Source organism: Paenibacillus sp. 276b, assembly GCF_900107875.1.
GTDB classification, from domain to species: Bacteria; Bacillota; Bacilli; order Paenibacillales; family Paenibacillaceae; genus Paenibacillus; species Paenibacillus marchantiae.
On the sequence record NZ_FNRR01000002.1, the window covers coordinates 346028 to 403698 of the forward strand.

Consider the following 57671-nt stretch of genomic DNA (forward strand, 5'->3'; position numbering starts at 1 on the left):
CTTGCGCGTTCCCTTGAGATGGATCGTTTTATTGAGACGGTAAAAGCGACCTGTGATTATATCAAAGCGAAGAAGCGCAGTAAGAAGACGATGTTCCTGTCCTTTGATGAATGGAATGTCTGGTACCACTCCAATGAAAGTGACAAGAAGCTGGACCCGTGGCAGATTGCTCCGCCACAGTTGGAGGACGTATACAACCATGAAGATGCACTGCTTGTGGGATGTATGCTGATCAGCATGCTGAAACATGCGGACCGAGTTAAAATGGCATGTCTGGCGCAGCTCGTCAACGTTATCGCTCCAATCATGACGGATAATGGTGGTGCTGCATGGAGACAGACGATCTTCTATCCGTTCATGCATGCTTCCGTGTTTGGACGTGGAACTGCACTTGTACCGTTGATCCAGTCTCCGAAGTATGACACCAAACAAATTACGGATGTTCCTTATCTGGAGGGCATTGCGGTGCATAACGAAGAGCAGGGTGAAGTGACTGTGTTCGCCGTGAACCGTCATCTGGAAGAATCACTGCCGCTTGAAGTGGATCTGCGCAGCTTTGGGAAGTGCCGCTTGATTGAGCATATTGTGCTGGAAAGTGATGATCTAAAAGCAGCCAATACCGCAGCACAGCCGAATCGCGTTGCTCCGCATAATCGTGGTGATGCAGAAGTGTCAGATACACTGATCACGGCAAGCCTGGCCAAAGCATCGTGGAATGTAATCCGATTGAAAGTTCAATAATAGGTGAAATGAGACGAGGGAATCATTCTGGCTTTCACAGAGATACAGAGCACTCCGATGGCACAACTATCTTCGGATCGCTGTTTTCCTCAACTATAAACGCAAATAAAAGCTGGATGCGAACGAATCGCATCCAGCTTTTTTCGTGTTCCATGGAGAGAATTACTAGAGTATACTCCGTTTGTTAAAAGTCACTCACCGTATCAATGAACTTTATTTCAACTCAGTATCCGGTCCGAATACAAAGCTCTCGCCGTCGCGTGGAATGAGCACCTGTCCATCCAATTGTTCGGATGCCAGATAACTTGCGAGGTCCACGCGGGACATCATGCAATGGTTAATGGCATCCATATGCACAGCGATGACATGAGCATCCGGCGCATGGTGTTTCACGGCAGCTACGTCAGGCCCGTCCATCGTTATCGGATCTCCTTGCAGGAAGCGGGCACCGCCAGCATTCACAACAATTACCTCAGGTCGATATTGACGAATGGCTTCGGCGGGTTCTTCACACCAGATGGTATCCCCGGCGATATAGGAGACAGGTTCTTCGTCAGCTTCCAATACAAAACCAGACACTTTGCCCATACGTTCGCCGATTTCTCCAGTTCCGTGTTGTCCTGAGGTGCGGACAAAACGTACAGAATGATACTCATGTTTCTCATCCACGGCGGTAACGTTGGTAAATCCGGCTCCAGTGAACACGGCCTCATCTCCTGGTTGGCATAGCAGAGGTACATCCTTGCGTAGCTGCTTCGCTGCTGCTTCATCCCAGTGATCGGGGTGGGTATGCGTAACGATCACCAGATCGGGATTCACATAATCCGTTTCCGTCTCGGGTAAAGAGACTCTAGGATTGCGTAATTCATTGGGCGTGTTCGGGAAGGCAGGCATCACTTCTTTATCCATCAACATGGGATCAACCAGTATATTCAGACCCCCATATTCCAACCATAATGTAGCATTACGAATCAATTGAATTTTCATTGAACCTGCACTCCTTCGGGAATTAATGTTATTATCCTATATGTTATACAACCCGTTTATGGGCGTAAATAACACACTGAAAGAAAACAGGCCACTTTAATTTCAAGTTGAAAGGATTGCAAAATAGATGAATGAGACGATTGATGATACAGATATACGCATACTGAAAAGCCTGATCCGGGACTCCAAACGCTCTCACAAAGAGATCGGCGAAGAGGTGCATTTGACCGGACAGGCTGTAGGTGCGAGAGTACGCAAGCTGCATGATCTGGGTGTTATTGAAGGCTATACTGTAAAATGGAACCCGGAACGCCTCGGCTTGGGCCTGCAGGCATTTGTAACGATTTTTCTGAATTCCGGCGACCGACATGCCGCCTTCCGTGAATTTATGGCTGCACGTGAAGACATCGTGGAGGTTCACCGTGTCAGCGGAGAGGGCTGCTATCTGATGATCGTACGCACAGGAACAATGGAGCAGCTTGGCAGTTTGCTGGAAGCCATTTTGCCGTATGGAAATTATAGAATGAACCTGTCTGTTGGTATCGAAAAGTCGGAATGATGTGAGCTGAATTCAGATGTCCTGTTGCTGTTTCTCACGCAGCGTCTCCTGCAGAAGACCAACTGCTCGACTGAGCTCTTTTTTGGTTAGCAAATGATCGGTCTGGATATGACGCCGGGTGCCGTCTTTCAAATACAGGGCAATCATGGGGGAAGCAGACAATATCCATTTGCTGAAGGCGGGAGAGCCAATCTCAATTTTACGAATCTCATTCCAGGGAATGGTCCGTTTAAGGATACGAAGCCCTTCATCATTCCAGGATAATAACACAGGGGGACTTGCGATTGCCCGGGACAGAAACATAAAAAATACGGGCCCGATAAACCACATGCCAAGAATGGCTGCGATGGAATAATATAATGTCTCCAGTTGTTCAGCGTGATCTTCATAGATGATCCATAACAGGGTGACACATAATATCAAGAACAGAAGACATATTGCTCCTTTCCATACAGCCGTGAAACGGCGATAGCCAATCTGTCGATGCTCCAGCTTCGACTCTGATAGTTTATATAATTCAGGTTTCATAAATACGCCTCCTTAACATCATTTCCCAGAAAATATATCAAACATGCCGCCTGCATCGCAGAGCGGCACGTTCAACGTTTATTTAACCCCATTTGGTTCGATGAGCTATCCAGAAATAGCTGAATCATTACCGGCTTCACGAGCATGGGTGTAAAGATCAGCATATACCCCTTCAGCATCAATCAACTTCTGATGTGAGCCTTCTTCGACAATTTCACCATTCTCCATAACGAGAATCCGATCTGCATGCATGACCGTAGAGAGACGATGCGCAATAACAATTGTTGTTCTTCCCTGAGAGACGGATTCCAGCGCCTGTTGCACCAATTGTTCGGTATGCGAATCCAGATTCGCGGTTGCTTCATCCAGGATAAGCACACGGGGCTGAAAGACCACGATTCGGGCAAACGATATCAGTTGACGTTCTCCGGCGGACAGACCGCTTCCGCGTTCGGAAAGACGTGTATCATACCCTTGTGGCAAACGTGAAATCATGGCATGTGCTCCGACGAATCGGCAGGCCTGAATAGCCTGCTCTCTAGTAATATCCTCGCGGAACATTCGTACATTGTCAATGATGGAGCCCGAGAAAAGGAATGGTTCCTGCTGGATCAGACCAACGATCCGATGAAGATTGGCCTGCGGGAAATGGCGAATGTCTATGCCATCAATTTCAATGCTGCCCTGATTCACATCGTAAAAGCGATTGAGCAGGGAGATCAACGTACTTTTGCCAGCTCCTGTAGTGCCTACAATGCCCACCATTTCACCTGGATAGAGATGCAGATTCATATGCTGAATCAGGGGGCGATCTGCCCGATAACCGAACGATACATCATTAAAATCAATCTGTCCCATCACACTCCGTGGTTCAAGTGTGGAGGCAGTCCCGGGTTTGGGGTCAGCGACTTCCGGACGGGTACTCAGAATGTTCCAGATCCGATCCATGGATACGGTGGTTGATTGGAATGTGTTCCACTGCATGGTGATCTGGTTAATCGGCTGGAAGAACTGGCGGATGTAACTGATAAACGCATAGAGCACACCCACCTGCAATGATTCACCCAGCACGGCACGTCCTCCAAGCCAGACCATCATAACGAGCGCCGCATTGCCAAGGATATCAAACGTCCGGTTGAATATGACATTCGAACGGGCTTGTGTGATATTGGCCTTCAGGTGAAGTTGGTTCTGTTCCGTGAATCTTTTCTTCTGCTCTTCTTCCTGATGGAACGCCTGGATCAAAAACATGCCGGACAGGTTCTCTGCCGTGAATGCAATCAAACGGGAGAGACGAGTTCGGGCATTCTGATAAGCCCTGCGCAGTTGGCTCCGAAATAATACAGCAACGATGGCGATCACAGGCAGCACGATGAGAGAGTACCCTGCGAGTACCGGATCGAGCTGGAACATAAAGACGATAATCAGCACCAGCATCATGCCATCCCGGATGAGACTTAGCAGTACTTGAGTGAAGAAACTGCTGATCGTTTCCGTATCACTGGATACATTCGTCACCAGACTGCCGATATGGAAGCGATCGAAGAAAGACATCGACATTTTGGAGATATGCTTGAACAGGTCCTTACGAATGCGAGAGACGATGTTCTGACCGACATGTTGCAGCAGGTTGTTTTGTACATAGGTAAAAATAAAGCTGATTACAGCCAGCCCCAAAAAGATGGCTGCCAACTGGACAAGAAAGCCTACACTAGTCTGACCAATTGCCAGATGATCATCGATCGCGATCTTCACCAGATAAGGCTGAAGCAGATCGGCGGAAATACCCAGCAGCGAACAGAAAAAGATACCTGCAAAGGCCCATTTATGGGGGTGGGCGTAGGACATCATCGCTTTGAAGGAAGTCCGCTTATTCTGGTCTGCGCCTGCGTCGGAACCGGACCCATGGCCTGACGGTTGTGCTTGGGCTCCCGCATCTGAACGAACTTCAGCGTTACGGTCAGTCATGATGTAATCCCTCCTCCTGCAAACGATAGGTTGCAGCATATAACCCTTTTGCGGCCATCAGCCCTGCATGTGTTCCCTGTTCAGCGATTCGACCTTCATCCAGAACGATAATTTCGTCGGCATGACGGACTGCACTGATCCGGTGGGAGATAATCAGCGTTGTTTTTCCTTTACCAATCTCACGCAGGCTGCGTAGAATGCCACTTTCGGTGACGGCATCCACAGCACTCATACTGTCATCTAGAATGAGCACCTGCGCTTTTTTGATCAACCCCCTCGCCAGACTGGTACGCTGACGCTGACCGCCAGACAACGTGAGTCCACGTTCGCCCAGCAGGGTATCGAACCGATCGGGGAACCGGATAATGTTCTCGTATATCATCGCTTGTCGTGCACTGTGCTCTACGGTGTCCAGCGGAACCTCGCGGTCACTAAAAGCGATGTTGTCCCGAATGGTTGTACTGAACAGGAATCCATCCTGCGGTACGTAGGCAATACGGGATCGCAGACTTTCCAGCGACAGCTGCCGGATGTCGGTGCCGTTAATTCGGATTGTGCCTTCAGGCGGCTCATATGTACGCAGCAATAGCTTCACAAAGGTACTTTTACCAGAACCTGTTTTACCCACAATACCCACGGTTCGTCCTGCCTGGATATTCAGACTGATATTTTTGAGCGCAGCGGATGAACTGCCGGGATAAGAGAAAGACAGATTCTCAATCGTAATGTCGTTCACGGCTTGGAGACTTGTCGCATTGGGAAGCTCGCGCACGTCAGGCACTTCCGTCAACAGATCATTTACCCGCTCAAGTGATGCTCCAGAACGCTGCATAGTATTGATCACATTACCGATTTGTTGAAGCGGTCCCATGATGATCCGCAAATATAACGTCAATGCGACAAAACTTCCGAGTGTAATGGAATTCTGCATCGTCAAAATTCCGCCGACAAGCAGGGAGACAACCAATGAAATGGCACCCAGTAGCGGTAGCAAGGCCTGAAATAGAGAGGACAGACGAACAAGCCGCAGCTGTTTACTTTTGATTGCATCTACTGTGAACCCAAATCGTTCACGGGCGCTGTCTTCAATGGCAAATGTTTTGGTTACACGAATACCACCGAGCTGTTCCTCTGCGGATTCCGTCATCGTTGCAAGAGCATCCTGCACATCACGAGAGCGCTTGCGAATTCGCGGACCGAAAAAAACGACCAGAAAGGGAATGGCCAGCAAAGGCACAATACTGATCAGAATAAGTTTCATCGGGATTCCACTGAGCAGCATCATCACGATGCAAGATAATAATAGAAATGTTGCATTGGTCATCATGGTGACGCCGTTGGAGATGGCTTCACGTACAGAGGTAACATCATTCATGACGTAACTGAGCAGTTTCCCATTTCCTTGTTTGGAAAAATAGTACTCGCTAAGTTCGGAAAACTTGCCGAAAATGCGCTCGCGTGTCATGAATTCGAAGCGGCGTCCGAGCTTCATGATCATGAATTGTCCGGTACCGAATAACAGATTATAAGCGATGGCTATAGCCAAAAGCGAAAGACTGTACCGGATGACCGTATTCATCTGAAGTGTGTTCTGCATGAGTTGATCCGTGAAACTGCCCAGAATTCGGGGTAAGGACGCCTGACCCACATTGGAGGCAATAATCAGTAGTACAGCGAACAGATATACGGGCCAGTTGGCAATGACATAGCCTCGTAGTAATCCTTTCTTGGACATAAGATTTGTTCTCCTTTGTTCAGGGTGAAAGTCGGTTTGGAATCGGAGTCAAGAAAAGGGCCGACACCTGATAATAGCGCGTCGTGCCCTCTTACTTTATGCGATCCGGTTTGCAGTTTATCCGTTATTCGCTAGAATTCTCTATTCTTATTTTTGCGCTAAACGGTAAGGATGTCAACGAAGCAAGCAAGCATAATGGAAAGAAAGCAGATCGGCGCCCGTAGGGTAAGGGATATATGCAGTATTTCCATCATTTATTCACCAGATGTCGATTTTACTGAAACATTTCAGGGGGGGCTGCCGTCTGTAGGATTGAAGAGGTCAAAAATTGGGTTTACTAAATATGGAGGTGCCAAGAAATGAAACATAAAAAAGGATTGGCTGCAACGCTTGCGCTCTGCGTGTCTTTGACGGCAGGAGGTGCATCGGTACTTGCATTTTCGGATGTAAAAGATGAAGGACAAAAAACGATTGTGGACTCGTTACATTCCAAGGGTGTTGTTAATGGAGTAACGGCGGATCTATTTCGTCCGGATCTCGCATTGTCCGAGCCACAGGGTGTTCAACTGATTGTGAACGCTTTTGGTCTGAAAAATGAATACGCTGCCGCTTCGGCACAAAATAAAATTAGTCCAACGACTTGGTACGCCGATGCGGTTCAGGCTGCAACACAGAATGGTTTGTCCATTCCGGTGGAGTTGAATCCACAGGCCAAAATGACGCGTGAGCAGTTTGCCATTTTGCTCCTTGAAGGGATTAACACAACCGGAGAATATCCGGTGATCATGCTGTATAATGATATTAAGGACGAAAATAAAATCGGTAAGGACGCCAAATCTGCGGTCCAGAACCTGCTGAACATGGACATCATTGAACTGGATAAGGACGGAAACTTCCGGCCAGATCAGTCGCTTACCCGTATGGAGGCTGCAAGCATGATCTTCAATGCACTTGAATTTGTAGATAAGCACGGCAATGGCGGATCGACAGAACCGACTCCAACGAATCCAGGCGAAGGACAACAGGGGATTGTGCCTACCGTGACATCAACCAAAGTGGATGACAAGACGGTAAAAGTCAAACTGACCGCGCAAATGCCTCATCCTGGTTATGGGTTGAAGATTGAAGATGTGAAACTGGAGAAGGATGGACGTGCCATCGTGCTGTATACGATTATCCAACCTGACCCGGACATGATGTATCCAATGGTTATTACCGATGTAACCGCAGAGACAGACATTCCAACAGGATACACTGCAGAAGCACAGCCTTCTGGAAAATAATCAAGCCTTGCCAGCGTGCTTCGATCTCAGATCGGAGCGCGCTTTTTTTATTTTTTCTGAAACCGACGATCGATATGAAAAAGCTTGCGTAGGGAGAGCGGCTGTCTTTCAGTCCGAATCTTGATTAGTCCGACTGAAAAGTATTGATTCTATTTATATATGTTACATTTTGTAACTCGAAAGTAATTCAAAAAGTGGAATTAAGGTAATTAGTGTGATGTTAAATAACATTAAAATTGTCGTTTATAAGATGTAAATCAATATCTATTGAGGTGATAAAGCCGCTTCGTGTTAACGGAGCGGCTTTTTTTCTGACCTGATCCGGAAATTATCATTCATTCAAGATCTCCATGTCATGTGCAAATTCAACATATATGACTGGATATACCCAGTGTTTATCTACGTTTATGTACCTTGTAGCCAAGGGTGAAAACGACATATTTACGGAGACGGGAAGAAACTCATAGAATAAAGCCAAGCCATAAGGGAGCTTGATGCAGGTGGTAAATGTGTGATAGATAATATTACATTTATGTGGTTGAATTAAATCTATCCTTTACTTTTCCTAAGCATCAAGAGAGAAAAGGTGCGCCTCACCCATTACAAGAGCAGACCGAAAGACATTAGAAGGTCAAATGCATGAGGAGGAGGTCGAAACGCAGTAGCAATGAAGAGGAACTTCTATTACATTCAAGATGGTAATGCGCTATGCATGCTAAGACCTTGCGACCTGTATGACCGATGTGAATCCAGAATGCGACCTACACACATGGAATAGCTCTTTCCTAAACATATGTGGGTTTTGACTTTAAGGTCTGTTTCTCAACTTTCATTCAGATCGGACATCTCTCAAGTTCATGCGAAGCTACTCCAAACGACAACTTCAAGAGGGAAATGGGTCAAATTCCACATGTTTTATGTCTCCAAAATGACAATGACAAGCTGGAACCAAAAGCGTAAACCCCTGTTTTAACAGTACTTTCCGTGTTTTTAAGAGTGAAGATCGAAATAGCATATTTACGAATTCGGAAATGATCCATAAACTCAGTATGTAAGCGTTACCAATTTGCGGGGGAAACAAGGGCCTCGCATGATAGAAATGTGGTCCGGGACTCATTCCTTACATTTGAACAGGAGTGTTTCGCTCTTCTTACAAAACGGACGGATTTTCATTTAGAAAAGGAGGAAACAACTGATGCAGCCAGAAGGGAAGTCCGCCTTGTCGCAAAACCTATCGGTGTACACGATTCCGAACCGCAAGAAAAATAAATTATGGAGAAGGATGATTCGAAACTGGGAGTTGTATCTGTTTATCGCGCCAGCATTTCTATACTTTCTGATTTTTCATTACGGGCCGATGTACGGCATACAAATCGCATTCAAAAACTTTATCCCGACGCTTGGTGTTACGGGAAGCCCGTGGGTTGGTTTCGATCATTTTATCCGCTTCTTTAATTCGTATTATTTCTGGGATTTGTTATGGAATACCCTCAGTATCAGCTTGTATGAGCTTGCTATAGGTTTTCCGCTGCCGATCATTCTGGCGTTAGCCTTCAATGAAGTAAAGGACTCCTTCTTCAAACGTACCGTACAGACGGTCACGTATGCACCACATTTTATTTCGGTCGTAGTCATGTCGGGTATGATCATTACCTTCTTGTCACCTTCGTCAGGCATGATTGTCAATTTGGTGGAGGCTCTTGGATTTCAGGCCCCTCAATTTCTGACAGACCCTGCGTGGTTCAAGACGGTGTACGTACTCTCAGGTGTCTGGCAGAGTGCAGGCTGGGGTACCATTATATACCTCGCAGCTCTCTCGGGTGTGGACCCTCAACTGCATGAAGCTGCCGTGGTGGATGGTGCGAGTCGGTTCAAACGGATTCTGCATATTAACATTCCAGCGATCATCCCTACGATCACCATTTTGTTAATTCTGAATATGGGCAGTATTTTGGGCGTCGGATTCGAAAAAATCTTGCTGCTGCAAAATCCGTTGAACATGGGTTCGTCCGATGTCATCTCGACATTTGTCTATCGGTCCGGTCTGGTCGATGCACAGTACAGTTTCTCCACAGCTGTAGGATTGTTCAACTCGGTAGTTAATGCGATTCTGCTGATTACGGTGAACCAAATTGCACGTCGCACCAGTGAAAACAGTTTGTGGTAAAAGGAGGGGAAAACACATGTCAACCGCGGTTAAGGAAAGCAGAAGCGATAAAGTGTTCTTATGGTGCAACTACATCTATCTGACGATAGCGCTCGTCATTGTGCTTTACCCGCTGTTATACATCATTAGCGCCTCAATCAGCGATCCCAAATTTGTAAGCTCCGGTGAGATGTGGCTGCTACCCAAAGGAATTACGTTTGAAGGGTATGCTCGCGTATTTGAGAACACCAACATCTGGATTGGGTACAAAAATACGATCATCTATACCGTCGTAGGTACACTCGTCAACCTGATGGTCACTCTTCCGGCAGCCTACGCGCTCAGTCGCTCTGATTTTGTGGGACGTGGATTCTTCATGGCGATGTTTATGGTAACGATGTTTTTCAGTGGAGGGCTTGTCCCGAGCTACCTGCTGATTAAGGATCTTGGTATGGTGAACAGCATGTGGGCGCTTATTCTGCCAGGAGCTGCATCTATCTGGAATATTATCGTATGCCGTACGTTTTTCCAATCGACCATTCCCAAGGAGCTGCAGGAGGCGGCCCATATCGACGGGTGTACCAACACCCGGTTGTTCATCCGGATTGTGCTTCCGCTCTCCATGCCGATCATTGCCGTGATGGCGCTCTTCTACGGAGTCGGACACTGGAACAGCTATTTCAGTGCCATGATCTATTTAAATGATTCCTCGAAGTATCCGCTGCAGCTCTTTCTTCGCCAAATCCTGGTACTTCAGGAGATGGCAGCACAGGGCGGTGGAGCTATCGATACCTCTTCAGCAACGGCGATGAATTCCAAAGCGGAAATTGCTGCGTTGGTCAAATATGCCGTCATTATTGTTTCAACCTTACCTGTGATTGCGATTTATCCATTCCTTCAGCGTTACTTTGTACAGGGTGTTATGATCGGTTCCGTCAAGGGATGATCTTAAACCATAATCCACACTAAAAAAGGGGAGTTGTCGTCATGAAAAAGCTTCGCAAGGCTTCATCCATTGTACTCTGCCTTACCCTATCCGCAGCATTGCTTGCAGCTTGTGGTTCCAATGAAGATGGAGGTTCTGCGACTTCAAATGTCGAAGGGGTCAAAAAAGAAGGATTCCCGATTGTGGACAAACCACTTACGTTAAAGGTCATGTCCCAGGATGCGGGCGTTGCCGACTGGAACACGATGCCAGTCCTGCAAGAGATGGAGAAATTGTCAGGCATCAAGCTGGAGTACCAGCTTTCGCCGATCGACAGCTTTGAAACAAAGAAGAACCTGGTATTCGCAAGCGGCGATTTACCGGATATGTTCTATGCTGCGGATCTCAAGCCAGCTGAGCAGGTTACTTATGGAACTCAAGGCATTCTGATCCCACTGGAAAAATACATTGATGAGGGCTACGCCCCCAATATTAAGAAGATTCTCGACGAAAACCCGGATGTTCGCAAATCATTTACAACGCCTGACGGACATATGTATGCACTGCCATTTATTGATACGGCTGCCGTATGGTACAGAGGCCCGATGTGGTATAACGGGGAATTCCTAAAAGCACTTAATGTAGAGGAACCTAAGACTACGGAAGAATTATATACGTACCTGAAGCGTGTTAAGGAAGAAGACCCTAACGGCAACGGACAACAAGATGAAATTCCGCTTACTTCTGTAAAACTGGATGATCTCCGTATGTACTTCTTCGGATTCTGGGGAATGTACAACGAAGGAATCTATGCGGATAAGGACGGAAAAGTTCACTATCCTTACCAAGAAGAAGGCTACAAAGGTTATCTGACGTTCATGAACCGCTTGTGGAAAGAAGATTTGCTGGATCATGAGACCTTCTCCCAAACCGGCGATCAGAAAAAAGCAAAAGGCGAAAGCAACAAGCTTGCATTGTTCAATGACTACCATCCTTACTTCACACTCGGCGGCGAGCCTAGCACAAAACATCCGCTGATGACACCCGTGAAGAGTGAGATCGCAGACTCACCTGTATACGGTAAACACCCAGGCATATCGGCACGTGGTACCTTTGCTATTACTAGCAGCAACCCGTCCCCTGAGGCAACTATGCGTTGGATCGATTATATGTACAGTTATGATGGGGCGACCCTGTTCAATCAAGGTCCTGAAGGTCTGCTGTGGAAATTCAAAGACAAGGAAAATCTCGTAAAAGAGTGGCTGCCTGTTCCTGGCGGCGGTGATCGTGAGGAATATCGCGGTAAAATCACGCCGAACTATGGCATTTTGACACCGGGTATTAATGATCCGGATATAGCGAAAGGTCTTCGCACCGAATTTGATGAATGGCTTGACCAGCAGAATCAAGAGAAGTTGGTGCCTATCGGAAAATCACCATTCCCTAACGTTTATTTAACAAATGAAGAGCAAAGCGAAGCGACCGCTTTATTATCTGATCTAGATACGTACGTCAAGCAGATGGAAGCGAAGTTCGTAACAGGCCAAGAGCCGCTTGAGAACTGGGATAAGTATATTGCGCAGATCAAAAAAATGGGCAGCGACCGTATCGTTGAACTGTATCAAGGGGCCTACGATCGCTGGAACACAGGCCAATAAGAACAAGGACTCCAGAAAGAGGTGTGAACAAGGATGCAGAAATGGTTTGAAGAGGCCAAGCTGGGAATATTCATCCACTATGGCATCTATGCTGTGGACGGGGTTTCGGAATCGTGGTCCTTCTATAATGGAAGGATCTCTTACGAAGAGTACATGAAGCAGCTGGACGGCTTTACGGCATCGAAGTTTAATGCGGAGAAGTGGGCGGACTTGATTGAGAAATCCGGAGCCCGATACGCCGTGCTGACAACGAAGCATCATGATGGTGTTGCTCTGTGGGATACGCAGTATAGTGACCTCAATGTCGTTAAGCAGACACCAGCGAATCGGGATCTCGTGAGGGAATATGCGGAAGCAATTCGGGAGAAGGGCATACATCTAGGGATGTACTTTTCGCTGATTGATTGGTCGCACCCGGATTATCCTAGCGTGTTTGAAGGTGGAAAGGTACCAGAGGATCTCAGCAATGTCAATCGGCATTCAAGTCCTGTAGATGGTGTTCAGGATCAGGAGAAATGGGAGAAATTCCTTGAGTTTAATAACCAACAGCTGCAAGAGATCATGACGAATTACGGAAAGGTGGATCTGCTGTGGTTCGATGGGGACTGGGAACGAAGCGCCGAGCAGTGGAATCTGCCGGAGTTCAAGCATTACCTGCAATCTTTTAACCCGGATGTCATCATCAACTCCCGCCTTCAAGGTTATGGGGATTATAAGACGCCAGAGCAAGGCATTCCGATTACAAGACCAGAGGGACCGTGGGAGTTCTGCACCACCATCAACACATCATGGGGCTATGTGCCAACAGACCATAAATACAAATCGTTAAATCAGATCATTCGGATGTTCTGTGATTGTATTTCAATGGGGGGCAATATGCTGCTGGATATCGGTCCGCGCGAGGATGGCACCATTGATAAGAGGCAGGAGGATATTCTGCTTGGGCTGGGAGAATGGATCCGAACCCATGAAGAGGCCGTCTTTGGAACGGGTGAAGGTATTATGCCTCGCTATTATCTGGGGGGAAGCACCGTATCCGAGGATAGAAAGGCATTGTATCTGTTTGTTTATGACGATCCAAAAGAGAATGTATGCATCAAGGGACTATGCAATAAGATCAAGAAGATTACTGTGCTGCATTCGGGCAAAGAACTTAACCATGAGATTCATGGGGGCGTGCCTTGGTTCAATATCCCGGGCACAACGTGGATCAAAATGACCCCGGAGGACACACATGAGCAGGTGACGGTTCTTAAGCTCGAATTCGACGAGGAACTGGAAATGTACGGCGGTTCAGGAGCCGTTGTTACTCATAACTAACATTACGGGAGGGCATGCACCTATAGATGCATGCCCTCCCTCATGAAGCGGAGAGAGAGCGATATGAACCAAAGTGGAGTACCTGAGCCGAAGATTGAGTATGCTCCCAAACATTATATATGCAAGCGTGCGCAGGAACCGCTGATACTGGACGGACGCGTAGATAAGGCATTCTGGGGTGCGGCCGATTGGACGGAGGATTTCGTTGATATCGAAGGGGATCTTCGTCCGAAACCCGGAAAACAGACTCGGGTAAAAATGCTGTGGGATGACGACTATTTCTACTTTGCTGCCGAACTTATTGAAGATCAGATATGGGCTACGTTGACCGAGCGGGATTCTGTTATTTTCTATGACAATGATTTTGAGATTTTTATCGATCCCGACGGGGATACCCATCAATATTATGAGTTCGAGATCAATGCGCTGAATACAGTATGGGACCTGTTATTGGTGAAGCCATATCGGGATGGTGGACCTCCGGTCAACGGTTGGGATATCAGCGGTCTTAAGACAGCCGTACATATCGATGGGGAGCTGAACACACCTGGCGCCGCTAACCGAAAATGGAGCGTCGAGGTCGCAATTCCCTGGACCAGCCTAAAGGAATGTGCCGAAGGTAACCGTCCGCCAGCACCGGGTGAGTTCTGGCGTGTCAACTTCTCACGGGTGGAATGGCAGACTGAGGTGCAGGATGGTGAGTACCGCAAGGTGCTGAATCCGGATACAGGCAAACCTTATCCGGAGGACAACTGGGTCTGGTCGCCCATGGGTATTATCAACATGCATTATCCGGAGCTATGGGGATATGTCGTATTTTCGGATGACGGAACGGATCAGCCCTTTGAGCTGCCAGAAGATGAACGAATTAAATGGGAGCTTCGCAGACTCTATTACCGTGAACGCAATTATTTTGAAGCCCATGGTGAATTTACACAAGATGTGAAGTTACTTATGGGTGAGGAATCATTGATTTGCCAGCCTGTAATTGAAACGACCCGTAGCCTATTCCAGATTAGTACGCCTTCCTCGGATGGCACTACCTTAATCTGTATTCGGGAAGACGGAAAGCTGTGGAGGGAGTGAGCTAGCGATGACCAGCCAAACCTTGGTGTTCTCGATGGATGCACAGTCCTTGGAGCTGATCGAGCAGAAGTTCCAGGAGAAGTTAAACTTTGCGGATACCCGTAAAGATAAGCTGTTTCATGTGTTTCAGCAGCCATTAACTGAAGAAGAGGCATGGGCTTTGAAATATGTGTATGCCTACATGCCAGTGAACGACCTGGCTGATTATGATGGGGAACTGTTCCTCAGTCATGTGCGTCGGGCACTGGACATTCGCAAGCGTGTGCCTTGGGGGGAGCGCGTACCAGATCATCTGTTTCTGCATTTTGTGCTTCCCTATCGAATCAATACAGAGAATATTGAAGATTTCCGTGGCATTATCTTTGACGAGTTGGCCGACCGGACAGCGAAGTTATCCATGGCGGATGCCATTTTGGAGACCAATTACTGGTGTCATGAAAAAGCGACTTATATTGGCAGTGATCTGCGAACGATATCGCCACTGACGATGATTCGAAATGCCCGCGGCCGCTGTGGAGAAGAATCCACGCTGGCGGTAGCCGCTCTTCGTAGCATCGGCATACCTGCCCGTCAGGTCTACACACCACGCTGGGCTCACTGTGACAGCAATCATGCTTGGGTAGAAGCCTGGGCGGACGGCCAATGGTATTACATTGGGGCATGCGAACCGGAAGCCGGATTGAATCAAGGATGGTTCAGTCCACCAGCCCGCAGGGCCATGCTGATTAATACGAGAATATTTGCCGACTATCCGGGACCGGAGGATATAACACTCTCCGAGAAGGGATATACGGAGATCAATTTACTGGAGAACTATGCGCCAGCGCATACCATCTGCGTGAAGGTGATAAATGAGCAGGGTGCGCCCGTGTCTGAAGCGAGTGTCCGCTTTGAGGTATACAATAGTGCTGAATTTTATCCGATCGCCGAAATCAAGACGGACGCACAAGGAGAAGCTTCCTTTAAGACAGGTCATGGCGACCTAGTGATTCGTGCGGTTAGTGGTGGCAAGTGGGGTGAAATTCTATTCAAAGCTCAGGACAGCGCTCATGTTGAGCTCGTGTTGAATTCGTTAGAGCAGCCATCAGGGATCTTGGATTTTGATATGGTTCCTCCTCCGGAAGGGGAGGGAGAAGTAGTGGCTTCGTTACCAGAAGAGAAGATCCTGAATCACAACCGCCGCCTGGAAGAAGGTACGAAGATTCGGAGTGGATATGAGGATACATTCCTGAGTGAGGAAGATGCATTTGCATTGGCTCATACAACTGGACTGCCTCCGGAGCGCGTACGGGATATTCTACAGAAGGCACGGGGCAACAGCCGCGAAATCGCTGCTTTCCTAGAGGGGCGTTCCGGTGAATTTGGCGAGTGGCCACTACAGTTGCTGGAGTCGATGAACGAAAAAGATTTGATCGACACTTTTCGGCCGACACTGGACGATCATCTTATAGGTTCACTCTCGCAGCGTGGACAATGGGCAGAAGAGACGTTTGTGAAGTACATCCTGTGCCCAAGAGTCTCCTATGAAATGATGGTGCCTTATCGATCCGTATTCCAGAATGCTTATTCCGAGGAAGAAGCAGCGGCGTTCAGGGAAGATCCTTCGAAGCTTGTATGCAAGCTGGAACAGAGCTATTCGTATTATGAGGATCTCCCTAACCTGAAAGGCAAGGGAAACCCTGTAGGTACGTACAGCCTGATGAAGGGAGATCCACTGTCGCTCGATATACTATTTGTCGCTGTGTGCCGCAGTTTGGGCATTCCGGCCCGATTGCATCCGAGCGAGCAGAAACCGCAGTATCTTAGTGACAAAGGCTGGGAGGATGCGGTGTTAAGTCTAACTTCTTCTCGAAATCAGGAGAGCTCAAGCTGGGGAATGCTGCAACTTCTCAAGGATTCTGAGGCTCGGGAGGATGCGCCGTCAGCATCCTATGCGGAGAATTTCTCTTTGGCCCGTCTGGAGGATGGTGTGTACAAAACGCTGATTTATCCATATGGTCACACCGATGTTTATAGCGATCCATTTGAGGTTGAACCGGGAGCTTATCGCTTAACGACCGGTATCCGTCTGAAAGATGGAACGGTAAGAGTCCGCTTCATCTACTGCACCGTTCGCGCCGGAGACACCACAGAGGTAGCACTGACTTATCGCGAGACGGTGGTAGACATCCCTGTGCTGGGCAAACTGGCAACCGGCAATGAGCTGACTCGTCTGGATGGTTCAGAGGTGGTACTGAAGGATCTTATGGGAGCTGAGGGGGCCATTGCTGCTTGGATTGAACCAGAACGTGAACCGACCAAACATCTGATTCGTGAGCTGTGTGAGCTGGCTGAGCCGTTGGATAAGCTAGGCGTGCCAATCGTGCTGGTAATCGGAGATACAGAATGGAACGCCTCCTTTGACTCTGGGGCTTATCCGAAGCTGCCGATACGTACGATTTTTGTCCGGGATTCCAGCTATGCGTCCTTGTCTGGTTTCATCTCGAAACCAGCCGCTCACGAAGCGGGCTATCCGCATCTGTTCGTGCTGGATAATCAGGATCAAATCCGATACTCGGCCTCTGGGTACAAGATCGGTACAGGCAAGGAAGCTCTGCAGATTGCTGCTGCGATATTTCAATCATTGAATGGATCGGAGTGAAGAGGATGACGAAATATATTGCTGCTGGTTATGTCGTCGATTCTGTTCTTCCCGACATGACGGATGAGGATCTGTTGAAGTTGACCCATCTGAATGTAGCCTTTGGACATGTCAAGAATGATGAAATCACCACCGAGCATTTAAAAAACGGAGAGGTTATCCGTAATATTAAGCGGAAGCATCCGAATCTAACGGTGCTGCTGTCCGTTGGCGGATGGAGCGCTGGTGGTTTCTCTGAAGCCGCCTCAACCCAAGCGGGGAGGGACAGCATGGCCGCATCAGCGGTTAGGGTGCTGGAGGAGTACCCTTTTGACGGAATCGATTTGGACTGGGAGTATCCTTCTTACGGTGAAGCCGGTATCGCATCCAGTCGTGATGACAAAAGGAATTTCACCTTACTTCTCAAGACGATCCGGGAAACACTGGATGCCAAGGGCTCCGAGGATGGCCGTCATTATCTGCTCACCATTGCGGCAGGGGCTGATCAATACTACGTCGACGGTACAGAGATGGCTGAGGTGCAGCAGTACCTGGACTTTGTGCAGTTGATGACCTATGATATGCGCGGCGGTTTTCAGGTTCTGACCGGACATCATACGAATCTGTATACGCCAACCGGAGATCTGTTCCGAATTAGTACTGATGCTTCCGTGAACCTGTTCATCCGTGCCGGCGTTCCGAAGGAAAAGATAGTTATCGGCGCTGCGTTCTACTCACGGATCTGGACTGAGGTTCCTAACCGAAACCACGGTCTTCACCAAATGGCTGGTAGCACAGGCGGCTATGGTCCGGCATTTGCCGAACTGGAAGCGAAGTACATCAACAAGAATGGTTACGTCCGTTATTGGGATGAGGAAGCCTGTGCACCGTTTCTCTTTAATGGGTCGAGCCTAATATCTTATGATGATGAAGAATCGATTCAGTGCAAATGCGATTACGTGAAGGATCAGGGCCTGGCCGGCATTATGTTCTGGGAATACGGCTGTGATCCGACCCATCGTCTGCTGGGTGCAATACATCAAGGGCTTCAAGATGTTCCGGTAGGGAAATAGAAGAAGAGAGTTGGTTGCAAGGATCGGCTTGCCTATATGAGCCAAAAACATACAAAAACCTCCCCTAACCAAAAGGTTCTGGGAGGTTTCTATTTATTTTACGAATCCATCCATTATCCAAGACATTCTTCGTCGTCATCTTCCGGGGAATCGGAGGAGTCATTGGGACGGTGCATTTTGCGGTACTGCCCTGGGGTATAACCCGTCTCTTTCTTGAATTTACGGATGAAGTTCGGTGTGTCCAGATAACCGACGCGAGTGATAATATCTTTTAACGGGTCGGTCGTATGCAGCAGCAGTCGGATAACCTCATCCATCCGTTTCTGCCAGATATATTGGGTAAAGTTCATGCCGATCTTCTCTTTGAAGGAACGGCTGAAATACGATGAAGAGATCGTGAATTTCGATGAAATCGTACCCAGGCTGAGGTCATAATCGGAGTAATTGGCATCAATATAAGCAACGATTTCATCCATCAGGGAGCTTTCTTCCGTCTCGCTCTTCGCCTCGACATGAGCACAGATCTCGGCAGCAAGTCCTGTCAGTTTTTTCTCCAAATCCTCTAACGAGTCGTAGGAAGTGATCCTTGGAAGTTGATTAACCACGTGATGAATGCCAAGTTCCGAGGCCGTTTTGAGCATCGTATTCAGAATATCGAAGCAGATGCAGCGCAGCAATGGTACAGACGGCATTTCGGATTTCAGGGTATTCAACGCAGTTGATACCATCTGTACCGCCACATCGTAACTGCCCTGTTTCAAGCTCTGAACTAGTTTCAGCAGCACATCCTTAGGTACCCAGAAGGAAGAATCCTGTTCACTAGAGCCGGAAAGGGCGTTGAAGAAGGTACTGCTGCCCTGTCCGTGCAGCATGGATGCTTCCAGCGCAGTTGATGCCTCGATATAGGATTGGTTCAGCTGCAATGGAGAACTATAGCTGTTACCGATCCCGATCGCGGGAGCAACTCCGACGTGCTCTGCCACCATCGATTGTAGTGATTCAACAATAGACTCCATACGAGCATTCAAGCTGGATTCATGCCCGACTTCGGCATCAAATCCGACGATGAGGGCTACTTGGTCTGGCTGTGGAAGCTCCACGCCGTAAGCAAAAGCAGACAACTCCGGCAGTTCCATATCGTTGATCAGCTGCATAACAGTACGCTGTTCGGGATAATCTCCGCGGGGAAGATCGTGCATTTCCAATCCCAAGGTCATAACAAAATAATGGGATCGGTTAAAGCGTATGCCGAGATTATCCGTAAACTCAGAAGGGAGCTCTCCGGTATGACCATGCTTCAGTAGCATAAGCAGAATATGATTACGAGCGTAGGGCTCCTGAAGGTCCACACGCTGGCTGTAATCATGCAGCGTTTTCTTGATCCATTCCAACTCGTTGCTGGTTGTGGAAGGTTCAGGATTATTTTTTAAACGAATGAACTCCATCAAGTCTGATATCGGATGGTATTGTCTTCGGGCCAACAAAATGGCGAGGAAGGTGCCCATCACCACCATGAAGGAGAAAACAAGAACAACAAAGGTACGAATATGGACAATTCGGCTAAAAAATTGATTGCTTGGCATAGCGGTTACATAAGTCCAGCCCGCGTCTGATTTGACGGATACAACCGAATGCGGTTCTTGATTTAAGGAGAGGCTGTGTGTTCCCGGCTCAAGTTCAAACAGAGCTTTGACTTCCTGTTCGGTAATGGTCTCCCCCTTATAATTGGCGGCCAACACCTGCCCATAATTATCGAAAATATAAGTCATACCATGGTAGTCGCTGAGAATGGAATCAATCAATCCCGTCAGATTGGACTCGTGAATCAGGTACATGACAGTCCCGTGGGCGGGCGTATTGTTAGGTGCAATCGGTACAAGGTAGGCCAGCATGGAATTGGGTACTTTGGTTCCTTGAACGACTTGTTCGGCTGGTCGTATCGTGGGGAACTGAACGTTATTCAAATCCCGGATCATGTCCGTTTTGTTCCATGTATTAAATTTGTAGCGGCCCGTGAATACATCCAGGTTCTCAGAGCCCTGAGACGAGTAGATGCTATCATCTCCGCGGAAGAACAGGAATAGCTCATCGATAATGGAACTGGTGGCTTTGTATTTGACCAAGGCAGCAATTGATTCCCGGCTATAGTAGGGATGGTGAGTCCAATAACGGGTTAGCTGCTCATCATAGGCGATACGAAATGCGATGTCCTGTAATTCCTTCATGCGGTCATCAATGACCGTTTTTGCTTGGGTCAACTGATTGACATTGGTCTGTTCAATCTCTGAACGGAGCGTGTCCACAGCATTGTGATAAATAATAATAGTTAAAATAACAAGAGGTATAAGGAAAATGGAGATATAGGATAGTGTGTACTTAAGCAGAAGCTTGGACTTGAAGTGATTCCATTTCATATCTGCAACCTCCCGTTTTTCTTTAGAGCTGCAGCAATAGCGCTCTCATAAAGACAGTGAAGTATTACCATGATGCCGAGCCGCTGGGTGTTCCTACTAAAAATATTAGGAGAACTTCTCCAATAAATCAATGAATCTTTTCTAAGTTTCAGAGCAAACAGGAAGAAAGTCACATGAAAGAAGAGGAACTCGGTGAGAATAACAGGTGTAAAGCTATGGAAGGGCTTTTTTTATGAGAGGTTCATTTGCTTCTGTACATGAGGAATTATATCGATCCAAGGATCAGCAAACCTTGATTTTTCGGCCATGGAGTAGCATGATATAGACATTCATCCCAACATGAACTATGGAGGGCGAATTGTTGAGTAACGCCTATTTGAATTAGTTTAAAGCCAATTTTCTAATGAATGCGGGTTTAACGATAGCAATTATTTTACCCGGCAGTTCACAAAGGCGTATGGCATGTCTCCCAAAACGTACAGGCAATCTCTATAATAATCCGCAGTGGTGTGATGAACGAAAGAAGGAGGGGTGAGTATGAGAGAAACCTGTGTTCCAACTGGCGTGGCGCTAAAAGATACCGGCTTTGGATATACGCTGTCCCTGGTAAACGGTAAATATAAAATGGTTATTCTGTATTGGCTGTCTGAAAACAAGGTGATGCGACATAATGAATTGAAGCGAAGCATTGGTACCATTTCCCACAAAACATTGAGCGTCATGCTTAAGGAGCTGGAGGAACATGATCTGATTCTACGCAAAGAATATCCCCAAATTCCACCCAAAGTTGAATATTCATTGTCGGAACGAGGACAATCAATAATGCCACTGTTAGATATGATGTGTGATTGGGGAGAAGCCAATATGGTGTCTGCCCCGGGGTTAATGCAAGGCTAACGATCAGGTTGTGAGATTAAAAAATCAAAAAAAGCAGTATCTTCCTGAATCGGAGATACTGCTTTTTTGATCTGCTTGGAGTGAGTATTATAGGTTATCCATGAAACGTAAATAGTTTTGTGCGCTTTGTTCCAATTCATTTGCCGCAGGCTCGTGTTCTGCCCCGTAGAAGGCAAAAAATGATCGATAATCCGCATCGCAGTAAAGGAAGGTCGTCTCAAAAGGAGATAATAGTTGTCCAAGGGTATAACGATATTTGCCCTCTTCCGTGTAATCTGCCTCTTTGATTCCGGCAGATACGGCCAAGGCGACTTTGCGTTGCTGCAATTTGTCGCCCTTGGAGCCATAAGCCCAGCCATACGTAAAAACTTCATCCAGCCATTGTTTAAGGAGAGGTGGGCTGCTAAACCAATAAAACGGAAATTGCAGGACCAGATGGTCATGAGCTTCAATAAGCTGCTGTTCTTGCTGCACATCAATACGTCCATCAGGGTAAACTTTATATAGTTCATGTATCGTATATTTTTCCGGATATTGTTGGAGTTCTTCTATCCATCGTTTGTTAATGACCGACGTTTCCAGGTTGGGATGTGCTACGATGACAAGTGTTTTCAAAATGAATTCTTCCTCCCTAAGCTATAATGTTTCTTGAGTATAAAGGGAGTATTGCCGAGATGTAAGTACGCACTTTTAGTACATGTACTTACCTCAAGGTAAGCACCCTTCCTGAAGAACATCTTGGCGAGATTGGGTGAAAGAAATGAATATAGCCGTCAGTTTCTCAACTGACGGCTGTTTTAATGCTTTGTTTTATGATGACAATGTCTATTCGTTGATCTATTCCTCTTGCACATTATAGAGTACACGCGCAAGCAGGTTCTGGCCGTAATTGCCGAAATTTTTACCAAAGATCGTCAATCCCCGTTTGTTCACTGGTCCGTCCGTTACAGCGATTCGAAAGTGGATATCGCTTTTGTAATCCAGGCCAATCTGGTCCAGAGTAACATCGGAGATGCGGCATCCATCAATATAGCTGCCCTCTTGGGTGATGCGGATCAGCTTCAGCATCCCGTATTGATTCAGATGTGGTGGCCACCAGTCTGGATTGAACGTACCTCGGGTATTGCCAAAATCTCCTGGACTCGTCCAACAGCCAATCTCGATGCCGTTGACGTAGAAATAAATATCCGAAGGGTAGTTATCGCAAAAACCTGGTGCTTCTGAACCCAATTCCATGGACAACTGGATTTCGCTGAACGTCTGGTTAGGCTTAAGGTAGTTGGGAATGCGATATTCCAGATAACCTTCGGCCAGCCAAATCATCTCCGCATCAATACGGAGCGGATCAGCAAAGTAACGCGGATCATCGAACTCACCGACGATGCTGTCTCGGGTAGCGAGACCACATGTAGGAGCTGCCTGATAATCGCTATAATGACCTACCTGAATTTCAACCTCGTATCGGTTAAAAATCTCCTGTGAACGCAGGTCTACCATTAGTTTTTCCTCATTGAGATAACAAATCTTCTGAATTCCATGTTTGCCAACCGCAGTATTGATCTCAATCAGGCCGCTTTCTTCCAATTTCTTAATATGCATTGTAATGGCGCCATTGCTGAGCCCCAGTTTGGTTGCGAGATCATTGAGGTTAAGACTCTGGTTCTTGGCAAGCAACTCAATAATCTGGATTCGGATTTCCGAACTGAGTGCCTTGAAAATATTAACGCCAGACATCAGATCTTTAATATAAATCATAGGTGGTTTTCCTTTCCACGTTCTGAACAAAGCCCTTCTGATCCAGGCTTCTGCACATTTATATGGTTTGTTTTAGATAATTATAAATGATTACCGGATGGAAGGGAAGGGCGAGAAAAGAAAGCCGAATCCCTTGTATACATAGCATAAATGAGCGTATTATTCATAAAATTTTGAATATTTACTTTAAAAAACAACTTAAATCATTTCATATATATTTGAAATATACCATTGAAATGTAATGTAACCGCTTTTATAATCCTAGTATACCTAAATTGATTTAATACTTCATGAACCAAATTAACTATTTGATCAGGAGAGGTGGAATTCGGTTTGGAAAAGTTCAAAGGAATGACAGGATTCAGGAAGAAACGTTGGGCATTACCTGCACTGGTTGTACTTGTTTTGCTATTGGCGGGCCAGTCCAGGGCATTCGCGGCATTTTGGAATCTGACCGGCGATATTGCCGTCCACGATCCATCCATCATCAAAGAAGGCAGCTCATGGTATACCTTTTCAACCGGTGCTGGCATTCAGGTACTGAAATCGGATAACGGGTCCTCATGGTACCGCGTTCCGCAGATTTTTCTGAGCAAGCCATCCTGGTGGGCCTCTGCCGTTCCGGGACAGAGTGGTCTGGATGTATGGGCTCCTGACGTTGAGCAGTATAACGGAAAAGTGTGGCTTTATTACTCTATCTCTACCTTTGGCTCCAACAGATCGGCGATCGGGCTTGCGTCTGCAACCAGCATTGGAGCAGGCCAGTGGAAGGATGAGGGGTTAGTGCTTCAAACCACAACCGCCAACGATTATAACGCTATTGATCCGAATCTGGTCATCGATGCTTCAGGCAACCCGTGGCTCGCTTTCGGTTCTTTCTGGAGCGGTCTGAAGATTGTGAAGCTCGACAAAACCACGATGAAACCGACTGGAAGCATCTCCTCCATTGCGGCGCGTCCGAATAATGGCGGGGCCATCGAAGCACCAAGTATTGTATACCGTAATGGTTATTATTACTTGTTTGCCTCGATTGATTCCTGCTGCCAGGGCGTGAATAGCACGTACAAAATGGTCTATGGACGTTCAACGAGTATTACAGGTCCGTATGTGGACAAAAACGGTGTGAACATGTTGAATGGCGGCGGAACCATATTGGATTCGGGGAATGCCAAGTGGAAAGGACCGGGCGGTCAGGATGTGTATAACGGTAATGTGATTGCGCGCCACGCTTACGATGCTGACGATAACGGCAATCCGAAATTACTAATCAACGACTTGCTGTGGGATTCCAGCGGATGGCCAACGTACTGATTTGTTTTAAATAAATATAAAATGTTTTAATAAAGTATTGACTAAAGTGATCTGGATTTGATAAATTTAACAACAGAAATCTTATTTCACCTAATTGAATACGGTTACAAATCCAGATCAGGAGGGGTTCAGATGGTAAAGAAAAAGAGTTTAGTCACACTTATGCTTCTAATGCTGGTAAGTGCACTCGTGTTTGCGGGTTGCGGAGGAAGCAGCGGTTCAAGCGGGGACAAGGAATTGACATTTATGTTCCGGGGCGGCACGGATGAACAGAAGGCATATCAAGCCGTTGTTAAGAAATTCGAAGAAGAGCATCCAGGTGTCAAAGTTAAAATTATCGTTACAGCTGCGGATCAATACGCAACCAAATTGAGAGCTGCCATTACAGGCAACAGCTTGCCGGACGTGTTCTATTTTAACCCTGGCGATATTAAAGCCTATGTGAACAGCAATGTGTTGATGAATCTGACACCTTACGTTGAAAATAATGCGGATGTAGATCTGAATAACATCTGGAAATATGGTTTGGACTTGTATCGCTATGATGGCAAAATGGCAGGTCAGGGCGATATCTACGGAATGCCGAAAGATCTGGGTCCGTTTGCACTCGGTTATAACAAGACATTATTTGAAAAAGAGGGCATCCCATTCCCTGATAAGGACAAGCCTTACACATGGGAAGAATTCATCAAGGTCAACCAACAAGCGACCAAGGATACGAATGGAGACGGTAAACCGGACGTATTTGGTACAGGCTTCAACGTACAATGGGCGCTGCAGTCCTTCGTATGGAGCAATGGTGCAGACTGGTTGGATGATAGCAAAACAAAGGTAACCATTGATGATCCGAAATTCGCGGAAGCATTGCAGTTCTTTGCGGACATGCAAAATAAATACAAAATCACGCCTTCTATTGAGGAAGCGCAGACATTGGATACGTACCAACGCTGGATGAAAGGAGAAATGGCTTTCTTCCCAGTAGGTCCATGGGATATGAGTACATTCGAGAAACTGCCTTTCGAATATGATTTACTGCCTTTCCCTGCGGGCTCTACGGGTAAATCCGCAACGTGGATCGGTTCACTGGGTATCGGTGTATCGGCCAAAACGAAACATCCAGAAGAAGCCGCAGAGTTGGTGAATTACCTCACAGCTTCCAAAGAAGGCATGCAGCAGTTGGTTGATGCCAAAGTGCAAATTCCGAATCTTCTCGACATGGCTGACGAATGGGCCAAAGATACTTCAACGAAACCAGCCAATAAACAGGAATTCATTGATATCGTAGAAGATTATGGCCGTTCTCTTCCAGGGAACTACACGTACAATGCGGAATGGTATGACCTGTTCTTCACTGACATTCAGCCGGTATTGGATGGCAAAATTACAGCCGCAGACTATGTGAAACAGCAGCAGCCGAAAATGCAAAAGCTGTTAGACAAAGCAGTAGAACAAGAGAAGAAATCTCAGAAATAAGCATTTTATAAAATGCTGAAAAAATGTGGCTGGAAAGATTGAAACATAGGTTCTAGAGAGAATCAGCCTACGCCAAATGGATGAGTAGTAGATTCCGTTTTCAAAAAAAGCCGGTGCCAGCAGCCTGCTATTAACGCTGCTGGCATCATTTTTGGATTCCATACGGGCATGTTGCATGAATTGATCAAGCAGGCATCCATCGATTCATGCAACATGCTGATATTAGAAACAGGGGTGAGCGCAGTGATTACAAAATCTAGTTTGTATCGCAAAGAGAGGCTGTACGGATATTTGTTTATTTTGCCTCCGGTTCTTGGTTTGCTGATCTTTGTTCTGTTCCCTTTCCTTTATTCCTTGTACGGTTCGTTTACGGATTGGGATGGCTTGGGACAGATGAACTTTATTGGTTTAGCCAATTTTAAGGATTTGCTCACGGATGATTTGTTTTACAAAGCGATGTTCAACACCTTTTATTTGATGCTGGGTATCCCGATTGGTTTGTTGCTCGCATTGCTGCTGGCGATGGGTCTGAATCGTAAAATCCCCGGCACAACGACGTTCCGTGTAATCTATTATATTCCGGTCATTTCTTCCCTCGCAGCGGTGTCCATCATGTGGAACTGGGCGTACAACGGGGATTACGGATTAGTGAACCAATTCCTGGATCTATTCGGTATTGAAGGCCCTAACTGGCTCGCAAACAAAGACACAGTTAAACCGGCCCTGATTATTATGACGGTGTGGAAAGGTCTAGGTTATACGATGTTATTGTATCTGGCTGCACTGCAAAGTGTATCACGTACATATTACGAAGCGGCTGAGTTGGATGGAGCAAACGGGTTCCAGATCTTCCGCAACATCACCTGGCCCATGGTGAAGCCGGTTACCTTTTTCCTCGTTGTTACAAACATTATTGGTGGTTCCCAAATCTTCACCGAAATGAACATTATGACCCCGACGGGTGGTCCTGAATATTCATCCGCATCCATTGTCTTCTACATCTGGCAGAAAGCATTCAGCAACCTGCAAATGGGTTATGCCTCTGCGATGGCCATGATTCTTGGTATTTTCATTTTTGTCATTACCTTAGTGCAATTCAAAATGAACGAAAAATCAGCCTATGATGGGGATTAATGGTCTAGGAAAGGAGTGAACCGGAGATGTCTTACAGTCAAAAGAGGAAATTAACAAACTCTATCATTTTTATCGTTTTGGCGCTTGGTGCTATTGCGATGATTGCACCACTGATCTGGATGTTGTCCACTTCCGTGAAGGAGAAGCAGGATGTGTTCGCGCTTCCGCCCGTGTGGATACCTGAAGTGTTCCAATTCGGAAAGTATAAGGAAATTTGGGAAGCAGGTCCGTTACTCAGCGGGGTCAAAAACAGCTTGATCGTGGCGGTCAGTGTTACCGTTGTCGGGACCTTTACGTCAAGTATCGCTGCCTTTGCTTTTGCCAAATTGAGATTTCCGCATAAAAACAAACTGTTTCTAGCTTTGCTCGCATCGATGATGATTCCGTATCCGACAGTCATGATTCCGCAATTCATCATGTTCTCGAAGCTGGGCTGGGTGGACACACTGCTGCCGCTTATTGTTCCAGGATTATTTGGTAACGTCGTCATGATCTTCTTCCTTCGTCAATACCTGCTTAGTGTGCCTGATGCCATTATTGAAGCAGCGAAAATTGATGGCAGCTCCTATTTCCGACTGTACTCGAGCATTACGTTTCCGCTCATTAAACCGGCGATTGCAGCTCAGCTGATTCTCTGGTTCATGGGCATCTGGAACGATTATCTAGCACCAATTATTTATCTGAATTCACCTGAAAAACAGACCTTGCAGCTCGTTATAGCAAACTTCAATGCCACATATGCGATCCAGACGGATTACCCGCTAATTATGGCAGCGTCCATTGTTGCTCTGTTGCCGGTATTGATCATCTTCCTGATCTTCCAGAAACAGATTATTGAATCGGTAGCAATCTCTGGAGTGAAAGGATGAATCTGCGGAGAACATTCCGCGGGTGGACGAATTCAGGAAAAGGAGTTGTTGCTTCGATGTTGCTGCTGTTGTTGGTTGGGGCTACAGGCTGTTCTGGAGAAGGAGCAGGGGAAGCGGTGTCCCCGCCGGTCTTTCCTGAGGCTCCCCAAGATACCCAATTGTATGACACCTCCATTCTGGACGATGAATCCCGTTGGACGGTGAACAATGCGCATGATCCGGCCATTATCAAAACAGATCAGGGATATTACGTTTATTCGACCGATGTTCGTGTAGCAGGAGAAGCGAAACCCGGCGTCATGGTACGCAAATCGGATGATCTGATCAACTGGTCATGGGTAGGTCAGGCTTTGCCGGGTATTCCGAAGGAAGCCCTCGATTGGACTGGGGCAGTAAATTTGTGGGCACCGGATGTGATTCAGGTTGGTGACACCTACCGGATGTATTATTCGGCTTCGTCTTTTGGTAGTACGCGTTCGGCTATTGGTTTGCAGACATCCTCGTCCCCAGAGGGTCCTTGGACAGATGAAGGGTTGGTTGTTAAAACATCTGAGAACGAAAAGGATAAGTTAAATGCCATCGATGCCAATCCGGTATTGGATGCCGAAGGCAATTCGTGGATGGTCTACGGTTCCTTTTTTGACGGGATATATATTGCACCTCTCGATCCGGAAACCGGAAAGTTCAAGGAAGAGGGGTATGGTACACGCATTGCCGCCCGTGATCGTGCTACGGAAGAAGGTGCGGTGGAGGGGCCATATATTGTGTATAACCCGGAGTTCAAAAAGTATTATTTATTCGTCTCGTATGATTCTTTATTCGAAGATTATAACGTGCGTGTAGCCCGTGCTGATTCGATTACAGGCCCCTACACGGATGTAAATGGCATGAACATGCTGGATACAGAGCATCTGCCTCAATACGAAGTCGGAACCAAAATTCTGGGTGGCTATCGCTTCACCGAAGGTGAGGGCTGGGTTGCACCTGGACATAACTCCGTCCTTAAGGATGGAGGCGATTATTATATCGTGCATCATGCGAGAGGTGAGACCGATAAAAACTGGCCGTATCTGCATGTACGTAAAATGCTGTGGACCAAGGACGGCTGGCCTGTTGTGTCACCGGAACGTTATGCAGGTGAGTACGCACAGGACATTCCGAAGTCGATGATCGCCGGAGAGTGGGAAGGCCTAGCTGTTGACCCGTCGGTGGACGGACAGGTGCAGGCAGTGCCTTACACTTTGCAAGCCAATGGCAAAGTGAAAAGCGAAAACGGTTCAGGCAAATGGACGTTTGACGGCAAACAAACACTGACGTTGGAGTGGAAAGAAAGCCCGTGGGGCGGAGCTTCCACAGAGGAGCTGAAGCTGCTCCCATCCTGGGACTGGGAGCGAAGCCAGTCTGCGCTTGTAGTTACCGGCCTGAACGACCACGGCATTGCCGTCTGGGGTAAGCAGATTAGCGCAGCGGAGAAATAGAGAGCCGTAGATATGGCTCGAAGTTTGGAATTGGAGCTGGCCGAGAAAATACGGCCAGCCATGCATTTAGTGGGGAGAGTCGCCTGAGCGAAGCGGGCGACCCCATAGATACAGAGCCACACCGATGGCTCGGAGTTTGGATTTGATTCAGCGAGCGCGGTTAGAGCGAAGCTGTTGCTTTTAAGGTGCACAAGCAGCGTAGGGGGATGAAGGAGCCGAAGGAGCGACTTTGGCATCCGATTTCAACCGCCAAGAGCGGTGGGGAAAAAGAAATCGGAGGACAAGAGAGCGACAAGGCCCTGCCACCCCCGAAGCGTCCACGGTGCACCAAGAGCTGGCCCGAGAAAAAAGGCCAGCCATGCATTTAGTGGGGAGAGTCGCCCAAGCGAAGCGCGACCCCATAGATACAGAGCCACACCGATGGCTCGGAGTTGGATTTAGTTCAGCGAGCGCGGAAAGAGCGAAGCTGCTGCTTTTAAGGTGCACAAGCAGCGAAGGGGGAGGAATGAGCTGAAGGAGCGTCTTTGGCATCCGATTTCAACCGCCAAGAGCGGTGGGAAAAAGAAATCGGAGGACAAGAGAGCGACAAGGCCCTGCCACCCCCGGAGCGTCCGCGGTGCACCAGCAAAATAGTTTTTGCACTTTATCCATCAACTGTTTTCAAATCTTCACTCCGAGCCATACACACACATTTGAAAGGGGAGCATTCCCATGACTGATTCCATTACATTTACCAATCCCATCCTGGAGCAGCGAGCTGATCCGTGGGTGTACCGTCACACAGACGGGTACTATTATTTCTCAGCTTCGGTGCCAGCCTTTGACCGGATTGAGATTCGGCGTGCACAAACCCTGGAAGAGTTGAGAGATGCCGAGCCGGTAACGGCGTGGCACAAACATGATACAGGACCGATGAGTGCCAACATTTGGGCACCTGAAATTCATTTTATCGATGGAAAATGGTACATACATTACGCTGCAGCCCATACCAGCGAAACCAATGAGGGCCTTTTCGAACACCGCATGTATGTGCTGGAAAATGACTCGGCCAACCCGCTCGAAGGCGCGTGGGTAGAGAAGGGACAGATTCGGACGCGTTGGGAGACGTTTTCCTTGGATGCAACGACGTTTGAACACAAAGGTACCCGTTATTTGGTATGGGCGCAAAAGGCCCCGGACATTCCGGGTAACTCTAACCTGTACATTGCCGAAATGGAAAATCCGTGGACTCTCCGTGGTGAGCAGGTCATGATTTCTACACCGGAATATGATTGGGAGATCATCGGCTTCAAGGTAAACGAAGGGGCAGCAGTGTTGCATCGCAATGGGCGGATCTTCATTGGCTACTCAGCGAGTGCGACCGACTATAATTATTGTATGGGTTTGCTCACTGCGGATGAGGATGCCGACTTGCTTGATCCAGCGAGCTGGATGAAATCGCCTAAGCCGGTATTCCAAACGTGTGAAGCGAATGGTCAATATGGTCCGGGTCACAACAGCTTTACGGTATCACCGGACGGCAAAACAGATATTCTGATCTATCACGCACGAAACTACAAGGACATCGAGGGAGATCCTCTCTATGATCCAAACCGTCACGCCCGCGCGCAGGTTATTCGCTGGAACGAAGATGGCACACCTGACTTTGGAGTCCCTGTTCCAGATGGGAAGGCTGCGGCTGAAGCGAAATAATAATACTGCTAAAGTTTTAATATAGTAAGCCCTTAGTCAGCGAGCCATGCTGATTAGGGGCTTTTACTTATGTACACATTGAAAAGGGAGACTTGAAGACATAAAGACGGATACGAGGGTCTGCATATTAGCAACCATCCCGTGACCAATGCGTATGAGGAGTATACAATTCACTATACACATAATATTAGGAGGCTATATATGGATTCACGCGAGACATTGGACCGGGAGCTGGAACAGATTTTAAAATGGGAAAAAGGGCAGAAGGACTTGTTTATTTGGGACAAAATTGGACGTTTGCCATTTGCCATGCTGGATAAAGTTATGCCCAAAGCGCTGAAACAGACGATTGGAGACTCGCTGAACGAAGTTGGTCAGTATGTGCAGAATGGCGGGAAATTTCTCGTCCAGAAAAAGAAGGTAGCTGAGCTGCTCCGAGAGGAAGCGACCAAATCCGGTTATTCCATGAAGGCCGATACCTCTTACGATGAACAGGATGAAGAGGCAAGAGATACGACGAAAATCCACAGTGTGGAAGGTTTACCGCTTGAAGTATTGGATCGCACTGCTGATAACATTACGGACAGTCGAACGAGGTTTGCTGCTGCACAAGGGGCCGCAACAGGTATCGGCGGCATTGTAACGATTGCGGCGGATATTCCGATGGTGATGGGGCTTTCCCTGAAGGTGCTGCAGGAGATGGCGTTATGCTACGGATATGATCCTGACGAACCTCAAGAGCGCATATTTATCGTCAAATGTCTGCAATTCTCCTCTGCCGATATTGTGGGCAAAAAAGCAATAATGGATGAACTCGCCGATTACGATAATCCGGACAAGCAGGTTGAGGTTATCTCTCAAATGCAGGGCTGGCGGGAGGTTTTTAATTCCTACAGTGAATCGTTTGGTTGGAAAAAGCTGTTTCAGCTTATTCCGATTGCCGGCATGGTATTCGGTTCGGTAAGCAACAAAAATACAATTCGTGATGTTGCGGAAGCCGGAAAAATGCTGTACAAAAAACGGCTCATTCTTCAGCGTTTGAAATAATGTTACAGAAAACTTAACTGGAAGAGATGAATTTACATGTTAAACAAACAAGGTTTCTATGATCTTTTAAACCGCAACAACATAGTTTACGAGAGCTTTGAACATCCAGCAGTATACACTATGGAGGAAATATTCTCTCATAATGTTCCACATACAGAACATATCGTTAAAAATCTATTTCTACACAAAGCGGCGACCTCTCCCCGATGGAATTTCGGGAAAAGGTCGCCGCTTTTATCTTTTTTTATTGCTAACTTGAGGAGTTGTGACTAAACCAGATTGAGGCGAAAACCCCTTTTCAAGTGGCTGAATGTCTATATTCCTTATTCTTCGCTACCGTTCTCTTCCGCCCAGCGGTTCAGCAACTTATCCGATGGAAGCAGGAAGGTGAAGATACCGATCAGTGGCAGGAAGCTGCACATCTGCATAACTGGAGATACGCCGAACACGTCGATCCAGTTCCCCAGCACGAGTGCTCCCAGACCGCCCATACCAAATGCCAGACCAGTAATCAGGCCGGAGACGGTTCCGATTTTGCCTGGAATCAGCATTTGCGCATACACAACGGTCACCGAGAAACTGGACAACATGATGAACCCAATAATACTCAGCAACACGGCTGTCCAGAACAAATTGGCGTAAGGCAGCAGAAGCGCCAGTGGAGCGGCTCCGGCCATCGACAGGAAGATCATGTTACGTTTACCGAAGCGATCCGCCAGTGGACCACCAAAGAACGTACCAAGAGCCCCAGCCGCCAGGAACAGGAAGATATAGATCTGTGCGTCCTCTGTGGACAAGTTAAATGTATCCTTCAGGTTAAACGCATAGAAGCTGCCGATCGAAGCGACATACCACGAACGGACAAAGACAAGCAGAATCAAAATGGTTATGGCAGCAGCAATCTTTTTACGTAATGCTGGATTGGGTGCACGACGAGCTGCCGCCTGTCTGCGTAAATACCCTCCCGATTGCAGCATGCGTCCATACCAGCGAGCGATATAGATTTGGACCGCAATTCCCGCAGCTGCAATGCCCGTGAATCCGATGGCACCAAACAACCCAAACGGGATGAAAATCCATCTGGTGAGCAATGGGGCCAGAGACTGACCGGCATTACCACCCACCTGGAAGATCGACTGAGCCAGACCTCTACGAGGCCCTGAGGCCATATGGGATACCCGTGAACCCTCTGGATGGAACGCCGCCGAACCGAGACCAACAAAGATGACGGAGATCAGGACGGCCATATAACTGTCGGCGAAGGCAAGCAATAGCATACCGGTAAACGTAAAGCCCATGCCGATGGGCAGAATGGAGGGTGTCGGTTTTTTATCAGCAAAATAGCCTACAACAGGCTGCATGATGGACGCAGTAAAGTTAATAGCAAACGAAATCCATCCGATCTGTGTATACGTGAGATGCATGGAGTCTTTCAGAATTGGAAAAATAGCTGGAATGACAGATTGGATTGAATCGTTGAACAAATGGACCAGACTGATGGCAATTAAGATCCGGTAAACGGTACCTTGAGCATCCAATCCGGGTGGGGCTTTCGAACGCGCAGCGGCGTCTTTGGATAATGAATTTTGCATGGACATGAACAGTTCTCCTTTGGTCGCGGTCACGAGGGATCAGCGCCTGATGATGTGATGTGCCTAAGCATATTGTTACATAATAGGACAGATTTGAAAGGTCGACAAGGGGAACAGGTGAAATTAACGTTCTCTTTATAATGTAAACTATTGATAAAGGACTGATCCATATGAAATCGCTATCACCATATGTTCTTGCCAAACGTAATTTGGCGATGACCATTCTATTTATGGCAGTCATGACTTTTCTGGCTATCTATGTTGCATCGACGTCTCTGTACTTTGCTATCGGATTTTTTGTGGTTGTTCAGTCTATAGGTGTACTTATGCTGAGACATTACATCAAAAAAGTGAAAGAACTGAAGGAAGACAGTAACCCTTGAATGCTAGTCCAATCCATACGATTGGTTGCAAACGCTCACGTTCCATAGCATACAAAAAAACAAAAGCCGAACTTCTTCAGATCGAAGAGTTCGGCTTTTGTGTGTTCAATAATTTTATTTTGTACAAAGCATAATTGGTGTATCTACCAAATTAACGATTATCTATCGTCTCTGGATACATATCATGGTTCATCATGCGGTGCTCGGCCATTTGCTCATACTTCGTCCCCGGTTTACCGTAGTTGGTGTACGGATCGATGGAAATGCCGCCGCGCGGCGTGAATTTACCCCACACTTCAATGAAGCGTGGGTCCATCAGCTTAATCAGGTCGTTCATGATGATGTTCACACAATCCTCGTGGAAATCACCATGGTTGCGGAAGCTGAACAGGTACAGCTTAAGTGACTTGCTCTCCACCATTTTCACATCAGGGATGTAGCTGATATAGATCGTTGCAAAGTCCGGCTGACCCGTGATCGGGCACAGGCTGGTGAACTCCGGGCAGTTGAATTTGACAAAATAATCCCGGTACGGGTGTTTGTTATCGAAGTTTTCCAGAATACCTGGATCATATTCAAACGTATATTTTACGCCCTGGTTACCCAGCAACGTTAGATCTTGCATTTCATCAGGTTGTCTCATGGATTCGTAAACGCTCCTTATTTCCGGCGACGCACGAAGCTTACCGGTATATATGATAGGCCATCTTAGCCTCTGGTTGTTCCCAAAATTACATCATGCCGCCCATTATTCCATCCAAATAGCCCATCAGACGCCGCGTTTGTTGCCCCAAACAAGGGTATGCAGCTGTGGCAGCACACGAACGTCGTTCAGATCATCGGATGCACTGACTTGATCAATCAGCCACTCATAACGGGCAAGCAGCGAAGTCGCCAGATCTGGGGTATCAGCAGAAGTGACATCCGGGTTCCCGGTTTGCAAAAATAAATCTGTGCCCGGATACCGTGCATGCACACGGCGGGCATAGTCCAAGTCTGTCTCATCGAAAATTACGATCTTCAGACTGTGACTTCGTTCCACCGGGCGAGCAGCCAGGCGATGGATCAGATCATCCAGCACAGCCCAGTCGGTGTTCATGCCTGAGCTGGGAGGCTTGGGCGAGACGGTGACTTCGTCAATGTCCGCCAGCCAAGACTGCCAACGGGAGCCCTGCGTTTCTACCGCGGTGCGGATGCCGTTCTCCCGAAGCAGCTTAACCAATCCGCCCAGCGAAGCGAGCAGGGCAGGGTTGCCGCCTGAGATGGTCACATGAGAGAAGCGTGAGCCGCCAACACGACGCAATTCCTCCCACACATCCTCCGGAGTAATCATCCGAATCAGGTCCTTGCCACTGCCGTCCCAAGTAAAGGCCGAGTCACACCAGGAACAGCGATAATCGCAGCCCGCGGTGCGGACGAACATCGTTTTCTGCCCGATAACCATGCCTTCACCTTGAACCGTCGGGCCAAAGATCTCCATCACAGGAATACGAGCCTCTTTGCTACGTTCCACGCTACTCATCGATCATCCACTCCCGTCTGGCCTCAGCGTAACTGGTCGGTGTCTCATATAAGCGGACAAACTCTGTTCGACCACCCTCGGTCAGTGCTGCATACGGTTCGGTCTGCAAGGCGTGTTCCATCTGCTCGAACAACCAGACGACCATATTTTCAGCAGTTGTGTTCATGAGGGGAAGGGTTTCATTCAAATACTGATGATCCAGATACCCTTCAATTTGTGTTTTCCATATCTCCTTGATATGTCCAAAATCAACCGTCAACCCGGTCTCACCCGGATAACCGCTGATGCCAAAAACAACTTTATACGTATGCCCGTGCAAATTCTTGCACTTACCTTCATAACAATGCAGATGATGCGCAGCGTCAAACGTAAACTCCTTGCTGACAAGCACACGTTTGCGATGATAGCGAAGCTGGGCAGGAAGGATATCCTCCCCAATCCGCTGCAACCGCTCCACAATACGGAATGTTCCAGGCTCTCTCATCGAACATCCGCTCCCGCAGTTCCAACAGTAGCAGAATTCGTGCGTTGCTCCAGATAGCGATCCAGTCCGGCTTTGCGCAGTTTGCAGGCAGGACATTCTCCGCAGCCATCGCCGATAATTCCGTTATAACAGGTCAGTGTGCGCTCCCGCACATAATCGAAGGCACCGAGCTCATCCGCCATTTTCCACGTCTGGGCTTTGTCCAGCCACATCAGTGGGGTGTGAATGACAAATGGGTAGTCCATCGATAGATTCAGCGAAACATTCATCGACTTTACAAACGAATCCCGACAATCAGGGTATCCGCTGAAATCCGTTTCGCATACACCTGTGACGAGGTGACGAGCCCCTTTTTGCTTCGCCATAATGGCTGCAAAACTGAGGAACAGCAAATTCCGTCCATCGACAAACGTGCTCGGTAGTTCGCCTTCTTCATGCGTAATCTCCACATCCGTACGGGTGAGTGCATTGGGCGCGAGTTGGTTTAACAAACTCATGTCCAGTACCGTTTGCTGTACACCCAGATCGCGAGCGATCTCTGCGGCGCATTCAATCTCCAGCTTGTGACGCTGGCCGTAATCGAAGGTAACCACTTCAACCTCGGCAAATTGCTGTTTGGCCCAGAACAAACAAGTTGTACTGTCCTGACCGCCGCTAAATACAACGACTGCTTTTTCTTCGTTCAACATAAAAAAACCTCTCCATCTTCTTAAGATCAATCCATGCACATAGGCACAGAGTGTCGGAAGAACAGAGAAGTTCATGAACTGGCATCCATCAAAAAACACACCTTCTCGTAGGCTGCTTCAAAAAAGCAGGACGATCTAGTGTCCTTAGTTTTTTACGTACGTTGTTACCTAAAATGTACGCAAGACTTATTGACCTTAATGAAGGTCGAGTCTTATAGAGGGAGTTCGCGAACCTCTCCCATGCCATAGGCATGGATTTTCTTCTTCAATTGTCCGGTACAGTATATCACATTTCCAATACGGTGAGCATGCTTTCCATGAGAACCCATTTATAACCGAGCCTAACGTCATCTGGACTTATTTGATTAATACATTTCCAAAAGGAATGACTTCCTTCAGAATCCGCTTAAATAAGCCTTCATCGTTCATATCCTGTTCCAGTCTATGATTTTCACGACCGGCCTGAAAGAGTACAGAGCCATGTCCTGTCATCTTCCAATGATAGTTCATATGCTGGCTGGCAAGGTTGTTCCCGTATACGGTAAGTTCCAGCTGCGCGTTCTCAGGATAGGCGATAATACTGCCTGCATCCACGTATAGTGGTGCGGTAGGGTGCAGTTCCTGTTGGCAGACCTGACCTTGTGTCAGCAATCCAATCTTGCCTTTGCCCGAAAACTTCATTTTCACGGCATCCCGAGTGATGAGCATGTTTTTAATTTTCTGAATTTTGGTGTGCATCGTGACGCCGTCGGAGTAGAAGAAAAGGTGACGGAAGTCGTACAGCAGATCGCTGTTCTCACTCAGTTCAACTTCCTTCATGGTGAATCCGGGAGGCAGGGCGGCCACAAATTGACAAGGACCGGTAATTTCGGATTTGATGAGCTTTTTTTTGCGATAGATACCCGAAATATTCATGAATTTATCATTGCGACTGCTGCTTGGGCCGCGAAAAGCGACAATTTGCTGGGGGTGGAGAATATGCAGGCGGTCGTCCTGAATCAACGAGAACGTGACCACTTGTCCGGCTCCGCCAGCTTCGGCATTATTCAGGTGTATGTGCATGCGGTTGCTCCTGTTCTTTTATACTCTGCCAGAACGGCGACGCATCCCCCAGCGCATCACCCGAATCAGAATAAAGTATCCCAATATGAGTGAAACGGCTGTGATAATCATCGTTTGAATGCGTTTGGCAGTTGCCGTTTTGGCATCCTGATCATTTTGCAGCTTGCTCACCATGTCGGTCAGTTTTTCGTTTTGTGCCAGCAGCAACTCGTTCTGGGCCTTGAATGCTTCGACATTTGCCTGGGCTTGTCCCAATTGGGCAGAGGTCTGATTCAACTGCTCCAGCGTCTGTTTATAGCTTTCCTGCAAGGCGTTCACTTCTCCAGGAAGCTCGGAGACTCGTTCCCATCCACTATAGATATCGGAGAATATATTGGCATTTGCTGCACTGACTGTTGAAGTCAAAGAAACAGTAAACAATACACATGTGGTGAATAACACCCGAATGAAATAACCCTGAATGGGTTTTGGCATGAATGACACCTTCTTTCGGTTACATAATCGTTTGCCGATTTCGTCGTCATTTGTTGAAATACGGCTCTTACATTATACGTCAAAACCGGGACAATGGGTTCAAGATGATATAGTTTTAATTACCCTATATGAGAATAAATCAATACATGTGGACAAGTGTTTAATTTTAATAACGTCGGGGTAATAGAAGGACAGGGCAGCACTCCGGACGGCCTTGACATCATTCTTTTACTTCAGCTCTGGGTGCATGCTATTCATATTAACGAAATTTGTAATTTAATGAGTGAAAACAATATATCCGATTTTTATGAAGATCGTGAATACGAAGGGGTAGAAACGTATGTACACAACTAAACAAGCTGCAACAACCAAAACGATTATGATCACTGTAAATGGTGAGCCGATCGGGCGTGAATTGATTATCGACAGTATTACTTATGCTCCAATCACAGAACCTGATTCTGTACAAAGTTTACACAAAATGGGAATTAATCCATCTACGATTTAAGATAGGACTTGTCATATAAAAGTGGTCTAAAAGCTTGGCATACTGCCAAGCTTTTTCGTCGTTTATTGTCGTAATTACGCGGATTTAGGGATGAGAAACTAATATTATGGAAAAATTTCCTGCGAACATATGTTCCGTGACAATATAGTGTCCATTTACCCTGATAACTTAGAAGATAATACATATAAATCGGGGGAGAGACTACCAGTGAACTCAGTCTTTGAAGTATCTTATTCGTGGAATAGAGAGGCCATACCGACAGGGGGAGCCGACCCCGTATATATGATGGTGGAGTGGCGTAACGGAGCCCCTGCCAAAAGACTCAGGAAAATAGCACCCAAAATTGTGTCACGAGACTTGGAACTTTTGCTCAAACCGGAATTTGGAATTCAGCTCAAGGGCATCTACGGCTGTCGTTCCAAAGAAACGGATATCGGTTGGGTTTTAAGACTTGGTGATGTATACAAGGGAGAGAGTAAACAAATCTTACTCGAATTCGCCATGGGACCGCGTGTATCGGGGAAAAGTGCCGTATGTTCAGCTTATTGGAGTACGCGAAAGTTGAAACAAAGCCAGAGAGTGCTGCTGCGCAGAGAACAGTTGTATATTCAGTATACAAGTCATCTGGGCATGCTGCGTCAGCCGGAAGATCCCAAGGTAGAGAAGACAATCAAATTAAACGAAACAGTTCCTCTGATTAAACAAGCTTTGCGTGCTTATGAAAGAGGCCGTACACAAGAGGGCAGTGATATGCTGCGTCGTCATGCAGATGCTTTGTTAATTGAAGCGGCTCGCAAACAGGATCTAGATTATTTTGAGGAAGCCGAAATATTGGAGAAACTTCGGCACCATTACGGGATTACTTTTAATTCCATGGTTCATAATCGCGGAAAAACGATGTTAGGTGAATAGGGATAAAGAACTAGGGAAGATGGGGCGGAAAGGAATGTTTCTACATAATTTTTTGAAGGTGAAGTCAAGGAATAAGTCGAATGTACTAAACAACATAATAATAAAAAAATGGATGGAGTTGTATCGAATTTATTGAAACAACATCGTGGAGGGTCCGGCAAAATGACAGACCGACTGATCCGATTAATGCGCATTATAACTCTTGTGCAGGCCAAACCGGGTATTCTGGCCCGTGAGCTTGCCGAGCGGTGCGAAACAACGGAAAGGACGATATACCGCGACATGGAGGCCCTCAGTGCAATGCATATCCCCATCGCCAATATGGGACACGGGAGAGGATACATGTTTATCAGCCATTTTGCCATGTATCCGCTGAATTGGTCTGATGAAGAAGCTCAAGCCTTTATGCACCTGGCAGAAGTCATGGAGAATATTCGTCCGTTGCTGAAGCCTGCTTTTGAGAGCGCGTATGAGAAAGTGGTTGCTTCGAGTCAGAAAAACAAAACAGAGCGAGTGGAATGGTCTGAGCAAATTAGCGGGTTGTTCAAAGTGGGTACATCTGCTTGGCAAAATGAAAGTACCGAACTTCTGAATCATTCCCTGGTGACCTTGCTTCAGGCCGGAATTTCCCAGAACACTATTGAAGGAGAATATCTGTTTCAAGGTAAAAAGGGGATTGCGCGAATGGATCCCTACTGTCTTATTCCTCGTGAATACCGATTTGATCTGTTGGCATATTGTCACCTGTCAGAAAGACTGAGAATATTTCAAGTGAATCGTTTGCACAGGGTTCGGATTTTGCCACGCACGTTCCGCAAAGATGATTACCTTTTACAATCTCACTTCCGCACGCCACAGGAACTTAGCGGCAGTACGGAGTGGACTGCATTCAAGATCAGATTCTCGCCGCACGCCGTGGAGCGTGTCATGCAGGAGCAGTTTTTTGCACGCCCCATCTTGACGATCGAACCGGAGGGTACGCTGTTATTTGAGGCCATACTGAGTGATGAACAAGGGTTTCTAACCTGGTTGTCTCAATATGGACCCGATGCCGAAATTCTGGAGCCTCAGAGCTACCGTCTTTTGATGAAGGAACGTCTGGAACGTTGGAGAGAGATCTACAACTGAACGTCAGTGCAGATCATGGCTGGTCTGCCTTTGTTCAACATGCGTTGTATGCAATTACTCTTTGGTCTTGAACAGGTGTGCAAGGTTACCAAAAGGGGAATCTTTCTCGTCATCTTCTACACTGCTGGAATAGACCACTTTGGATGTGATGCCCTCATCATCTGCGGCGCAATTGGTTTCCAGTTTGAATTGATCAAATTGATGCATGAATACTTTGGCTGTATTAATCGCATCATCCAAAGCGCGGTGCTGAGTGCCATCGAATTCAATACCACACAGTTCCAGAGCCTGAGCGAGTCCAAGCTGACGGAATTTTCCTTCCTTACGCACAGTTCGCGACCATTGCTGCTGAAGATCATTGTGGTTGGTGATCCAGGCTACATCGAGCTGATGAGTGCGACAATGAGAGATCAGTTTGGTGCGGTCATCCGGTCCCCAGGAGCACATGTAATAGGATTCACTTCCCATCCAGGCAATAAATTGATTCAGTGCTTCCGGAAAAAGAGGGGCTGCGTCGATGTCTTTCTGCGTAATACCCGTAAACTGAATTGTATCGGCGGATAGCACCGATTTATTGGATGGACGAACATAAGTGTGGAACGTATCCGACACGAACAGGCCGTTCTCACCTTCCGTTACTTTGACGGCACCGATATCTATAATTTCAGAAGAGTAACGTGTATTGCGACTTACCGTGAATTCAAGATCGTAAATAATATATGGCATAGGACAAACTCCTTTATCAATTAATACATGGTTTCTATTTCTCTATATTACAGGGAACGCCCAGCCATGTCAGCCATCGCCCAGCAATTCATTTTAACGTAAAGCTGGCAACAGTGTGGTTGACAACTTCTTGTAAATACACTATGGTGATCAAAAATGATAACAGCGATTAACGAGGACACAATTACGTTAGCCAGCTTCTACAGAGAGGAAACCGCTTAGTGCAAGGTTTCTGTTGCTGTTTCGTTATTCCTACCTCGCGAGCTGCGGAGGAGAAGGCCCGAACGGCCTGTAACCTTCGCCGGATGGGCCCGTTATGCCCTGAAGGACTGCGCGTTCACGTTTTGCATCGGTTGCAAACGTAGAACCGGTTTATGGCAAATGACCTGATGATTTGAAGTCAGGTCAGCCGGCAAAGTGCAGTTAAATAAGGGTGGTACCACGACACATTCGTCCCTTGACGGATGTGTTTTTTTGCTGTTTATAACCAGATTTACAATATCGATTAGAAGAATAAGGGGTGTGACAAGATGCGTCAAAGTGAAATGCTTGTTCCAACATTACGTGAAGCACCAGCAGAGGCAGATGCAGCAGGGCATCGCTGGTTATTGCGCTCGGGTATGATTCGCCAACTCGCAGCAGGGATATACAGTTACCTGCCCTTGGGACGTCGTATCTTGCTGAATGTCGAGCGTATCGTTCGGGAAGAAATGGACCGTGCAGGATGTCAGGAAGTATTGCTGCCAATCATGCAGCCTGCTGAGTTATGGGAAGAATCCGGAAGATATACACAGTATGGCCCTGAGCTAATGCGTCTGAAGGACCGCCATGCACGAGAATTCGCCTTGGGTCCAACCCATGAAGAGGTTGTGACTGCACTGGCTCGTGACGAGGTTAATTCTTATCGGAAGCTGCCGTTTACACTTTATCAGATTGGAACCAAATTCAGAGATGAACGTCGTCCAAGATTTGGATTACTGCGGGGACGGGAGTTCATCATGAAGGATGCGTACTCTTTTGCTTCCGATTGGGAAGAGCTGGATCGCACCTATCAGTCTATGAATACGGCATATTCGCGCATTTTAGAGCGTTGTGGACTGGAATATATTAGAGTGGAAGCTGATGCGGGCACCATTGGTGGTCAGGGGGAGACCCACGAATTCATGGCACTTGCTGATGTGGGAGAAGATACGATCGTAACCTGCAAACATTGTGGATATGCCGCAAATCTGGAGAAGGCGGGATATCAGACTTCTAAATCTTCTGCTAAGAATCCAGAAAAAGCAGAAGCTTCTGCTGACCTGAAAACGGTTGAAAAAGCTGATGGGAATACCGAGGGTGACACGTTGGTTCGTATCCAAACGCCAGGTGTACGTACGATCAATGAGTTAAGCGTCTTTGTGGGCAAGGATGCCCAGCATATGATCAAAACATTGCTTTATCAGGCTGATGGTCAACTGGTCGCTGCGCTTGTTCGTGGGGATCATGAAGTGAATGATATCGTGCTGAAGCAGGTATTGGGTGCAGAAGAGCTAATTCTAGCTGATGAAACTGCCCTTGCAAGTCATCCGAATTTAACTGTAGGTTTCCTGGGTCCTATTGGACTGGATCTGCCGATTGTAGTAGATGCGGATGTAGCTGCAATGGAATATGCCATTACAGGAGCGAATGAAATTGATGTACACTATTCGAATGTAGTTCCGGGTAAAGATTTTGCTTTGGACAGAGTAGATCGAATCCGTTTCGCTGCTGAAGGTGACGGCTGCCCAACCTGTGGAGAATCGCTTGTATTCACAAAAGGAATAGAAGTCGGGCATATCTTCAAACTGGGAACCAAGTACAGCGACGCTATGGGAGCATCCTTCCTGGATCGTAATGGACGGCAGTGCGCACCTGTAATGGGTTGTTACGGTATCGGTGTGTCTCGTCTGATGGCAGCTATTGCTGAACAATATGCCGGAGAGGATGGCATCCGTTGGCCAGCAGCCATTGCGCCTTATCATGTACATCTGATCGCAATGAGCTGGAAAGATGAACAGCAACGCGAGCTCACGCTTGAACTGGAACAACAACTAGTAGATGCCGGATACAGTGTACTGATCGATGATCGGGATGAACGGCCAGGGGTGAAGTTCAAGGATTCGGAATTGATCGGATTGCCTGTCCAGATTGTTATTGGCCGAGGTGCGGCAGAGGGACAGGTAGAATTTGGATCGCATGTGCTTGCAGCACAAGGCGAATCCAAACGAATCAGTATGACGGCACAAGAGGCTGTAAGTCAGGTGAAGGAACAACTATAGTCCAGAATTAAAAAAAATCCTTATGAAAACCATGCTACGTGTCTCTATATAATAGAGCGATGTATAATAGGTCCAGATATTATGCGGTAAGAGATGTTTGTGGTTATGTAACGGATTAAAGCGTTAAAAAGAGGGCTATAGTCATATAAGGATGCAACACTATTTGCGTATTGTCATACCAAATTACTAGAATTTGAAAAATTGTATTCTGTATACAGTCGGTTTGTCCATAAGAGCTTCTGGCGAACCATGTCAGGAATATATGCAGGTGCAAATACGCAAATCATGGAACGAGAAATATATCGTTTGAATGTGAAATAACCGCATGAGAGTGGCAATTTTGGAGATATCTTCTATAGTCCATGGTAGAGGGCATGGGATGAAGTGATTTCTTAAAGTGGCTTTGGGGATTTATTTTTGCAGCAAAGCTATATTCATGTAAACATGGAGTGTGCAACTCGGTAGGTTAACTACTGAGTGATGTAATTTGTAAAATAAAAAAGGGTGTCCATCAGCCAGTTATGGCTTGAGGGACACCCTTTCTTTGAATTTTAATTGGTACAACTATCTGCTCTTCTCAGAACTTAAGAGGCTGCAGGCAGTTTCAATTGTTGGCCTGGATAAATCCAGTGTGGATTTTTGATCTTATTCAGCTTTTGCAGAGCTTGCCAAGTGGTACCGTATTGTTTGGAGATGGAATACAGGGAATCTCCGGATTTTACAACATGCACTTTGGCTGGAGCTGGTTTACTTGGCGTCGGTTTCGACGGTGTTTCTGGTTTTGGTGTAGTTGGAGCTGGTGTTTCCGTTACTGGAGCTTCCGGTTCAACCGCAGGAGCCTTTGCTTCCCTGATTCGACCGTCTGTTTTGATTTCTACAGCGCCCAGTTTTTGCATGTATTCGATCAACGCTTCATCCATAGCACCGTACATGCCGGACGTTGTATATTTTGCAAACATCGTGTACTCGTCACCACCAACAGCAGTGAAATCATTCGTAGCCATTGTGTACGTTGCTTTTGGATCAAGGGCTTTATCTCCGATCATGACGGAGTGTACACGGCTGCCTTTTGCAGCGGAAGAATCAATGCTGAATGTCATGCCGGATACTTGTGGGAATCCGCCACTTGGTTCTGGATAAGATCCTACACCGTTTTCAAGGGCTGCGAGTACATCGGAGCCTTTTACTTCAAGCGTTACAACCTGATTACCAAAAGGAAGGACAGTAATGATATCCCCTTTAGTTACGATACCTTTTTCAATGGAAGAACGAATACCGCCACCGTTTGTGAGTGCGATATCGGCTTTGCTGATGTCACGGATGGCATCTGCCAGCAGATCACCCAGGTTCGTTTCACCTGCGCGTACTTGTTCACGTTTGCCGTCCAGCAGAATCGCTGTATTGGCTACTTCTTCTTTCAAAATGGGTTCTTGTTCTTTCAGAATGGAGTTCACCAATGCGGCAACTTTCTCATTCGGTTTGATGTCTTTTGCTTCAGTTTCATCAATCAGTGTTGCTTGTTTTTTCGTTACTTTGCCGCCGTCAACCCACAGGTCGATCACGCCTACAAAGTTTGTATACTCTCCAGCGCTGGCGATCAGTGTTCCGTTATCCGATACAAGTCCATCTTGCAGAACCGTATGGCTATGACCGTCGATGAATACATCAATGCCAGGCACTTCTTTTACAACTTTGAAGCTAGTATCGGTGCTGGACGCGTCTTGTCCAAGGTGTCCCAATACAACAACAACATCTACTTTGCTGCGAATTTCGTTCACGAGAACTTTGGCTTCTGCAGTTGGGTCTGTAATATCAAGACCTTCCACATTTTTCGGATTCGTTTTATACATCGTTTCCGGTGGAGTCAGCGCAATGATACCGATCTTCACGCCGTCTACTTCTTTAATGAGGTAAGGATCGAAGAGACGAGTTCCGTCTTTCTTTTTCACATTGGCACTGAGCATGGGGAAGTTCATCATATCCGCAAGTTCGATGAGGCGCTCGGAACCGTAGTTGAATTCGTGGTTACCCGGTACAATCGCCTGATAACCAATTTCGTTCATTACTTTGACAATGCTCTCACCGTTAACGAGTGTAGCAAAGGTTGTACCATGCACTGCATCTCCGGCATCCAGCAGAAGGGTATTTGGGTTTTCGCTACGGTATTTGTCCGCAATTCCAGCAACTTTGGCGAAACCCATCGCAGGTGAGGACTCAACTGCGCGTGCGTGTGTGTCATTCGTATGTAGAATAGTAATGTGCTTACCTGTGCCCGGAGTGGTATCCGTTGCAGCAGCGGCAATGCCCACACTGCCAAACAGCAGACAGAGCGTTAGCACAAGTGAAACATAAGTCTTCCAGATTTTCATATGAATCAGTAACCTCCCCAAAATAATAATCTACCTGAGCGTTTGCACAACTCATGTTGTATTTTACCAGACTACTATTAGGAAATCTCGTGATTTGTGTAAAAATAGGTAACCTGAAAGTGACATCTGATTTTCATAGTGGAAGATTAAGAGAGAACTTCACTCGTGAGGAACGTATGTTCTTAAAAAGGCTAAAAAAAATGCTGCACTTCACGTGGCAGTCCAGTACGCAAACAAAATTTCTCCAGTGATTCATCCGGCTCTGGCATCACCCCTGAAGTTAGAAGCTGTATGGCAAAACGATTGGCCTGTCTTTCCAGCTTGCCTGGGGCAAAATAGGAGTGTTCCTCCAGAAAGAACCGGTTTATGCCTTTGTGCAATCGGTCATGTCCAAGTTCATGGGCACACACGAAGCGCTGCCATTCCGGCGGTAAGTCATTGTGAATGACGATAAATCTGCGACGGAGCTTTCGGAAATACAGTCCTTTGGTAGACTTGCCCAGATTGGTGAACCGGATCTGTATTCCAATGGCTCTGGCAATGCTGAATGGGCAGTTTGTCCGGTGTTTTCGAATCAGCTTTGTTACAATGTCATCCATATCATCTCACCTGCTGCTTTAGTTTGTTCAGCTTGAAATGCTTCATGGGCGCTCGTCCGGATCGTTCGTTTTTTTGCGTTTGTTCATCTGTTTGGCTTCCCAGAACAGACCTGTCAGGACATCCTTGATCCGTTTCTTATCCTCATCATCCAGCGGGATGCCGTCAAACATCAGATCATCCTCGTCTTCCAGCATCTTTTTGAAATCCCGACGGTCCTTGTACGTTGCCCATTCTGGAGCGTCATGGAGCTCACTTGCTGGTTTTCCGGTTTCCAGATACCCGGCCTGTTTCATCATATCCGCGTAGGGAACCGAGAGTGCGTCGGAGATTTTGCGGATGGTAGCAGGCTTGGGAACTCCGCGAACCCCATTCTCAATGCGTGAAATTTGCGAGTTGCTGATTCCTGCTGCTTCGGCGAGCTGATTGATGCTGTATCCTTGTTGCTCGCGTAGTTGTTTCAGATAAGGACCAAAAGCGTGCTCCACAATTCATTCCACTCCTTTGATTCGTACAAGTGCCTAAATTATATATTAAGAGAACTTGTCTCACACGAGTCACTCCGATGGCAGAACAACCTTTCGATCACTGTTATCCCCAGATTTCTTTGATTCCCTTCTCATAAGGGAAAAATCCGGTGATAAAGGTGAACGCTACGCTTCTCCAGGTTTTTTCTACCCTCTCCGTTAAACGTGCAAATCTGGCATTCAATCTTAAAATATAAAAAGTCGGACTTATACGAGGATCTTTAATTATCTGTACTATATCGTATATATACCATTAGGTAAAGGGATATGAAACAATTATGCCAAAAGGTAAAGGAAATGAGAGCGCGGGTTTTATTTTATAGTTAAAACGACCCAAAATGAAGGTTTACGCCGATCCCCAGAAAGTGGTATCCTCAAATAGAAATACGAACAAAATACGAACAAAATGTAAAGTTGAGACAAGTTGGATGATGAGGAAAATGAATTATTCCTGCTTCATACCTGACTTTAACTGATTCCAAAAGGCAACAGAAAAAACTTGAAGAATGCCGTTACTATTTGAGAGAACTGGATAACTCTAATAAAAGGAGTATTTTGTATTAATCCCAAGAGCGATTCAAATCAGCAATAGGTAGATCGAAAAGCATCTATTCGTCTATCTATTGTACCCGTAAGCGACTGGAACCGAATAATACAAAATACCAAAGATGAGATGAATGCGAGTTTAACTTTTATAGAATGAACTTTAAGTTACGCATACGAAGAGGACAGAAAAAAGCTGGAGAAGCGTAGCGTTCGCATTTATCACTAGATTTTTACATTAGAAAATATAATCAAAAAAATCTGGGGATAACAGCGATTGTAAGATTTTTCTGTCATCGGAGTGGAACATGCGAAGCTACTAAACTTTCATTCTATAACGAATGTTAAAGGAGGAGAATGAATATGGAACTGATGCTGCCCGAATTGGACCGACGCAAAACACAGACTGCTGTTGAAGCCGCGCTGGAAAAATACCGAATTTATAAAACGATTGCTTTTGAAGAACGAGAGGTGATGGTGACGGCGAGTTACGCTGAGCGTTTCCATGGTGCAACGAATGTGACGGGAGATTCCACTGCCAGAACGGCAATCTATAATGTGGATGTACAGCGCGCACGTCAGGCGTACTGCGATACGATTGATTTTGTGGTATCTCGACTGAGCGAGAAGGAACGTGTACTTGTCAGCGAACGTTATCTGAAGGATGACGATGTATTTGACTATAAAGTGTATAACCATGTGTTTGACCCGCCTGTCAGCAAGGATACGTATACGAAGATTCGGACACGTGCTTTCTATAAAATGGCGCTGGCTCTGTCGGATCGGGGTCTGATTAATATGGAGCCTTTATCTGCATCTCGCAAAGAGCGACAGAAGCTGGGCTAGAGGCGAAGCAAGAAGTTCATCCTTTTATATCCTTCGCTGATTGTATACAATAATTGAAAACAATATTAAGGATCAGTCAAAGGAGAGGAATCCGCATGACGGAACAAGCCGGAATGCAGGAGATGTACACACTGAAGACGATCGCGGAAACGCTCAACACATCCAACGACCTGAATCTGATGCTGGATACGGTACTCGGTAAATTGTTGGAACTGACGGGATTGACTACGGGCTGGGTATTCCTGATCAATAATCAGGGAGAGTACTCCTGTATTGCTGATTACAGTTTGCCTCCTGCTCTGCTGCATCATGACAAGGAGCCGATGCGCTGTGGGTCTTGCTGGTGCGTGAATCGCTTCCGGGACGGGAGATTGGATAATGCCGTCAATATTATTAATTGCAAACGCCTAGAGGATGCCGTCGATCATCAATGGGGAGATACCCATGACATCACCCATCATGCAACGGTTCCGCTCCGCTCGGGGGAAAAGATGCTGGGACTGCTGAATGTTGCTGCACCCGGGAAAGAGCATTTCAGTGATAGTGAGCTGGCGCTTTTGCAGGCTGTAGCTTATCAGATAGGTAGTGCAATGGAGCGGATGCGATTATATAGCGCAGAGCAAAGGCGAGCGGATCTGTATGTCAGGCTGGGGGAGTTCAGCCGATCGCTGGGCGTGACGGTCAACGATTGCAGCAGTGGAGACGATATGGCCAAGATGGTTGTAAAGCTGCTTGGGCATCATTACGATTGGCCTTTTGCCGCACTGTTATCCCAGAAAAACGGAAGTTTTATGGTACAGGCCGCTTATGCTCATGGCAGGTCCGAAATGATGACAATATCTGGACTCTCTCCAGAGTTGCAGACTCGCATGCATCGTGTGATTGATTCTCATCGGGCTATGGTATTGTCGGCAACGGAAATCCAAGATGTTTCTGCCATCTGCAATACCGGGCTCCCTAAGTCTGTTTTGGCTTCGGGCTTGGCTGCTCCCATCCCATTAAGTTCTCCTGGCGAAACGGCAGTACTGGTGGTTGGATTGGGCTCGGCCAATGGCTTCCTTCAGGCAGATCGTGAGGTTTTCGATGCACTCGCTGAACATATTACAGCCTCGTGGGAGAGTCTGAGACTGGTATACAAACGGCGGGAATTGACCCGACTGGAGGAACGAAACCGTTTGGCTCGGGATTTGCATGATTCGGTGAACCAAATTTTGTTCTCCCTGTCTCTCACAGCCAAAGGGGCAGAGAGCATGTTAGCCGGATCACTACAGCTGCATCCGGCTGCGGAAGCGATGAAGGATATACGTTCCTTGTCGCAGGAAGCATTGAAGGAAATGCGTGCCTTGATTATGCAGCTTCGTCCGGCGGGTTTGGAGTCTGGTCTGCTCAGTGCATTGCAGGAATATGGTACAGGACAGGGATTGCAGGTCGTTGTACATCGGACGGGTATGCGCTCCTTGCCTCAAAGTATTGAGGAAGGCTTATGGCGTATTGGACAGGAAGCACTCAATAATGTGCGTAAACATGCGGGAGTCCCTTCCGCTGAGATATCCCTCCAGCTAAGCGATCAGGAAGCGATATTAATCGTTACAGATCGAGGAAAAGGGGGGGCCAAAAACCGTGAGGCTTTGCCTGCCAGTTCACTTGGTCTGTCCATCATGAGGGAGCGGGCCCAGTCACTGGGCGGCAGACTTGAACTTGTGAGTTCATCCCGAAAGGGAACATCGGTAACGGTCGTCATTCCACTTCCGTCCGAATCTGTATAAATCAGGGGGAAGAAGACATGCCGATTACGATTTTACTCGCGGACGATCATGCAATGGTGAGGCGCGGGTTGCACGTTTTTTTGTCCACTCAGCCAGATATGGAAGTCGTCGGAGAAGCCTCGAATGGACAGGAAGCACTGGAACAAGCAGAACAACTGCATCCGGATGTGGTATTAATGGATCTGCATATGCCCGTGCTTGACGGGATCGAGACGGCGAGAAGGCTTCGTTCGATCTTGCCTGGAATCCGTATCATCGTACTTACGTCCTTTTCAGATCAGGATCATGTCGTACCAGCCGTGCGCGCTGGAGTGAAGGGATATCTGCTAAAAGATATTGAGCCAGAGGATCTTGCCGTTGCCATTCGTAATGTGCATGCAGGTCAGGTAGAGCTTCATCCTGCAGCAGCAGGACAATTAATGCATGTGATGGCTTCGTCTGAAGTGTCGATGAATGAACCGCATGGGCGTGCAAATCCCCATTCGTCTACTCGGCTTCCAGAGCAAGAGCGGGTAGGGCTGGGAAAAGAAACTTCTCATGGACCGGACATGCTTACTCGTCGAGAACGAGAGGTTCTGGGGCTGATCGCACAAGGATTAAGTAATAAAGAGATTGCCATCAAACTAATCATTACCGAGAAAACAGTGAAAACCCACGTCAGTCATCTTTTAGACAAATTGGGACTGGCAGACCGGACACAAGCAGCGCTTCATGCCGTAAGAAATGGTTGGGTCGTCTGATCCATCTTCCCATATTCTCAGACTAAAGTTGTAGAAACTCAACCCAAAGGTTGAGTTTTTTTGTGCTGCAAGTTAAGTCTATCTGCCGACGATTCCGAGGTGGAAGCAAGGTAAGATGAGAGTAGAGAAAGTTGAATCGAAGAGATGGAATATCTATATAAAATCGAAGGAGAGTGACCTAGATGAATATTATCATTTTGGCAGGCAGTAATCGGAAAAATGCAACCAGTACACGTTTAGGGGAATATGCCGTGGAGGTAATTAGCGGTCAGGGGCATGAAGCCAGCTTGTTCGACTTATATCAGACACCGCTCCCATTCTATGCACCGGATGAAAAACAGAATGAAGATCAGCATCTGTCTGACCTGAACACACGTATGCTCGCAGCAGATGCCATTATCCTGTCTACGCCAGAGTATCATGGCAGCATCAGCGGTGTACTCAAAAATGCATTGGATCACCTGAGTCAGGCTCATTTCAGTGGTAAACCGGTATTGTCCATCAGCTCAGCAGGAGGTGCGGTGGGCGTAAGCTCACTTTTGCAGCTGCAGGTGATTATTCGCAATTTGCACGGTATTAACGCGCAGGAGTGGATTTCCATTGGTGGTGCACAGCGCAGAAGATTTGAAGCAACGTTTGACGGATACGAAGAATTTGAAGGCAGTCAGGACATTGAGGATCGGATCAAACGCGTGATTGGTTCATTTTTACACCTTGCCGAGACGTTAACTGCAGTACGGAAGCCGTCCGTGAGTTAAGAGAAAGAGGTTTTCATCATGATTAAAGGCATATTTGAGACTCATCTGAACGTAACGGATCTGGAGAGATCCCATCATTTTTATGAACAGATTGTTGGATTGCAGCATGCTTATGGGCAGAAGGAACGTGGAAACTCCTTTTACTGGATTGGCGGTGTAGGCAACGCGATGCTCGGACTGTGGCAAAAGGACCCTTCCGAGGTGCAGCGACAGCATTTTGCTTTTCAGGTATCGTTGGAGGACATGAAGCAAGCTGTCACTTACCTAGAGGATGAAGGGATCAAGACGCATAACTTTCAGGATGATGATATTGGCGAGTTATATGTATTTGGATGGATGCCGGCTGTGTCCGTGTATTTTACCGATCCGGATGGTCATTCTCTGGAATTCATATCGATGCTCCCGGATGAAGCGAAGCCGGAACTTGGCATGGTGCCTTGGAGTGAGTGGGAGAAGATGAACGGTCGGGTGAAGGAGGACACAGCATGATTTTTGAAGAGGTCAAATTATATACAGCACGATTGGAAGACATTAAGCACTTTTATATCAACACACTGGGTTTGAACATGGCTGAAGAGTCCGAGCATGCCTTCACGCTACAGATTGGTTTAACGAAAATGATATTCATGCGAAGTGAAACAGACCAGAATCCGTTTTACCACCTGGCCTGGATGATTCCAACCAATCGTTTTCAGGAGGCCAAGGCATGGGCAGCGGCACGTGTCCGTCTAAGTAGGCATGAAGGTGATGATGAGACCTATTCAACGAATTGGAACTCGAATTCGCTCTATTTCGAAGATCCTGTCGGTAACATTCTGGAGCTGATTGCTCATCATACCGTTCATAACGAGAGTGATCACGCCTTTTCGGAGAAAGATCTACTGCAGGTGTGTGAGGTGGGACTTGTCACGGAAGATGTGCTTTCTGCGGTAGATGAACTTGAGCAGATGGGATTGAAACGATGGAGAGCGATAAGTGATACCTTTGCCCCTATAGGGGATGTGAACGGTCTGTTCATTGTGGTGAAGAAGGAGCGAACCTGGTTCTTTTCGGAGCAAAAAGCAAACATCTATCCGCTGGAAGTGTCCATACGTGATGTTGGGAGACTTCGAATCGGCTAAAATGCGCGGAACAGCAGGCAAAACGGTCATATGTGCACCATTTGAATCATCTTATAGAAGTAAACGCTTTAAAAAGAGTGTTTTGCTAAAAAACTGTTGCTGGTCGTGTGTATATCAGGATTCGCATCGATGAAGGGTGGTGGCATGTTGGATCGACGTTTGTTGGAAGAAGGGCTGGCTGTTATTGTGTCCAGTCGGGAGCGTACAGGAGATTTGTGGCATGCCCATTATGGGGCGGGAGCTATTGCGGCTTATTTTTGGTTGCGGGAAAATCGCCTCACTGCCCTTGCGGCGGGCAGTGTTACGGCTGAAGCGAAAGCCATGCTTCGCCAGCACGGGTTGAATGATGGCTTGAACTCCCGGAAGGGAGAGGTTTTGCCAAGGGAAGAGGCCGAAGCGCGTATTACAGCAGCGCTGGATCGAACCATCGGAGAGCTACACTGGGTGGGTCATCAGGCCATCTATGGTGCCCTAAGTCTAAAAGCCATTCGTGAACTGGATGGTTGGGGCACGGAGCATGACATGGATCAGATGGTTGAACTTATTGATTCTTTTGAACGAACCATTCCAGGTAGATCCTGGGTAAACACAACGGTGAAAGAAATTCGCAGCTTGAAGTTAAGTGAGGCAGACGGATTCCCTGATATAGAACGCCCGGAACAATTGTCCCGGCTGATTCTGGATGAGCTTGGCGCATTTCGTACCATCTATCAGGCAGAAGCACATCATGATCTGATCGGCCACATGCTAACCTACGGGCACGCGCTTAATATATTATTTGAACTGGATTACCCTGCTTTGTTCCATAAAGGCATTCCGCCTTTTCTCAGGATGGTCAAGGCGCTGCGACTGAGCCGGGATGTGGATGCCGAACAGGAGATGCCAACGCTGCAATCTCCAGTTGATCGTCTGCCATTGATTCGTGCAGAACGCTCTGTTGCACTTCCACATGAACTGGAATACTGGCTCACCGACAGACGTTCCCGCGATTGGCATGGAGGTCATGTGTTCAAATTTCCATTCAGCTTCTACCATCATGCAAGAAACGGAAATTCAGTTCCGGAAAGCTGGGAAAACTTCCGCTATATTATCGCGTGAGCAAAATACGTTTAAGAGAGCACAGCCTGAGATGGCTGTGCTTCTTTTAATCTTTTTAACGGGACCAAATTTCAAGGATAAACAGGATCAAAATGACTCTGGATGCCAGCATGTATGGTGATTTTCGTATGGGCTGACGCGCTGTCCATATTCCCCAGGAACTCATAAGTGCAATACTTCCCCAGAACATCCATAAGGGAATGCCTTCAGGCGTAAATGGAAAGGACAGCGAGGGCAGACCTGTATTGCCAGCCCCAAGAAGAACAGTGGTCATATAGACGAGCAGAAGGAAAAGTAACTCAAATAGCAGGGTTTGCAGCCAGAAATAATAGATGTGCAGCACTCGAAGCAGAATGACTGTGACCAGGATAAACAGGATACCAACGGATGAGAATGTTGCAGCGGTCCATCCAATGAGTGAAGTAGTTAGAATATCTGTTTCCTGATAAAAGGTGTACATTGTCAAAGCGTACATAACGGGGCCAGCCATGTAACTGGTAATAGCGATCCACAGATAGAACCAGAGCTTTTTTTTCATGATCGTATCCATCCTTTATCGTAAATAAGGTTTGAAAGGCTGCTTATTATCATATAAACAGCATCAGGAATGGATTTGTTGGGTTATCTGGAGGAAATCTCTGCAAGAAACCGACGTTTAACCGCCATGATTGCGACAACAAATAGACGTAATCCATACGGACAACCGTCAGCGCGACCGATTTAAACATGTAAGATTGTATTATCGGATCAGTAGCAAGTGACATATCCCGATAAGCACATACGCTAATGTACAGACCGGCCAGGGGCCGGTTTTTTTATGCGGTGATTGCACACTTGCTCTGATCGGGTACTAAAGAAAGACTGAATATATCTAACAGGAGGTTTTAGGATATGAAAACAGTATTGTATGTTCCACTGGATGATCGTCCAGCGAATCTGGATGACGTCGTTGTACAAGGAAAAGCAGCCGGTATCCATATCATTACACCGCACCTGGGTGACATTCAAAATCGTCTGGATTCCGAGAAAACGGTAGAAGGCACCACATTGCTTGGAACGTCTACGCCTACGTATGGGAAACCGTCCAATATTCATGATTTCATTTTGAAAAATGCCGCTAAAGTGGATGGCTTCATCATCTCTTCGGATATGCTGGCTTATGGTGGTCTGATCGGCAGTCGTCAGCTTCGTGAAGATGGAGGCGGAACATATCCTGATTACGACCAGGACACTACCCGTTTGCTCGATGTGATCAAAGCGATTAAAGGGAAATATCCAAGAAAACCAGTGTTTGTGATGGATACCATTATGCGACTCGCTACCACCTCTTTTGCAGATGGTCTCGCATTGGATGCCTACAACGAGTCACGTGCACTGATGCAGCAGCCACGCCAGTCCTTTACGGCATTCGAGGATATTGTGAACGGGTACAACCTTTCTCCAGAGGCTAAGGAATATGGGGAAACGACGTATTTTAATAAAGAGCAGTACTACAACACCAGACAACATAAATTCAAAACGAATCTATACATTCTGGATAAGCTTGCTCGCAAAGGATATATTGATTTCCTCGCCGTAGGTGTCGACGATGCGAATACGCAAGGCGTTCAGATCAACGAAATCAATTATGTGGAAGCACGGATCAACGAATGGCTCGGTGGGACGGATGGACAAGATCCCGATCGGGCGATTATCCTTCCAGATGCGGATGGCCTGGGTCACGCTCTGTTGGCACGCATGGCTAACCAATTGCTTCGTGGTGGGAAGAAGACGCGTTATGCAGTGAAATATTTTGGCCCGCATGGTTCCACGATTATCAATGCCTATGAATATATGAATGTGCACGAGAATGTGGTGCGTCATGTGGATATTGTTGGTGGTGTGGTTGTAACGGATTCCGCTTATCCACAGCCTGATGTGGTAACGGATACAACTCCCGATATGGAAAATGGAAATGAATTAACGAATGCTACATCTGTTGATGAAGCTTCTTCGTTTGACATGGCGTCTGAGCTGGATCGCATGACGAACCGTCATCCAGGCAAACCGGGTAATAAATCGGTGGACATTGAGATTATTGCTATTACGGCGCTGGATCAGATGCAGGCGGCTGTGGCGCAATTGACGAGTAATAGTGAGAAGGGTCTTCCTTCGGTGGTGATTGATTTTGTAGGAAAAGGTCCGGCGAACGTCGATGTAGCCGAAGCACTCCTGAACAGTCCGTATACGGGTCGGGTCCTGGGGTACAGTGCATGGAATACGCCGGGGAACAAAATCGGTATGGCTGTGGGTATGGGACAATCCCGTTATGCTCTGATTACAACCGAAACACATGCCCATACGTTGCGAGATGCCATGAATGCACATGGTTCATTGTTGTTCAAACGTTTCCTGAAAGATTACTACTATAAAGCAGTAGCGATTGCAGATATCCGCACGTATTCCAGAGCGCATGCGCTGTATACCAATGTGGCAACCCTTGCGGATCAGAATATGGTGTTGTTTAACTCAGAAGCAGATTATGCTCATTTGCAGACTTTACTCAGGGATCTGATGCAGACCTACACCACGGAGTTGGCGAACAAAACAGCTTTTGCCCAAGGGAACGTAGCGATCAAACAAATTTGTAATGGCGAAGCAGCTTATGCGGAGTATTGCAGTTCACTGCTGGAATATACGAACCCCGATTTCATCTGGGGACGTGCGTTTGAAATCACGTTGAATCCGAAAGTTACGCTGAAATAATCTATTTTTTTTTATTTGTGTTTTAGGAAGTGAAATGTGGCGAGTCTCATAAATATACTCCGCATTGGTCAGTCCATCGTTT

The 57671-nt window shown here is 47.0% G+C and carries 50 protein-coding genes and 1 pseudogene (1 of these 51 cut by a window edge); 32 read left to right on the top strand and 19 right to left on the bottom strand.

The window, feature by feature from the left end; genetic code table 11:
* Positions 1–741 carry the 3' end of an arabinosylfuranosidase ArfA gene (locus BLV50_RS12335; RefSeq protein WP_090807959.1) on the top strand. Its footprint begins 765 nt before the window's first position, so only the last 741 of its 1506 coding nucleotides appear in the window; its start codon lies off the left edge, out of view; its stop codon occupies positions 739–741.
* Between the two features lie 213 nt (positions 742–954).
* Here BLV50_RS12335 and BLV50_RS12340 read toward each other — a convergent pair whose 3' ends face one another.
* Positions 955–1728, bottom strand: a complete 774-nt coding sequence (locus BLV50_RS12340) for an MBL fold metallo-hydrolase (RefSeq protein WP_063564592.1) — start codon at positions 1726–1728, stop codon at positions 955–957.
* A 127-nt stretch (positions 1729–1855) separates the two neighbouring features.
* Between BLV50_RS12340 and BLV50_RS12345 the strand changes: the two genes are divergently transcribed.
* Positions 1856–2287 carry an Lrp/AsnC family transcriptional regulator gene (locus BLV50_RS12345; protein WP_090807961.1) on the top strand — a complete coding sequence of 144 codons (432 nt, stop codon included), beginning with the start codon at positions 1856–1858 and terminating at the stop codon, positions 2285–2287.
* A 12-nt stretch (positions 2288–2299) separates the two neighbouring features.
* Here BLV50_RS12345 and BLV50_RS12350 read toward each other — a convergent pair whose 3' ends face one another.
* The 3 genes from BLV50_RS12350 to BLV50_RS12360 form a co-directional block, all read right to left on the bottom strand.
* The gene (locus BLV50_RS12350) at positions 2300–2815 is read right to left on the bottom strand and encodes a hypothetical protein (protein ID WP_090807962.1); all 516 of its coding nucleotides are present in this window, start codon (positions 2813–2815) and stop codon (positions 2300–2302) included.
* Between the two features lie 105 nt (positions 2816–2920).
* Positions 2921–4783, bottom strand: coding sequence for an ABC transporter ATP-binding protein (locus BLV50_RS12355; RefSeq protein ID WP_371129245.1), 1863 nt, complete (start codon positions 4781–4783; stop codon positions 2921–2923).
* Positions 4776–6518, bottom strand: coding sequence for an ABC transporter ATP-binding protein (locus BLV50_RS12360; RefSeq protein ID WP_063564590.1), 1743 nt, complete (start codon positions 6516–6518; stop codon positions 4776–4778). Before BLV50_RS12360 ends, BLV50_RS12355 begins: the two co-directional genes overlap by 8 nt.
* A gap of 359 nt (positions 6519–6877) precedes the next feature.
* Between BLV50_RS12360 and BLV50_RS12365 the strand changes: the two genes are divergently transcribed.
* From BLV50_RS12365 to BLV50_RS12400, 8 genes are all read left to right on the top strand, one after another.
* Positions 6878–7801, top strand: a complete 924-nt coding sequence (locus BLV50_RS12365) for an S-layer homology domain-containing protein (protein ID WP_063564589.1) — start codon at positions 6878–6880, stop codon at positions 7799–7801.
* A gap of 1195 nt (positions 7802–8996) precedes the next feature.
* A complete protein-coding gene (locus tag BLV50_RS12370) occupies positions 8997–9968 on the top strand; it encodes an ABC transporter permease (protein ID WP_063564588.1) in 972 nt (323 codons plus the stop codon).
* 16 nt (positions 9969–9984) lie between these two features.
* A complete protein-coding gene (locus BLV50_RS12375) occupies positions 9985–10893 on the top strand; it encodes a carbohydrate ABC transporter permease (protein WP_063564587.1) in 909 nt (302 codons plus the stop codon).
* Between the two features lie 41 nt (positions 10894–10934).
* Positions 10935–12530, top strand: coding sequence for an extracellular solute-binding protein (locus tag BLV50_RS12380; RefSeq protein ID WP_064640230.1), 1596 nt, complete (start codon positions 10935–10937; stop codon positions 12528–12530).
* Positions 12531–12563: 33 nt separating this feature from the next.
* The gene (locus BLV50_RS12385; RefSeq protein ID WP_063564585.1) at positions 12564–13850 is read left to right on the top strand and encodes an alpha-L-fucosidase; all 1287 of its coding nucleotides are present in this window, start codon (positions 12564–12566) and stop codon (positions 13848–13850) included.
* Between the two features lie 63 nt (positions 13851–13913).
* Positions 13914–14936 (top strand): carbohydrate-binding family 9-like protein, encoded by a 1023-nt coding sequence (locus tag BLV50_RS12390; RefSeq protein WP_090807964.1) that lies wholly within the window; start codon positions 13914–13916, stop codon positions 14934–14936.
* A gap of 7 nt (positions 14937–14943) precedes the next feature.
* Positions 14944–17577 carry a transglutaminase domain-containing protein gene (locus BLV50_RS12395; RefSeq protein WP_090807966.1) on the top strand — a complete coding sequence of 878 codons (2634 nt, stop codon included), beginning with the start codon at positions 14944–14946 and terminating at the stop codon, positions 17575–17577.
* Positions 17578–17582: 5 nt separating this feature from the next.
* Positions 17583–18629 (top strand): glycoside hydrolase family 18 protein, encoded by a 1047-nt coding sequence (locus tag BLV50_RS12400; protein ID WP_063564582.1) that lies wholly within the window; start codon positions 17583–17585, stop codon positions 18627–18629.
* Positions 18630–18742: 113 nt separating this feature from the next.
* On the opposite strand, the gene BLV50_RS12405 is transcribed toward BLV50_RS12400, so the two are convergent.
* On the bottom strand, positions 18743–21043 hold the full coding sequence (locus tag BLV50_RS12405) for a helix-turn-helix domain-containing protein (RefSeq protein WP_063564581.1): 2301 nt from the start codon (positions 21041–21043) through the stop codon (positions 18743–18745).
* Positions 21044–21433: 390 nt separating this feature from the next.
* Here BLV50_RS12405 and BLV50_RS12410 point away from each other — a divergent pair.
* Positions 21434–21538: pseudogene (locus BLV50_RS12410) on the top strand (helix-turn-helix domain-containing protein); the annotation flags it as partial.
* Positions 21539–21580: 42 nt separating this feature from the next.
* Positions 21581–21940 (top strand): winged helix-turn-helix transcriptional regulator, encoded by a 360-nt coding sequence (locus BLV50_RS12415; protein WP_063564580.1) that lies wholly within the window; start codon positions 21581–21583, stop codon positions 21938–21940.
* 87 nt (positions 21941–22027) lie between these two features.
* Here the strand turns inward: BLV50_RS12415 and BLV50_RS12420 are convergent, their stop codons facing one another.
* Together BLV50_RS12420 and BLV50_RS12425 are read right to left on the bottom strand one after the other, a co-directional pair.
* Entirely contained in the window at positions 22028–22555 is a 528-nt protein-coding gene (locus tag BLV50_RS12420; protein ID WP_170867872.1) for an NAD(P)H-dependent oxidoreductase, read from the bottom strand.
* Positions 22556–22777: 222 nt separating this feature from the next.
* Positions 22778–23695: an ArsR/SmtB family transcription factor gene (locus BLV50_RS12425; RefSeq protein ID WP_063564578.1), complete on the bottom strand. Its 918-nt coding sequence runs from the start codon at positions 23693–23695 to the stop codon at positions 22778–22780.
* Positions 23696–24046: 351 nt separating this feature from the next.
* Here BLV50_RS12425 and BLV50_RS12430 point away from each other — a divergent pair, with 351 nt between their 5' ends.
* The 7 genes from BLV50_RS12430 to BLV50_RS12465 all read left to right on the top strand — a co-directional run bounded on the left by BLV50_RS12430 (position 24047) and on the right by BLV50_RS12465 (position 32699).
* On the top strand, positions 24047–25006 hold the full coding sequence (locus BLV50_RS12430) for an arabinan endo-1,5-alpha-L-arabinosidase AbnA (protein WP_072734463.1): 960 nt from the start codon (positions 24047–24049) through the stop codon (positions 25004–25006).
* A gap of 132 nt (positions 25007–25138) precedes the next feature.
* Positions 25139–26479, top strand: coding sequence for an ABC transporter substrate-binding protein (locus tag BLV50_RS12435; protein WP_063564577.1), 1341 nt, complete (start codon positions 25139–25141; stop codon positions 26477–26479).
* 243 nt (positions 26480–26722) lie between these two features.
* On the top strand, positions 26723–27613 hold the full coding sequence (locus BLV50_RS12440) for a carbohydrate ABC transporter permease (protein ID WP_062324023.1): 891 nt from the start codon (positions 26723–26725) through the stop codon (positions 27611–27613).
* A 26-nt stretch (positions 27614–27639) separates the two neighbouring features.
* Positions 27640–28482, top strand: coding sequence for a carbohydrate ABC transporter permease (locus tag BLV50_RS12445; protein WP_063564576.1), 843 nt, complete (start codon positions 27640–27642; stop codon positions 28480–28482).
* A 56-nt stretch (positions 28483–28538) separates the two neighbouring features.
* The gene (locus BLV50_RS12450; RefSeq protein ID WP_090808782.1) at positions 28539–29960 is read left to right on the top strand and encodes an arabinan endo-1,5-alpha-L-arabinosidase; all 1422 of its coding nucleotides are present in this window, start codon (positions 28539–28541) and stop codon (positions 29958–29960) included.
* 711 nt (positions 29961–30671) lie between these two features.
* Positions 30672–31652, top strand: coding sequence for a glycoside hydrolase family 43 protein (locus BLV50_RS12460; protein WP_090807970.1), 981 nt, complete (start codon positions 30672–30674; stop codon positions 31650–31652).
* A gap of 201 nt (positions 31653–31853) precedes the next feature.
* The gene (locus BLV50_RS12465) at positions 31854–32699 is read left to right on the top strand and encodes an EcsC family protein (RefSeq protein WP_090807972.1); all 846 of its coding nucleotides are present in this window, start codon (positions 31854–31856) and stop codon (positions 32697–32699) included.
* A gap of 323 nt (positions 32700–33022) precedes the next feature.
* Here the strand turns inward: BLV50_RS12465 and BLV50_RS12475 are convergent, their stop codons facing one another.
* Positions 33023–34291, bottom strand: coding sequence for an MFS transporter (locus BLV50_RS12475; RefSeq protein WP_072734461.1), 1269 nt, complete (start codon positions 34289–34291; stop codon positions 33023–33025).
* Positions 34292–34461: 170 nt separating this feature from the next.
* On the opposite strand from BLV50_RS12475, the gene BLV50_RS12480 reads away from it, so the two are divergent.
* On the top strand, positions 34462–34674 hold the full coding sequence (locus BLV50_RS12480) for a hypothetical protein (RefSeq protein WP_090807974.1): 213 nt from the start codon (positions 34462–34464) through the stop codon (positions 34672–34674).
* 151 nt (positions 34675–34825) lie between these two features.
* On the opposite strand, the gene queF is transcribed toward BLV50_RS12480, so the two are convergent.
* From queF to BLV50_RS12510, 6 genes are all read right to left on the bottom strand, one after another.
* On the bottom strand, positions 34826–35317 hold the full coding sequence (gene queF, locus BLV50_RS12485) for a preQ(1) synthase (protein WP_063564570.1): 492 nt from the start codon (positions 35315–35317) through the stop codon (positions 34826–34828).
* Positions 35318–35443: 126 nt separating this feature from the next.
* Complete coding sequence (queE, locus tag BLV50_RS12490) at positions 35444–36196, bottom strand: 7-carboxy-7-deazaguanine synthase QueE (RefSeq protein WP_063564569.1); 753 nt, start codon at positions 36194–36196, stop codon at positions 35444–35446.
* The gene (gene queD, locus BLV50_RS12495) at positions 36189–36680 is read right to left on the bottom strand and encodes a 6-carboxytetrahydropterin synthase QueD (protein WP_063564568.1); all 492 of its coding nucleotides are present in this window, start codon (positions 36678–36680) and stop codon (positions 36189–36191) included. Before queD ends, queE begins: the two co-directional genes overlap by 8 nt.
* A complete protein-coding gene (gene queC, locus BLV50_RS12500) occupies positions 36677–37366 on the bottom strand; it encodes a 7-cyano-7-deazaguanine synthase QueC (protein ID WP_090808784.1) in 690 nt (229 codons plus the stop codon). Before queC ends, queD begins: the two co-directional genes overlap by 4 nt.
* A 360-nt stretch (positions 37367–37726) precedes the next feature.
* Positions 37727–38431, bottom strand: a complete 705-nt coding sequence (locus BLV50_RS12505; RefSeq protein ID WP_063564567.1) for an AIM24 family protein — start codon at positions 38429–38431, stop codon at positions 37727–37729.
* An 18-nt stretch (positions 38432–38449) separates the two neighbouring features.
* A complete protein-coding gene (locus BLV50_RS12510) occupies positions 38450–38905 on the bottom strand; it encodes a hypothetical protein (RefSeq protein WP_024632428.1) in 456 nt (151 codons plus the stop codon).
* 340 nt (positions 38906–39245) lie between these two features.
* Between BLV50_RS12510 and BLV50_RS32750 the strand changes: the two genes are divergently transcribed.
* From BLV50_RS32750 to BLV50_RS12520, 3 genes are all read left to right on the top strand, one after another.
* Positions 39246–39413: a hypothetical protein gene (locus tag BLV50_RS32750; RefSeq protein WP_177031176.1), complete on the top strand. Its 168-nt coding sequence runs from the start codon at positions 39246–39248 to the stop codon at positions 39411–39413.
* A gap of 207 nt (positions 39414–39620) precedes the next feature.
* Complete coding sequence (locus tag BLV50_RS12515; RefSeq protein ID WP_143038116.1) at positions 39621–40325, top strand: hypothetical protein; 705 nt, start codon at positions 39621–39623, stop codon at positions 40323–40325.
* 162 nt (positions 40326–40487) lie between these two features.
* The gene (locus BLV50_RS12520) at positions 40488–41453 is read left to right on the top strand and encodes a helix-turn-helix transcriptional regulator (protein WP_090807978.1); all 966 of its coding nucleotides are present in this window, start codon (positions 40488–40490) and stop codon (positions 41451–41453) included.
* A 54-nt stretch (positions 41454–41507) separates the two neighbouring features.
* Here BLV50_RS12520 and BLV50_RS12525 read toward each other — a convergent pair whose 3' ends face one another.
* Entirely contained in the window at positions 41508–42179 is a 672-nt protein-coding gene (locus BLV50_RS12525; RefSeq protein ID WP_063564564.1) for a 3'-5' exonuclease, read from the bottom strand.
* Positions 42180–42709: 530 nt separating this feature from the next.
* Between BLV50_RS12525 and BLV50_RS12530 the strand changes: the two genes are divergently transcribed.
* A complete protein-coding gene (locus BLV50_RS12530; RefSeq protein ID WP_090807980.1) occupies positions 42710–44479 on the top strand; it encodes a proline--tRNA ligase in 1770 nt (589 codons plus the stop codon).
* 584 nt (positions 44480–45063) lie between these two features.
* Here the strand turns inward: BLV50_RS12530 and BLV50_RS12535 are convergent.
* The 3 genes from BLV50_RS12535 to BLV50_RS12545 all read right to left on the bottom strand — a co-directional run bounded on the left by BLV50_RS12535 (position 45064) and on the right by BLV50_RS12545 (position 47936).
* The gene (locus tag BLV50_RS12535; protein ID WP_090807982.1) at positions 45064–46848 is read right to left on the bottom strand and encodes a 5'-nucleotidase C-terminal domain-containing protein; all 1785 of its coding nucleotides are present in this window, start codon (positions 46846–46848) and stop codon (positions 45064–45066) included.
* Positions 46849–47039: 191 nt separating this feature from the next.
* Positions 47040–47447, bottom strand: coding sequence for an ImmA/IrrE family metallo-endopeptidase (locus BLV50_RS12540; protein WP_062323893.1), 408 nt, complete (start codon positions 47445–47447; stop codon positions 47040–47042).
* A 42-nt stretch (positions 47448–47489) separates the two neighbouring features.
* Positions 47490–47936 carry a helix-turn-helix domain-containing protein gene (locus BLV50_RS12545; protein WP_090807984.1) on the bottom strand — a complete coding sequence of 149 codons (447 nt, stop codon included), beginning with the start codon at positions 47934–47936 and terminating at the stop codon, positions 47490–47492.
* A 942-nt stretch (positions 47937–48878) separates the two neighbouring features.
* Here BLV50_RS12545 and BLV50_RS12550 point away from each other — a divergent pair.
* The 7 genes from BLV50_RS12550 to BLV50_RS12580 all read left to right on the top strand — a co-directional run bounded on the left by BLV50_RS12550 (position 48879) and on the right by BLV50_RS12580 (position 54844).
* Entirely contained in the window at positions 48879–49361 is a 483-nt protein-coding gene (locus BLV50_RS12550) for an ArpU family phage packaging/lysis transcriptional regulator (protein WP_053783401.1), read from the top strand.
* A 95-nt stretch (positions 49362–49456) separates the two neighbouring features.
* Complete coding sequence (locus BLV50_RS12555; RefSeq protein WP_090807986.1) at positions 49457–51127, top strand: GAF domain-containing sensor histidine kinase; 1671 nt, start codon at positions 49457–49459, stop codon at positions 51125–51127.
* A gap of 17 nt (positions 51128–51144) precedes the next feature.
* Positions 51145–51867 carry a response regulator gene (locus BLV50_RS12560; protein ID WP_090807988.1) on the top strand — a complete coding sequence of 241 codons (723 nt, stop codon included), beginning with the start codon at positions 51145–51147 and terminating at the stop codon, positions 51865–51867.
* Positions 51868–52049: 182 nt separating this feature from the next.
* Positions 52050–52625 (top strand): NADPH-dependent FMN reductase, encoded by a 576-nt coding sequence (locus tag BLV50_RS12565; protein WP_090807990.1) that lies wholly within the window; start codon positions 52050–52052, stop codon positions 52623–52625.
* A gap of 18 nt (positions 52626–52643) precedes the next feature.
* Positions 52644–53114 (top strand): VOC family protein, encoded by a 471-nt coding sequence (locus BLV50_RS12570; protein WP_090807991.1) that lies wholly within the window; start codon positions 52644–52646, stop codon positions 53112–53114.
* On the top strand, positions 53111–53746 hold the full coding sequence (locus BLV50_RS12575; RefSeq protein WP_090807994.1) for a VOC family protein: 636 nt from the start codon (positions 53111–53113) through the stop codon (positions 53744–53746). Before BLV50_RS12570 ends, BLV50_RS12575 begins: the two co-directional genes overlap by 4 nt.
* A gap of 144 nt (positions 53747–53890) precedes the next feature.
* On the top strand, positions 53891–54844 hold the full coding sequence (locus BLV50_RS12580) for a hypothetical protein (protein WP_090808785.1): 954 nt from the start codon (positions 53891–53893) through the stop codon (positions 54842–54844).
* Between the two features lie 55 nt (positions 54845–54899).
* Here BLV50_RS12580 and BLV50_RS12585 read toward each other — a convergent pair whose 3' ends face one another.
* Positions 54900–55382, bottom strand: a complete 483-nt coding sequence (locus tag BLV50_RS12585) for a hypothetical protein (RefSeq protein WP_063564555.1) — start codon at positions 55380–55382, stop codon at positions 54900–54902.
* A gap of 353 nt (positions 55383–55735) precedes the next feature.
* On the opposite strand from BLV50_RS12585, the gene BLV50_RS12590 reads away from it, so the two are divergent.
* Entirely contained in the window at positions 55736–57589 is a 1854-nt protein-coding gene (locus BLV50_RS12590) for a DUF4127 family protein (protein ID WP_090807996.1), read from the top strand.
* The last annotated feature ends 82 nt before the right edge of the window (positions 57590–57671 follow it).

Bases quoted from the DNA above. Each gene is read 5' to 3' on its own strand.
- BLV50_RS12405 (WP_063564581.1), bottom strand. From the start codon at position 21,043: ATGAAATGGAATCACTTCAAGTCCAAGCTTCTGCTTAAGTACACACTA.
- queF (WP_063564570.1), bottom strand. From the start codon at position 35,317: ATGAGACAACCTGATGAAATGCAAGATCTAACGTTGCTGGGTAACCAG.
- BLV50_RS12415 (WP_063564580.1), top strand. From the start codon at position 21,581: ATGAGAGAAACCTGTGTTCCAACTGGCGTGGCGCTAAAAGATACCGGC.
- BLV50_RS12370 (WP_063564588.1), top strand. From the start codon at position 8,997: ATGCAGCCAGAAGGGAAGTCCGCCTTGTCGCAAAACCTATCGGTGTAC.
- BLV50_RS12575 (WP_090807994.1), top strand. From the start codon at position 53,111: ATGATTTTTGAAGAGGTCAAATTATATACAGCACGATTGGAAGACATT.
- BLV50_RS12520 (WP_090807978.1), top strand. From the start codon at position 40,488: ATGACAGACCGACTGATCCGATTAATGCGCATTATAACTCTTGTGCAG.
- BLV50_RS12505 (WP_063564567.1), bottom strand. From the start codon at position 38,431: ATGCACATACACCTGAATAATGCCGAAGCTGGCGGAGCCGGACAAGTG.
- BLV50_RS12390 (WP_090807964.1), top strand. From the start codon at position 13,914: ATGAACCAAAGTGGAGTACCTGAGCCGAAGATTGAGTATGCTCCCAAA.
- BLV50_RS12355 (WP_371129245.1), bottom strand. From the start codon at position 4,783: ATGACTGACCGTAACGCTGAAGTTCGTTCAGATGCGGGAGCCCAAGCA.
- BLV50_RS12535 (WP_090807982.1), bottom strand. From the start codon at position 46,848: ATGAAAATCTGGAAGACTTATGTTTCACTTGTGCTAACGCTCTGTCTG.
- BLV50_RS12425 (WP_063564578.1), bottom strand. From the start codon at position 23,695: ATGATTTATATTAAAGATCTGATGTCTGGCGTTAATATTTTCAAGGCA.
- BLV50_RS12550 (WP_053783401.1), top strand. From the start codon at position 48,879: ATGGAACTGATGCTGCCCGAATTGGACCGACGCAAAACACAGACTGCT.
- BLV50_RS12350 (WP_090807962.1), bottom strand. From the start codon at position 2,815: ATGAAACCTGAATTATATAAACTATCAGAGTCGAAGCTGGAGCATCGA.
- BLV50_RS12530 (WP_090807980.1), top strand. From the start codon at position 42,710: ATGCGTCAAAGTGAAATGCTTGTTCCAACATTACGTGAAGCACCAGCA.
- BLV50_RS12475 (WP_072734461.1), bottom strand. From the start codon at position 34,291: ATGCAAAATTCATTATCCAAAGACGCCGCTGCGCGTTCGAAAGCCCCA.
- BLV50_RS12580 (WP_090808785.1), top strand. From the start codon at position 53,891: ATGTTGGATCGACGTTTGTTGGAAGAAGGGCTGGCTGTTATTGTGTCC.
- queE (WP_063564569.1), bottom strand. From the start codon at position 36,196: ATGAGTAGCGTGGAACGTAGCAAAGAGGCTCGTATTCCTGTGATGGAG.
- BLV50_RS12560 (WP_090807988.1), top strand. From the start codon at position 51,145: ATGCCGATTACGATTTTACTCGCGGACGATCATGCAATGGTGAGGCGC.
- BLV50_RS12460 (WP_090807970.1), top strand. From the start codon at position 30,672: ATGACTGATTCCATTACATTTACCAATCCCATCCTGGAGCAGCGAGCT.
- BLV50_RS12380 (WP_064640230.1), top strand. From the start codon at position 10,935: ATGAAAAAGCTTCGCAAGGCTTCATCCATTGTACTCTGCCTTACCCTA.
- BLV50_RS12540 (WP_062323893.1), bottom strand. From the start codon at position 47,447: ATGGATGACATTGTAACAAAGCTGATTCGAAAACACCGGACAAACTGC.
- BLV50_RS12340 (WP_063564592.1), bottom strand. From the start codon at position 1,728: ATGAAAATTCAATTGATTCGTAATGCTACATTATGGTTGGAATATGGG.
- BLV50_RS12360 (WP_063564590.1), bottom strand. From the start codon at position 6,518: ATGTCCAAGAAAGGATTACTACGAGGCTATGTCATTGCCAACTGGCCC.
- BLV50_RS12585 (WP_063564555.1), bottom strand. From the start codon at position 55,382: ATGAAAAAAAAGCTCTGGTTCTATCTGTGGATCGCTATTACCAGTTAC.
- BLV50_RS12400 (WP_063564582.1), top strand. From the start codon at position 17,583: ATGACGAAATATATTGCTGCTGGTTATGTCGTCGATTCTGTTCTTCCC.
- BLV50_RS12590 (WP_090807996.1), top strand. From the start codon at position 55,736: ATGAAAACAGTATTGTATGTTCCACTGGATGATCGTCCAGCGAATCTG.
- BLV50_RS12565 (WP_090807990.1), top strand. From the start codon at position 52,050: ATGAATATTATCATTTTGGCAGGCAGTAATCGGAAAAATGCAACCAGT.
- BLV50_RS12525 (WP_063564564.1), bottom strand. From the start codon at position 42,179: ATGCCATATATTATTTACGATCTTGAATTCACGGTAAGTCGCAATACA.
- BLV50_RS12555 (WP_090807986.1), top strand. From the start codon at position 49,457: ATGACGGAACAAGCCGGAATGCAGGAGATGTACACACTGAAGACGATC.
- BLV50_RS12465 (WP_090807972.1), top strand. From the start codon at position 31,854: ATGGATTCACGCGAGACATTGGACCGGGAGCTGGAACAGATTTTAAAA.
- BLV50_RS32750 (WP_177031176.1), top strand. From the start codon at position 39,246: ATGTACACAACTAAACAAGCTGCAACAACCAAAACGATTATGATCACT.
- BLV50_RS12445 (WP_063564576.1), top strand. From the start codon at position 27,640: ATGTCTTACAGTCAAAAGAGGAAATTAACAAACTCTATCATTTTTATC.
- BLV50_RS12375 (WP_063564587.1), top strand. From the start codon at position 9,985: ATGTCAACCGCGGTTAAGGAAAGCAGAAGCGATAAAGTGTTCTTATGG.
- BLV50_RS12570 (WP_090807991.1), top strand. From the start codon at position 52,644: ATGATTAAAGGCATATTTGAGACTCATCTGAACGTAACGGATCTGGAG.
- BLV50_RS12395 (WP_090807966.1), top strand. From the start codon at position 14,944: ATGACCAGCCAAACCTTGGTGTTCTCGATGGATGCACAGTCCTTGGAG.
- BLV50_RS12510 (WP_024632428.1), bottom strand. From the start codon at position 38,905: ATGCCAAAACCCATTCAGGGTTATTTCATTCGGGTGTTATTCACCACA.
- BLV50_RS12385 (WP_063564585.1), top strand. From the start codon at position 12,564: ATGCAGAAATGGTTTGAAGAGGCCAAGCTGGGAATATTCATCCACTAT.
- queD (WP_063564568.1), bottom strand. From the start codon at position 36,680: ATGAGAGAGCCTGGAACATTCCGTATTGTGGAGCGGTTGCAGCGGATT.
- BLV50_RS12435 (WP_063564577.1), top strand. From the start codon at position 25,139: ATGGTAAAGAAAAAGAGTTTAGTCACACTTATGCTTCTAATGCTGGTA.
- BLV50_RS12345 (WP_090807961.1), top strand. From the start codon at position 1,856: ATGAATGAGACGATTGATGATACAGATATACGCATACTGAAAAGCCTG.
- BLV50_RS12430 (WP_072734463.1), top strand. From the start codon at position 24,047: ATGACAGGATTCAGGAAGAAACGTTGGGCATTACCTGCACTGGTTGTA.
- BLV50_RS12450 (WP_090808782.1), top strand. From the start codon at position 28,539: ATGTTGCTGCTGTTGTTGGTTGGGGCTACAGGCTGTTCTGGAGAAGGA.
- BLV50_RS12365 (WP_063564589.1), top strand. From the start codon at position 6,878: ATGAAACATAAAAAAGGATTGGCTGCAACGCTTGCGCTCTGCGTGTCT.
- BLV50_RS12480 (WP_090807974.1), top strand. From the start codon at position 34,462: ATGAAATCGCTATCACCATATGTTCTTGCCAAACGTAATTTGGCGATG.